This is a genomic window from Butyrivibrio sp. ob235, assembly GCF_900109475.1.
Classification (GTDB): Bacteria; Bacillota; Clostridia; order Lachnospirales; family Lachnospiraceae; genus Butyrivibrio.
Map to the genome: position 1 here is coordinate 1 of NZ_FOBE01000028.1, position 57,671 is coordinate 57,671.

The window sequence follows — 57,671 nt, forward strand, 5'->3', positions numbered from 1 at the left end:
TTTTTTTTCTGCAATTACAGATTCCTCTATTGTAATAATCAGGCTATTCCCTGATGGATATGAAAATTCAGCCTTTCTTAGAAGCGTGTATTCAATGGGATCATAGTTTTTAAATTCCAGCAGAAGACTTTCCCAGTAAATATCAAGAAAGGTCTGCACAGTGTACTGGGAGGATAATAGGAATTTTTCATATATCTTTATCATCAGGTCTCTGTCTGGGAATAACTGCTGCTGTATTTCTTGCTCCACTTGATATATGACATTTTTCTCAATAGGAAGGCGGCTACTAATATATATCCTTATATAGTCCTGTCTACTTGTAGCGGAGACCTTTTCTACTGTCACATCTTCAAATATGAGTTTTGTGGAATCATCAAGCTTTAACGTAGGAAATACTTTAAAAAATGGTTTATTCATATCGCTACTTCCTTTTCTTTCGTGCATTTCCAAGCACTATCAGCATTGTATTTAGAAGCGATATGAAAAGGACCACTTTTGAGATAATAAGTATCTCCTTTATATGGTCTTCCGAGCCATCTTCATTGACATCTTTAACTCTGCATCTTTCAACTACTTCATCTATATCAAGAGATTCTCCAGGCATTAACTCATGTACCATATCTGAGAACTTTTCGATATCCAGCTCTATTTCTTTTATATGTTTCCGCTTGCTTTTTTTATAATGTCTCATGTGTACCTCCAGGTAATGGAACATAATAAGGGACATTATGAGTATAAAAAATGAGGTGGACAGCTTTAGCCCACCTCAAAAACAAAATAATGGTTATCAATATTTTTCGGAATCTTCTGCCTGCTAGATGACATATCCTTTTTTCATGTAATCATATATAAGATTATTGCACATCCCAGCAGTAACAACCCGATTGATGATGTGATTACTCATCTTCCTTATAATCTATCTCCTCAACCGCACTCCCACAGGAAGGACAATTCTTTACATCACTTGAGCCAATAGTCCAGTACTCAAATATTTTCCCGCAATTATGACATTTATAAAAATAAGTTCCACAAGGTCCATACAATCCGTAAGAGACATTTCGATATGGCTTAAATGCACCTTCACCACGCTTTGTTCCACAATACTTACAATACTTATCCTCCGGATCCAGCACAGAATGGCAATTACCGCATCGGTTCTCATAATCTGTAGTAGAAATGAGTCCATCATCTTTCAGATCATATTCAATAATTTTAATAATCCCCTTAAGACTCCTTACAACTGCATCAATACTCTCATATCTAAATTCGTTATAAAAAGCGGTGTCCTTCTTAAGCGAATAATATGGAATATATGGTTCCAACTGACAAACCAGATGGTGAAGTATTTTATCATCTTTATCACAAAAGAACGCAAAAACTACTTGCTTTTCAGAATTATTAAGAGCCATTACATCATCAGCATCAAACTTATCTCTTTCAAACAGTATGACTTGTCTCTCTCCTAACTCTTGCGCTCTATCATAAATCTCCTTTTTATTCACAATCAGATAGTATTCTTTTTCAGTAATTGGTAAAGATAACTGCATATTACCACCTTCCCTTGTTGATGAGTTCACCACTCATTAGCAGCTAAACTCTTCACTACAGCACATGCATAAAAATGCTGGTTCTTTTGTTTGATCATTAAGCAATCCTGTATGACTTGCAGCGCTAATTTTCACAGGATCCTTTTCTTTCGATGCCACGATAAACTGACTTTCATCCTCATTCCCATAATCAATCGCAGCAATCATTGATGAGCCGCAATGAGGGCACTTCACTCCGGGATAGGCATGAATATCCGTGCCGCTTGTTTTTAATATTTCTCTTACGAGGTTAAGCATATCTGCCTCAGCCTCAGTCTTTGGTACAATATCATCTTTGATTCTTAGTTCTGTTTTAATGCCTGCATTATCAATAGCCTTTGCCACTTCTTTATCACCGTTATTGTAATTGTCTCCCACTTCCTTTCGGCTATTTAAGATACTTATTACCTGATCTTCTGTAAGGAACTTTGGTCTGTCTTTTGTATCATATGGGGCAACAGAGCCAAAATAACTAAAGAATAAATCCGTGCGGCGTTCTTCCATTGTCGTGGATTTATCTTGAGGCTCCCCGCATTTAGGGCAATACTTCATATCTTCCCTGCCAAACTCATACTCTATCCAGATATTTCCACACTTTTTGCATTTTTTCTTTATTTTGATTGGAGCCCCATATAGCACTTCCGTGCTGTTGGTATATGGAAGAAACGCTCCTTCTCCACGCTTTGTTCCACAGTATTTACAATATTTCTCTCCGGTTCTAAGCTGTTTATGACAATTACCACACTTGTTCTCATAATCATCTGTCGGAATATATCCCTCGCTTTCTAAATACCTTTCCATATGTTCCACAGTCATAAAGTATTTATCAGCAAGTACGTTTAAGGTAAGAAATCTGTCCTCGTCTTCAATTTCATCTACAAAACTAATGGTTCTTCTTTTTATTTTTAAATCATGAAATTTCTTATACCATCCTTCAAGTCTGCTATCTACAGACATTTCATCCGAATAAAAAACACAAACAAGAAACTTTCCTGATTCTTCTATTGCTTTTATGTCGTCATCATCAAGATCAGACTTATCCGGATATATTACCGCGTCATATCCAAGTTCCAGAGCCTTTTCATAAAGCTCTGCCCTGTTTACCATCAAAATATAATCCTTATCCGTTTTGGGTATCTGTATAGTCATTCCGCTCTATCTCCTATCATATTTGAAACACAATACAGCGGTTCATTTGTATCATAATCCCAGGTATGTGCAGAATCTCCCATACAAACATCTTTATGTGGGCAATCCTTACAAACAGCACTTTCAGCAGTACGATCACTTCTGAATCTCTCGAATCTATTCTCCCATACAGCACAGAAACTGTCCTTATATGCATTTCCCTGCACAAGATCCGGTCTTCTTTCAATATCAAGACACGCAACAATGTCGCCATTAGCTCGGATGCTCGCTATTTTTGTACCGGCTCCACACTGAAAGTAGTAGTCGCGAAGCTCATTTTCATACTCATATGTGACAAAATGTGAACAACCATATGTAACATCCATATCATTGTCAGGATCAAAGCGTTTTTTACGGATAAAATCATATAGTTCTCTGAGCTGTTCTCCATCAAGGAGTAAATCTTCATGCTCTTTTGCCCTGCCTATAGGATTCATATTTACAACACGCCAAGAATAAAAGTCCTCTGCTTTAACAAAGTTATAAATATCCTCTAACTGGTCAAAATTGTTTTTATGAATAACAGTAAGTGCTTGCGGCTCTATTCCCACTCGCTTCAGCGCCTTTACTCCCTGCATTGCTTTCCTGAATGCACCGGGGTTCCGCCTAAAAGCATCATGTGCTACTTCTAAGCCATCAATACTAATCGCCACAGTATCCAGCCCAGCTTTTTTAAGATTCTCAGCCATTTCTTCATCAATCAGTGTTCCATTTGTGGTTATCCCTACCGGGAATCCTAAATCATGAGATGCTGCGATAACCTTAATAAAATCCGGATGAAGCATCGGTTCTCCGCCGGTAACGCATATCATAATTTGCTTTGGATCATACCGCTCGGATACTTCCTTCAAAGTCCTACTAATCACTTCAAAATCAATGTATGTCACATTTGTATTTAAGCAACTGCTTCCACAATGCATACAGTTCAGATTACATCTGTCCGTCAGCTCAAAAAACAAAAAGGTGAGCTTCGGATTCTTCCATAACTGCCTCTGATAGGCTGCTAAAGCTTGCATGTTCTTTTCTTTGATTGGATGGTACATTTTTACCCTGCCTTCTTATTTAATCCTTTGTTTTCCCCCATGTCTTAGTGCTTCTCGCGTCAGTATAGCCATTTCTTAGCATAAACGGCTTTATTCTATAAAATGGATCATCCCATTTATCCAGAACACATGGCGGATATACAATTGTTTTATCATTGTCCATAATTTCTCTGATTTCAGAATACAGAAGCTTCTCTATCTCTCTCCATCTGCTGATAATTGAGTCATAATCTTCCTTGCTTCTAAACATTGACAGATCTCTTGGAGTACTCTCGCTATAAAAGCGCTCATTGTAAGCTATCTGATAAAGCCTTGCTAATAGCTTCTCATCTTTATTGTTCTCATAAAAACCGATTAATTCATCAAACAACTCTTTCAGATATACTTCCTTCTGATCACCGCATACCCATTCAGAAGAGCTTGGCATAGAAATTAGCTCCATATCTCCCATCTTTTTACCAATAACCACGACACGATCATCATCACAAACTCCAAACGCCATGTAGGAATCAGGGTACTCATATATCGATATAAGCGGCCACAGTTCTGATCCATGTTTAATTATTTCATATGCATCAAACAGAGAAACCAAAGTGTTCTTCCTCCATTATCTTTGTTAAATCCGCCGTTTTGCAGCTCTCGTATTTTATGCCTATAGTCTACAAAACCCAATGGACATAATTTGTCCATTGGGTTATATCTCATAATTAAAACATTCCAAATTCTTCGCTAATTTTTGTGATAGGTGATTTGCCGCATTCCGGACAATACTTACTGTTATCACCACCTAATGTATTAACTGTCCATTTATTGCCACAAGCCTTACATTTGTACTTTACTGTTACAGGTGGTCCATATACACATGTAATCTCATTATCAAAGGGATCAAATTTGCCCTCTCCTCGTTTGGTTCCACAGTAAGGGCAAAATTTATCTTTTTCTCCTAATGGTTTATGACAATTACCACAATAACAATCATCTTCCTGGAATCTATCGCTCATATTCATCCTCCAAGGTTCTGATAACTTTAATCAACGTCACTTTTTATTTGTATCCTCCACAAACCTAAGAACAGTCATCACATCACTAATATTATTTGGCTCCTGATAAACATATACATAAACGAGAATAGCATTATCTACCTCTTGAAATATGAATTCAACCTGATATTTTTCACCAAGTGCCTGTTTATATGTATCCCTGTAATACTTATAGCTTGCGCCATAATAAGTAGTTATAGTTTTCAATGGAAACTCTTTTAATGTATCCTTACCTAGAATGTCCTTTATTATAGCTTTTTCTATCAGATCGTTTTCTTTTTGATCGTTGATATCAACCATTTTCGTCTTGTCAAAGTAGCAAATAAAAAGGCTTTCCGCTTTTGCCCTTTTCTTCCCTATCTTATTAAGAGTGTATTGATATCCGGGCATATTACCCAATTTTTCACTTTCAATATCATGCTCGATTGCCTTCCATCCAGACGGAATGAAAAAAATAAAGCCACTTTCAGCAAACGTTCTTTTGACAAGGGATGTTTTGTTTACTACCGTTCCATCTAGCAAAATATATGTATCATCTGCATAAGATGTATTAGGGCTACTCATAACATTATCTATGTTCATGCTTAGACTATATTTGACAAGTCCCACATTCAGTTTCCCAAAAAGGCTTATCTGATCACCTTCTTTAAAGTTTTCTAATGCAGCTTTATCAGTCGTTTTACACGTAATAACTCTTTTTGTTTGCTTGTCTATCCCTAAAGAGAGTTCTTTATTATTTTTTTTCTTAGAAATTATGGTTCCACTAATCAGATAAGGATTTTCATTATATTTTACCTTCGCATTTTTAGGATCAGATTCAAACGCATTAATAACGACATCAGCAGAAGTACATTGATATAAAACGTTTTTTTCTGTATCCAATATTACATCTGGTTTTGCAAACCATGCTCCACATAGCATAATATTCATTAGGATCAACATGGTACATACTGCTATTGTCCCAACTCTTTTTCGTAAGTGGTTAATCTGCATCATATTTAAACCCCATTTCAGAACTCAATCCTAATAGTATTTCATCAGCTTCGCGATATACATGAGCTTCTGCATAATCGTCTATTAAGCGAACTTTTTCACTACCGGTGTAAAGCTGTTTTATTTTTTTTGATAACTCATCCGTAGAAATGGCAACATCCTCCCCATGAACAAATATTTCTCTGTCCCGGATTCTTACCTTTATAGTTTCTATTTCCTTTTTACCATTACCTGCGGGCTCTACTGAATTAACCTGCTTCGATTCGCTACTTTTTTCTGTTGAACTATCAGATGATTTTTCTTTTTGGGTATCTTTTTCTTTTGTTTTTCCTGTCTCCTCCACTCCTAAAACGGAAATTTCTATTGCCTTATCAAGATTAATTAATGTATCTGTCGTTAGTTCTACCGACTTTTTTCCAAATCCGCACATGAGAGAAGCACATAACAACAAAAAGATAGCCATCCCTATCCGTTTTTTATTCGCCTGTTTCATATTCAAATCCCTTCTCGCTCAGAATTCTCATAACCTCATGAAACGTGTGAGCTGAGGCATAACCGTCAATGACATATATAGTATTTCCCTCGGGAAGCCTATTTACTTCTGTTTCAAATTCTTCTACATCACAAACGTATTCATCTTTAAATAATATGTCCGTTCCCTTTACTATTACATACTGAGTGTATACTACACCATCATCGGAGACATAATTCCCAGATGGATCAAATCCTTCAGCCAATTCTCCATTAATTGGATCTGTATCTTCACTTTCTAATTCTGTTGAAAATAAAATGCCAAATCCCCTTTCACCATATCTCAAATAGACACCTGAGAAAAACAATATGCAGCCTACTAAGAATAAAATCCCGGTTTGAATCCAATAGCCTTTCCTAGCTTTCTGTAATAATGCAAAAGTTCTAGGTGCTGTATAATGCGCATAATCATCCTTCCGTTTAATAACTATCTGATAGTTCTTATATAAAGGCTCAAATAAGTACATCAGACACATAAAAACGGATACCAATATCATAATTGCGCCAATTATCATCATAAATATAGGTATCATAATTATCCCTTTATTTTTCTCTTATATTGGGGTACTCACTACTTAACTGAGTAAAGATTTCCTTTATTGCTTTTTCATCCCTGTAAAGAATATCTTCATCATCTTCATTAAACGACAAAACAACTACTCTCTCAGGATTTTCAGCAACATAAGTACTAAGATATTTGTTTAGTTCATCATACCCATCTGAAACACGCAGTCCCTTTAATTGCGGTATTTCTGGTATTTCAGACTGTTTGTCTGAATTCAAGATGGTAATATGTCTAGTGACCAAGTCCTCATCATATTGTGCATTCACAGTGATATATGAAATATAATCCGATACCGAACCTAGTGATTCTATTTGATCACTATAGAGTTTTTTCAATTCGTTAAAATCATTTTCTTGTTGCTGAATGCTTTCTTCCTTAGCTGCATACGTGTTCTTTGTTTCTTGGAGCTGACACATAACAACCAGCAGTATAATGAAAACAACATCCAGCAATGAAGTTAAATCTATTAATATGTTAGATTTGTTCCTACGTCTCTTCATATCTTAATCCCTCAAAAATTAGTTATTCAGATATATTTCCCAGCATTACTGCGTTATTAACCTTCTTATCATAATCTTCGAGGATAATTTCTGTTTCATTTATTGTTCTTGAAGGACCAACAGCATCTACAAACTTCAAAATAATGGCAAAAATCAGTCCATAAAAAGTTGATCCCAATGCCAAATGTAATGAAGAGAATATTGTGCTAAGGTCCTCCGTATTAAGCTGCATGATGAGTCCAGCAACAGTTCCAAGAATTCCAAAAAGCGGGAATAACGGAATCAATTGTGAAAAAGCCTCATGCCATGAGCATGTTTTGTTAAAAGCTGTTTCCAGTTCCCTTATAGAATCTGGAGTGACTTTTTCACTATCTGCCTGATCTTCCACTTCATGAGTGTTCTTGTTCAGCATACTTTTTGTATTTTTCCAATTCATAATGGATTTTATTTGATTGTAGTGCCCTAGAATAGCAATATAATTACCCACAAGTAAAACAATCAGTAACACACCACAGATTAGAATTATGGCATTCATTTTGCCCGCCAAGAAACTGTAAATAGAACTCATTTGGACCCCCTTATGAATAAATATGATTAATATACATTATACATCATGCTTGTCGATATAACGCTAAAATTTACTTAAAATATCATCGCATAATGTTTAACATAGAGCCAGGACGTTTTATTACCCTGGCTCCGTAATAGTATCATTCTATCTCCGCTAATTTCTTATATATTCTTGTTGTTACTTCCATATAATATGCATAATCCGCAGGTGACATATTGCTAGTGTTGAGATTTGATATCTTGGTAGCAAAATCGGTGTATTTCTGCATTATTTCCGTATAATCTCCAAGCATACTTGCAACATCAGTAGAATTTGACTTGTATTTCTTCATAAATTCTATGTACTCATCCATGAATTCCTCATAACTATCAAGAAGGTCTTTTAAGTCTACGCTTACTCCTTCTGCACTTGATGATACAGATTTATTTACCTTTGCAGTATTAAGCATCCTGTCATATCTGGCCATGGCTTTATCTGCATAGCTTGAAGCTGTTACTATTGTCACCGCGACAAATTTCTTGCTATATGAGTTATATGTAGCTACATATTTCATATGTGCGTTTATTCCTTCATATGTACCCTCATATGCTTTTGACCAGCATTTCAAACTATCGATATTCATATCATCTGTACTTACTTCTTTAGGTGAAGTAAGAATAGCATCAGCATTAGATTTGATTGCCTCATAAATCTTGGCTTCTAAGTCCTTATCCGCAATATCAAATCCTTCAGGTATGTCTAGATCCGTACTCTCAAACAGCATATATGATCTGCCACCTTTTGTTTTATAGGACTGTCCTCCACTCGCATTTGAATCTGCAAACTCATATGCTTCAGACATAGGAAACACAATCCCGCCTATCTCTATATCAGTTGTTTTCTCCTTTCCGATATCTTTAGGAAAATCTTCATTCATCTCATGATAAATGTATGCTCCTGCACTTATTACTAATAACAGAAAGATTATCAATATAATCTTCCATACCTTTTTCTTCTTTTTGGGCTTTTTCACAGTATTATTTTCTGTATAATTGATGGGCTTTTGTGTACGCTCTTCAGTTGAGACGGCTTTGCCGCAATTAGTACAGAATTTTTCGCCTTCCTTTAATTCAGAACCACAATTAGAACAAAATGCCATATCACACCTCCTCATTCTCATGCTTGATTTCGGTAATAATCTGCCTTATTCTCCTCTCAGATAGTCCCATTGCCCTTGACAGCTCAGCAGGTTTCTGATCATTCATATTTTCCTTTATGAATTCTTTTGTGTATTCCTTGGAATATAGTCTCTGGGGAAAGGTAACATTTAGACCCGAAAATCTCTTCCAGATTTTTACTGTTGCAGCATCCCCTAGAAGTTCTGCCAATTCCTTATAAATGCCACCATATAGGTCTGGATTGCTATTCACGCCTTCTATCACCTCCTCATTCAATTGTAATTTTTCCGATTTGAAAATATCCTTTGTATTTTTCCTTGTATTTTTCATGTGAAATTTGCACTGTATATTTCCTCTTTTATTTGCAGTGCATTCCTCCTTTCACTACAAGGTGTGTAATTTTTGCGGATTTAATTTTTAGGTGATAAATGTCGTAAATGCAGATGTCATAAGACTATTCAGTGTTTATGCGACAATATTTGAGACGCTTTTGAAGTCAAAAAAAGACACCATAGCACATTGCTACGATGTCTTATCAATCACAAATATAGCCATTCTTTTGAAGATATCAGAATAATCTATCAATCGTCATCCCAATTATCGCTATCATAGTCATCATCATCCCAATCATCATCTTCTTCATCCTCTGTTTCTATTTCTCCAAAAACAGTACCAGTAATACGACCTCTGACAAATCCCAAAACATCTCCCATTATGTCCCCGCGAACTTCTCCATCAATGTCACCTAAAACATCGCCCTCGATATTACCAACAAGTAATCCATTAATATCACCAAGGACATCTCCGGAAATATTCCCATACATTTTGCCATTTAAATCGCCAAGTAAATCACCATCTATATCTCCATGTAGTTCTGCGTTAATGTCTCCTGTAACGTCTCCATCAATATCAGAATAAACATTATAATCAATATCACCATCCCAACTTCCATCAATAGACGACTTTTTTTGCTGAGTTGCTGGCATACCATTTACCACAACGGAACTGACATGATACCCCTCTAGCCGGTCGTTTAGCTTGTCATATAACTGACTGGCTAACTCTTTTGATTCCTGAGGACTTTTTCTAGCCGTATTTATATCATTAGTGTAACTATTATCAGCATTACTTGTGCGAGGCGCACTTTGTTCAATTATATTTCTCTTTACCTCAAGGGATGCCAATCGTGATAGTATATATTTAATTTTGCTCAAATTACTTATAAACAGCGTTGACACATCTTGAAAATCATTGCCCAACTTAACATAAATATCTAATGCCTCAGCTTGAGCTCTGGAAATCAGATCAGAATCATTATTTGCATTTGCATGTGGAGCATATTGATTAAGATATATATTATCAGCCATAGTGTATGGATCATATGATGCAAACTTATAAAAATTACCCAATACGGATAATTCATTTTTTATAAAATCGAAATCTGTTTCATCGATTAACCTTTTTATCCAGATAATTCTCATTTCACATCCAGGCATATATTTCTCTTTTATATTTTGAAAATGCATTAAGCGATTTTCTATAAGAGCTATATACTCGCATACACGCTGAATTTCTTCACCATCGAGCATGGGTTCAACTGCAATTTCAAGTCTACCTTCATATACTTCAAATACCCTATCAAGAGTAGTATCGTAGAAGTCTCGAATATACTTATATAAGTCTGGAATTTTAATATTCTGATCTACCATGACTATATTCTCCAAAAATCATACTTTTGTGGCAGTTATACGTAATATATCTTCGAAGTTTTCTGACCCATACGCACCAATTTTCAGATATTCACCATTACTAATCTTTATATAACATTTATCTCTAAACTCAATTCTTCCACCACTAAAGCCACTGTTGAGGTCATCACTGACCTTACACCACAATTCATGCGTCTTATACTTAGAATTTGTGTTCCAATCTACAACAATAGCATGTTCACCTGGCTCTAAATCTACTCCACACCTATATATACCAATCCCTAATTCAACCATATGCCCGGAATCATTTTTTACTGAGTGATCAAAATTGTCTTTCATTAGCTCAACGACATATCCAAACATCTGACACCAAGCACTAATACTCCAATTAGCATTTTCTCTAGTCACGCCATAGTGATTAATCATCCTATCAGCATAGACTTGCGCCGTTTCTTGCTTATTTGCCGCTTTATATATTTGAGGCAAAAAACCTTCGACATAAGCAAATATGAGCAGATTAAGATGGAGCTTATCATCCTTTAAGTTTTGAGCCAAATACTCCCTTAGCTTAGCTCTATCAGAAACATATTTAGCGCCTCTTTTTAGCATCATAACAATGTTAGAATCAAAAGCATTTTGGCTTTTCTCATCATCTTTTGTATTGCCTTTATTGGCTGTATCAGTAATAGATGTATGAACATTTGAATCTGAATCAGGCACTGTAACCTTTTGAATAGTAGTAGGTTCTTTAGACGGAGTGCTTTCTTTTATAGTTTTAGCTGCCATATTGAGATTTCTATCATATCTAATAGAATCCACAAGATTATTTTCAGCCATAGCGTTTAAGCATTCTTTCAATAACTCCGGAATGCTATTTAAATAATCAAAATACTGGTCCGCATCTAAGGAAGACTCTGTCGCCATTTTTTGAAAAACATCTACACTTTCAGAAAATGCATCTCCCATATGTTCTCCCGGATCAGAATACCCGTTTTTCTTGGAATACTTTTCCTCTAAAATCTGATCGGCCTTATCTTCTATACAGTAATTAACTAATTCATATATAAATCCGCCATCTGAAGATGCATCTATTAACCATTCCAGATCTATCTCACTTAATCCATTTTGAAGATCTTCAAAAATAAATCTACTATCATCAGTAGCAAGCGCAATCCGCTTATCCAAAGATTCATAAAACGCAAGCAGTTCCTGAAGATCTGTCTTTAGTATGTTAAGCTCTTCCGGTTCCATAGTTATTGGCATAGCAAGCATCTTTAAATCTGCTTCACCATAAAACATTTCACTCAATACATGTTTCACATGCTTTTTAAACTTGTTCCGTTCCAAGTCAAGATAGAAAGCCAATGAATCTTCGCTATACTTATGTCTATAATTATTTCTCATCCCTATCTCCCTTGCTATTCCTCATAGCAGATAGAATTTAGCCATTATTTTGTTCTCTTCTTCCAAAGTTTTAAGCTCACATTCTCTGTAAGATTAAGAAAACTCCTGCTTACAATATCTTCATCATCTTCGGCAGTCTGCATATACCTCGCAAATCCATGTATAAAATCGAAACCTTTCCTGAGATTATTGTCCACCGCCGCCATACTGCTCGTCATCATATTTGATTCAGCAATTGCATCAGATAAAAGAACTATGGTTTTGGCTTTTCCTCTTGTGAGTGATACATTAAATCGATTTCTGCTAAATATAAATTCACTCTCATTAGCTATTTTTTCGGGTTCTGAAACCCCATAGCTGACTATTACTGTAGACCTTTCCTTACCTTGAAGCTTATCTACAGTTCCAATATATATTTCATTTCCATTTTGACCAAGAACACCCGCGATACTTGACCTCAATCTATTTATGTGCTCATGATGCGGAGAAATAATACCACAGGCACCATCTAGAAGCCTACCGTTCTGACCAATACACTCTCTCCAGAAATTTCCTTCTTTACTTGCTAAAAGCCCTGAATCAATATTAACAACATAATTCCATAATTCAGAAATGATCATGGTTACTATTTTTATTTCTACTATTGTTTGTTCACGCGATTTTCCGAATAATTCGCAGAAAACCAATGGATAATCCGGGTCAAGTATCTCGCTAATCAGTTCATTTTTTATTGGTTTAAGCAATTTTATAGTCTGTGTAGCAATTTTTTTATCAAAAGCCTTGTAACTATCTCCATAAATTGCTTTGGCTGGATACCTGCATAATGCTGCATTCATTCTAAAATTATCTGAAAGCCTTACGATATCCGGATGACCTATTCCAAGTCCCGTTATAAACATGTGGAAGACCGAACCATAAATATATTTTTGCCCTTCTGTCTCTTTATACTTCCCATTAATAATAGGCGGGAGCTGATCATCATCTCCAACAAGCAGATATCGCGTATTCTTATCACTACACTCCAGAGTAAGAAAAGCATCCATTGCTCTTATTTGCGAAGCCTCATCCATGACAACAATGTCAAAAATCTGTAAATTGCCGCTTTCCGGTTCATGAAATTCTTTATATGCTGACCAACATGTCATTCCAATTATTTGAATCCCTGAAGAACGCATTGTTGCAGCAACTGTTCTTGGCTTTAGTAGTCTAACAGATGTTCCTTCAAATAAAAGCTCATCATCATATTTATCAGCCTTATAAACGTTGATCCCACAAGTATTTCCTTTGGATAACATTCTGGCTGTTTTTATCAGAACATTATCTATTGCAGAATGTGACATGGCTGTTACCATGATCTTCATGTCTTTGCCCTTAACCATTTTGTAGTAGCTTGCAATGGTAATAATTGCACGTGAAATAAAATCTGTTTTACCAGAAGCTGGAGGTCCTACAAGAACAGTCAGTTTCCGTTCAAGCAAATGAATGAATGCTTCCTTTTGTGAATCACTGAAAGCATTTCTATCCGGAGACCAGTATTGGCTACAGATTTGTTCTGTACGCGAATCAAATATCACATCACTTTTTCCAGTAATGCTTTTGGGATCAAGTAATTCAGGCCGTTCTATAAGTTTAGAAATACCTTGCCCGGTTTTGGGGCTGTTTATATCAGTATATACTTCGAATAAAAGGTATTTGCCGCCTTTCCTTGGTATAAATCCAGACTTTTTTCTCGGAATAAAATTTACAATAGCTGTTTTTCCGTCATCGACAAATGTATACTCTTGTGCAGGATAAAAAACCGTTTCTGTATCTTTAACCTTATACTGTGCTGAGGATCTTATCTTAATATTTCCTGTATAAGCAGCATCTTTTAATACCATTATTTGTGTGCGATTTTCAGGATTATCTTCACACAGCCAGGCAGTAAACCATTTTTTACCTATATAACTATCATGGTTGAGAATCTTATATATACTTTCGCTACCGCTGTACTCTAGCCATAAAATATGCCCATTGTCTATAGCATTTTGTATTCCAGCTACTCGGATTGATCTTATCGCATTATATTCAAGTAATTGTTCATATCTGTTTTCAAAATCAAGACGTGCTATCTCCACATTTTTTGACTGCTTGGGTTTTTGCAATTGATATGAAGCTGGCCATGAACTTAGTTTAATGCCTTTTTCATTATCACCCTGAATTGCAGATATTATTCTGGATTCTACAAACAATCTCCTCCTTAAGTGTTGTGCAATGCTGCTTATTCTCTGCTTTTTCCTTTCTTTATCGCGTTCTTTCCATGCCCTAATTATTGGTGTACCATCTAAAACATTTGAGAACATCCCAATATAATCACTTTTGTCATCATCAAAATTAAAATCCGGAGAAAAAATAGATGCCGTACTTTTTAAGTTATATTCCACACATTTCGAAAGAACATACAACTTTGATATTTCTGATGAAATCACCGTAACAGGGTTTTCTATAAACTCCTCAGGCCCAAAGTTTGCATCTGTTACAAGCCGTTTCCCTTGAATCCAAGAGAGAACAGACATCACTTTCTCTATGAGAACACTTTCTTTTTCCGGATCTAGTGTTTCAAGCATATAATAGAGGCTTGTCTCGATGTTACTCTTTTCATATCCGTCCATGACAAAACACTGCATCTTTCTTCTGTCTTTTTCCGGATAATCACTTATTCGTTCTAATAGACCATAAACTCTCTCAACAAATAATCTATCTATTCTATTAAATTCATCCTCTGTTTCAGAATGAGCAACTACAGAATCGTAGTAAGTTCCCTTACCAGGTTTATTCTCTTTACCTTCATAAATCTGAACATATCCGTTACTACTAAGTCCTTGATTCCATATATCTATTCCTTTGCCAGGAATTAAGAGCCAAGCATAAGCATATATCCTGCCTGACAAAGCATCTTGCTGCGCTGTTAATAGAAATATAAAATTCTGACTTATAGGAAATGAAATAGATGAGGATGCTTTGGGAAACCTTACATTGTTTTCATCATAATAATTCAGTAATCCTTCCTCATATGCATATAGATTATTCTTTACATTATTCCAATAATAGCAATTATCTGTAAGAATATGTGGCTTACTTAACAATGCTGTTCGTATGCTCTCTAATGAATCATCTTCTATTTCTTTGTCTATAATAAGTTCATCCAGTCTTTGCTGAGCACCTACGGATATATATGGCATCATTCTTACGCTGCAATTTTCAGCGCAAAACATTCTACACATCCCGAAACTATCGCAATGTTCACATTTTGCAGAAACACAATACTTTAAACTTTTATGGAGTTGTATCCCATTTGTGCTCTGAATAATTGAATTACACAAATTAACGAGTTTCTCTGAAAAAAATTTGTTTAACTCCTCGTTTGTATCGCGCAAATCAAAAAGGTTTTCTATACAGTTATCTGTTATTTTTTCCCTATTCCAGACAATTCCTTCTTCTTCATTTACATAACAATTGGTTATATTTTCATCCTCAAGAAGATATTTTAGAGATTTAACATACAAGGCTATTTGGATCTGTGCACCAACACGTAGTACACTTGCATTTTTAGCATCAATCACTGTAAGGCAATACTTCCCTTTTATTGGAGAATATTCGGCTTTGAGAAAATCCGGATACATCCTACTGCTTAGGGAAACATTATCTCCACAATCACCAATCATTGTATGATAATAATCTTTAAATGAGGCTGTATTCTGTATACATGCCTGATATATATATATTGGTTTATCAGTGGTTTTCAGATTTTTTAAAGTTTCCACTATCCTTTTGGGATTCTGCTCTTTTCTGTTGGTTCTTTTATCCTTTAATCTTTGAACTTCACATGATGGATTATCCTTTAATCTCTGATAAAGAATCTTCTCCCATTCAATACCTGCTAGCATGGCTGCATTTGCCTTGAATTCCTTGGGTTCATCCCACCCTAAGCGACTATATTCGCTCTTATCAACGGAATAATAGACAAGAAACCTATCGCATTGTGTTTCATAATATCTGCCAAGTTGTGATGGTTTTATTCTTAACAGCAGTTCCATGCAGATCTCCATTCATACCACTACATGACCAAATAATAAAAAATGCATGGGAATCATTCGAAGTCCCCATGCATTATCATTATATCACTATATTGACGATATATATCTGTTTTATAGTTTTTTTCGAATTATCATAATTCTCTTCTACATAACAAAATATATATGGTTGTCTTACATTAAAGTCCTTATTCATCTTCATCCCAATCGCCCATAGCCCATAGCCATGCCTCTTTATCCGCTCGATTTCTTTCCATCTCATCCTGCCTGCGGTAGAATTCCTTCTTTTCTGACCTGGACATATTCTTGGTCAGTTTTTCGATTTCTCTATCCGTCAATCTTACATCATGTTCGTCATCATTAGAAAATAATCCAAATAGTCCCATAGTAGACCTCCTTTTCAAATAACCTCGCCTACTAACAAATATTTAGTATGCATTTTGTTTTTCAAGTTCATTGAGCAGCTTCTGAGTTACATTTTCAATTATTATCGCTAAAACAAGTATTGATATAAGGAAAATACTGATTATCTTTAATCCTAGTTTATTTACTATAGCAAATATCTTTCCCTTATTCTCTTTTAGATACTTATAAGCTAATACGATAATTGTGATGATAAATATCAGAATACTTTCCATAGCACCACACCTCTCGTTTTGAACTTATCAATCTATATCTCCATAATATCCGGGCATAGTATATCCATCCTCTCCCTCAGGAAGACCTATTACATGGAGTTCATCCGCATCATATACCCAGCCTTTACCAGATCCTGAATATCCAGATGAATATGAGCTGTCTACATCACCATAGTATCCTGGTTTTGTATAACCATTAGACCCTTCTGGAAGTCCAATAACATGTAATTCGTCTGAAGAATAAACCCATCCTTTTCCATTTGTCTGTGATCCTGCAGTATTGTTTCCACCTTCAGATGCAATCACATTCTTGTCTGCTTCCCTTATTACCTCATTTGTAGTTCTATTGATAATTTCTCCATTATCCATTATGAAGAGAACATCTCCATTTTTAGCATATTCAATTCTTCCCTTGAAATCTGTGTAGCATCCATTTGCCTTAGATTCTTCATCAATGCAGAAGATTTTTTCGTAGTAGGCTTTGGGATCTCTTTTATACAATTCCCACAATGATTCTGCTTTTACCTTAATTGGTGCTATTGTCAAAACAGATGAAAGTGCTAACATAAGTGCTAATGTTCTTTTTATCATTTTGGCTCCTTTCTGCTCCATGGTTCTCTACTGAAGCTCATATGGAGTTGTTTGTTTCTATGTTTTTCTATGTTTTGATAATAACACCTTATGTGTGTCATAATCTGTACAGCAAATGCAAATATATGTTCGATTATGATTGGAGGAGGATATAACGTAGGCGTTATAAGACCTTTAATATTTTTGACATAGTCCCGAAGGCATGCCATCCATAAAAAACGATTTATAAGTCTCATGCTACCTGAAACTGGACTCGAACCAGTGCCCCTCTGCGTATGAAACAGACGCTCTAGCCATCTGAGCTATTCAGGTATAGCGGACATAGAGGGACTTGAACCCACAACCCTCCGGTTAACAGCCGGATGCTCTGCCGATTGAGCTATATGTCCGAAGCTACGGTAGCAGGACTCGAACCTGCAACGCCCTGAGTCAGAGTCAGGTGCTCTACCAATTGAGCTATACCGCATCAGTGCCGCCTGTGAGGTTTGAACTCACGACCTTCGGTTTAAGAAACCGCTGCTCTTCCAACTGAGCTAAGACGGCAAGTGTTGCCTATGGGGCTTGAACCCATGACCTACGGTTTAAAAGACCGTTGCTCTTCCAACTGAGCTAAGACAACATGGTGGACTCGGACGGTATCGAACCGCCTCTCGGGGATTTTCAGTCCCCTGCTCTACCATTTGAGCTCCAAGTCCTTATAGAGACGTAAGTGAGATTCGAACTCACGATCACGGAGTTGCAGTCCGTTGCCTTTCCAGCTTGGCTACTACGTCTTAGCTACGGTACTTGGAATCGAACCAAGATTACTGGAACCAAAATCCTGTGGGCTACCATTACCCCATACCGCATGGTGCAGTCTCACTCGACGGCTATTATGTCATCGATAGAAACCTCAAGATAAACAGAAAGCGCTACTATTCTGTCAATGCTCGGAAGCACTTCACCTCTGATATATCTGTATACAAGGGATGTACTAGTTCCCAGGTATTCTGAAACCTCTGTTACTGTATGACCACTTTCCCTTATCAGATCTCTGATGTGTATTCCTGTTCCTTCAATATCAATTACCGGATAATCCATTTTCCTAATCTCCTTCGAAAAAAAGCATTAAAAAACCACCTAACTCATGCAAGCTAAGTGGTACTGAGATATCTCTGTATTTTCAATGCTCCGGACTATCCATCATTGGGCATATCCTGGACCACTTTCCACCAACTTGCAATTTGCATAACTAACAAAGCACTTCTGATTTTTGCAGAACTGCATGAACTGTTTGTTATCAAATTGCTTATTGATAGTTACGTAGTACATTCTTAATTAAACCTCTTAACTTTCTGCAGCTTGTTGCTGCCCTCTTGTTTTGTTCTGATCATATTATCGTCGTAGCGGATCAGTTTGTACAGTGTCATTGTATGACACTATAGTGGGCAGGGTGAGACTCGAACTCACGCTGTTTCTGATGTCAGGGTTTTACAGACCCCTGCCTTCGCCACTAGGCTACCTACCCGGAGCGTTTGCGGAAGGGTGCTACTCGTCCGGGGGACGAGTGCTTAGCACCGACCGAAGTGGAACGTAGAACGAACCTTCGGCACGATAATCCGTGCTCTGCCTTAGCAGGTCGCATGGCATCCGGGGGATGCCAGTCCTGCGACGACCGGAGCGGAGCGTAGAAAGCACCATAATCCATCTCGGTCACGCAAACACAAGTGGGTGGAGCAGGAATTGCACCTGCGGTGTTTCAAATGTGGGAGTTTTACAGACTCTTGCCCTCGCTTCTAGGCATACCCACCCATAGTGATCCCCACCGGACTTGAACCGAGTATCCCAGCCTTGAAAGGGCTGTGTCCTAACCTTTAGACCAGAGGACCATGTGCGGAACTGCTTTACCCTCAGCCCCGCAATTTATTTTGCTTTCAAGCGCTTATCTGCGCCTTCATGCCAGTATCTACCACGATAATGTCATCTATAGGAACTCCAAATACCGCAGATAAGACGACCAAATTATCAACTGTTGGCAAAGCTAATCCTCTCTGCCATTTGTATACAGCATTAGGAGTTCCGAATCCGAATACATCCTGTAAATCCTTTACGGACATCCCCGCTGCTGTTCTTAAATCTGAAATTCTCTGCCCTGTTGCGACCATGTTGATCGCAGGAATATTTGTAAACATCGTTTTTCTCCTTTTTCCTGTTATCAGCGGTACTTCATGAGCATAAAAAATACCGCTTACCCTGTCCTTCACAAGATAAGCGGCATATATGTCTGGTATTATTCCAAAACGGTTATATCTCCATACAGCTCATTCGCTTTAAGTTATCTTGATGTGGACGCATACTATTAAAGCCCTGCTCATTTTTCTGCAGTGCATAGAGTCGTTCACTATAATAACTTCTGAATGTTGCTGTAAACATCGCTTAATCCTTTCCGGGCTTTGCCCTATTTCTTTCCTTTGTTGTACCCATAATAACATGGTTGAAAATGAAATGCATCATACTGCTAGTATAAAAATACTTTACAAACAATGCTCCCTAACCACTATTGTCCCTATGACATTACTTCATTTTCTCCAAATACTTTGCAGGCACTGCCTTGGTGAGCCATACTCCATTCTCAGACAAGAAGAATTCTATCCCATCCTTATCCATTACTCCGCTCTTCACCTTATAGATTACAGGCTTACCATGTCTTTTCCCGACATTTACCGCAGTTTCATAGTCTTTAGACAAATGAACATAAAGCCTAGACTTAGGAATCAGTCCTTGTTCGTCAATCGATTTTTCATATTTCTCAGCACTTCCATGATAAAGGGTATCCGGAGGAGTGACCTTTTTCAGCTCCACATCTACATGTATGGAGTGCCCCTGATTCGCTCTGATAAGAGTATGGTCTTCATTAAAAGAATATCTCTGCTTATTATCAGTAGCTATTATCTCTTCCAGTATTTCCATATTTATCGGCGAAGTCTTTGAAATGCCTGCAATCAGTTCATCAACGTTTGCCCATCCATGTTCATCCAAAGATATGCCTATGGTTTCAGGTTTATGCCTCAGTATGAGACTGATAAACTTGCTAACTTCTGTATTTTTCATTCTAAATCTTCACTTCTTTCTCTTATCATCCAGAAAAAATCCTGCAAGCAGTATTACCGGTACAGCCAGCACAGACAATAGTGCCATTGCTCCATACTCAATACCGGACTTGTTGCTATTTTCGTTTTCATTTCTTTTATCCTTATTATCCATGCTGCCTCCTTTCAAATACAATACTGTATTTTCACTATAACCGAATCGCTAGCATCTGCAAGTCTTCCAGCCTTAATAATCCATCAGAACACATTTACATTCCTTGCATATATATCCGACATTCCGAGGTTTCATCCATCCATTTCCTAAATTTATCTGCACTCCACCCTCTGCAGAAGCCTTTTTAGCAGTCAAGAGCTGTGGAAACACGCGATTAAATACATCCGATGTTGCCCAGAAGAGTACCGGCCATCCCCTGGATGTATTCGCACTAACGCTAATCTCTCCTTTTGTCATCTCATTTCCGCATTTAGGACATTTCATAGCTGGTCTCCTCCAAACCATTATTATCTGTTGTTATGATAATTATACAAAAACCGGAAAACACAATGCATATCCGCTATGGTAAAAACTGAGTATCTATTCTTCTAATAGTGCAAAAAAGAACGGCAACCTTTTTATGTAATCCTTAAGGTAAATTTAAGGTGAGCATTATATATTATATCCATCGAGAGGCGAAAGCCTTTTGGAAAATCTTTTATAGAATACTTTTTTCATAACATAATACTGCCGGATAGTTAACGTCCGGCAGAACCCCTCCAAAAATAAAATCGCCAGGGTCTTCTGCTTTGATTACTAATCACAGAGGATTCTGGCGTTCCCTATTTTTTACTCTGACATATCAATATGCTATCCCTTCAGCATCAAGCCTCAATCTGTAAAACTCCTGCAACCATTCAGGCTGCTCCTGCACTGTCTTAGAAATATCCCTCAGAGTCCTTTTTCCCACTCTTCTGTCAAAAATCGCCAGCATCCTTATAATTGGATCTTCGTCGGCAAGGCTATCCTTTATATCCTGATTAAGATACTTTTTTATGGAATAGGGAACTAAACAGGAATCAACGATACCATCTTCTGCTGCCCTGATCCTACCCTCTTCTTCTGCAGCAAGATTTACCTCCTGATTGATTATTTCCCCATCATCAGTCCACTCTCGTCCGGGAATATTCTGCTCCCTTTTAACTTCAGCTCCATACCTGAATATTGCCATTTCATTATATGGATTTGCCTGAAAAACTTCCTTCCCATCTATCCTTACAGCAAATCTTCCGTAATCATCCGGTGCTCCATGGTAATTTGTCCTGAAATACTGAACTCTGTTTTTTAGGCTCTCGCAAATGAGATCCTGCTCAAGTTTCTTTCTTATACTGCTCCACGACTGCGGCATCACTCATCTCCTTCTTCTCTGTCAAATATATAGTCCTTCTCATTCAGCTCATCTTCCGTTCCGAAGATCGTGAGCTGTTTTGCGTTCTTAGTCATTTCATCGTAGGCCTCTCGCTCAGCCTCTGTTAATTCTCTTATTTGCAACAATAACCCCTACCTTTTTTGATAATACACGTAATATCCCTTCAAACAACTGCCGATATCTATACTGTCACAATCAATCTTCGGAGGGATATCTGATATGAAAAGAGATAAAATCGCATGCTCCTGCAAAAACGTTAATTATGGCAAAATACTCGATGCCGTCAAAAATGGTGCTGATACATATGAAAAAGTCCAGGAAGCAACCGGATGTGGTACCGGCTGCGGAAAATGCCGTGACTTCATCACTACAATGATCCGCGATATCATTATGTTTCCTGAAGATTACGCTTGATCATATCCCAGATACCTCATCACTGTTTCAAGGCCTTCCATCGGAACACAAAACGTTCCGTCCCTATGTTTGCATCCTTCAAGTACATCATCTATGGTGAACCATTTTACTTCTTCAACTTCCTCTGTCTGAAGGACGAGATTCGTCTCAACCACTGGCTTTTCATAGACATATACGAAAGCTACCTCATTATCCCTGAACATCTTGCCATGGAATTCCATCTCGTATTTAATGTGGAACTTACCTGCGAAGGTAAAGTCTCCCTCATGAGCTTTTATCCCCAGCTCCTCGAACAATTCTCTCTGAGCTGATTCGAGCGGATCATCACCTGCCTGGATGTGCCCAGCTGAAGAAGTGTCATACATTGAAGGAAACGATTCCTTATTGGCACTTCTCTTCTGCAACAGCACCTCGTATGAATCACCAGCCTTACGGACTATCCATGTATGAGCAGTTCTATGTGAAATCCCTTTATCATGTGCTTCTGATCTTGTGACTGTCCTGCCCACAGGAAAGCCATTATCATCTGTTACATCAAAAATCTCTTCCAAGAAAATATCCCCCTCGCTTCATAATGTATCAATATTATAACGTAAAAATCCCCAGAGCATTGACCAAAATCGATCTACTACTCCAGGGATTATTTCCTTTTATACATTTATTAATTTTGAAGAATCACAGTGTGAAAGTAGCTCCGAATGCAACTGTCATTTTCTCTTTATTGTAGAATGCTGAAAGCTTCTCAAGGCAATCATCATACATTTTGCGGAATGCTTCGTTTCTCTGCTCTCTCTTAACTTCTGCTTTTCTTGTATCCTGAACATCGTTAAATCTCATAGTATTTTACCCCTTTCTTGGTTGTGGTATATGTTAGCCGTTTGGCTGTTGCTTTTCTCTTTCTGAGCATATAATATTATTTCCCAGGTTTTAAAAACACAACATTCATTGTTTTTATTATCTATTCGTTGTCTGACCTCTCTGTAATTATGTAATTATGTTATACATCACCTAGAAATATCCCAATATCGTTTTCATTGGATTTATATAATTATTATCATGTGATTTTTTTGATTGGTTTAGTTTTAGTTTTTAGAACATAACAAAGCGCCAGTAATCTTCAATTTCTGAAAATTATTGGCGCCTACTATTTTAGAAAGGAGTACAGCCCGGCTGATCTCACAAAATCCCCTACCAGACTAAATGCCATGTGGCTACATATCCTACTACCCAGAGGATGGATCATTTCATTCGGATATGCTTTATGTCAAACAAAACAACTATTTGTAAATAGCTTAAAAAGCAAAATCATCGAAATCGTCTGCATCAAATCCGGCATCTTCAAGTGCCTCGCGTCTCTCATCCGGATCCATCATCTCCAGAACATCCCTGGAAAGGCCAGCCATTTCAAGCTCGTCCTCGAGTTCATCTTCCTCCTCATCAAAATCGGATGAATCATCATCCTCTTTGAAAACTGTATCATTTATAAAAGCCCATTCACCAGCATCTATATGCCCGTCATTATTCAGATCAAATGGAGTATTTCCAAACATATCATCAAAAGGTCCCTTCATAGCCAGCTCCTTTCTGATCAGTGATGATCATTCCAATAATCTTCTGCTGCATCATAAGCTTCGTCTTCATCATCGTAGTCATCTTCATAGTCGTAGAATTCTTCATATTTATCATCAGCAAAATCCTGCGCGGATTTATAATCATAAACATCATAAGAATCATATTTCTTCTTGGAACTTGAATATGACTTCTTTGAAGTGCTCTTCTTGCTGCTGTATGAAGAGCTGTTGCTTGATGTTGTTGCAGACTTATGCTCGTAGCAGTATATACTTCCTGTACTTCTCTTCCTGGTGCATCCGGACTTAGCGCAATGCCCTACGGAAGTACTTGTATATGACTTGGTACTGCTAGAATATGAGCTACTTGAAGAACTCGTTGATGACTTATGAACATAACAATATATGCTTCCGGTACTTCTTTTCCTGGTGCATCCAGATTTAGCACACTGGCTGTTATATGCACCTACACTCATCGGTATACTTGCAAATATGGTAATCGCTACAGCGAATGCTGTCACAAGAGTAATTATAGTCTTCTTCATGATCCCGCCCTCCATAACTTCTCTGAAAACGGTGTAGTATCTCTATATACAAGATAAACCTCTACCCACAGTAAATATATATCCTTTTTTGAAAAATACAAGCCTATAAATCGTCCTGGATATAGGGAATCTGCGGATTATCCCTTCGTAGTTCTATTCTAAACATGACCGTATGCAACAACACGGATAAAGACATGACAAATGCTATGTATCCTGATATAAAACCACCAATATCACCACCTATACAATAGGAAAAGTATCGCAAATAGCTTCTCCAAAACAGTCCCATTTCAATATATCCCCCTTCTCACCTTACGCTGCCTGCTTCTCCCTGAGACTCCTTATTATCGCCTCAAGGACTCTCTTATAGGATTCCTTTGTAACCTTCAGTTCTCCGGAAAAAGTCCTGGCATCAAACGCATCCGGAAGGTTCTCATCGTTTTTACACTTTTCAATAAAGCTGCTGTAATCACCTAGAAGATCCACCTTATGTGGACATGCGCCTAGTATTATAGCGCTGTACCTTCCGCCATATGAAAGTCTGCCGGCAAAGTTCATAACCTTGTCGTAATCCGTCTCATAGTCAAAATCCTTCCTTTCAAAGCCATAGGTCTTAGCTATACCGTTAAGAGTCTTCTCATCCAGAGAGCAATCGCCGAGTACTAATATTTTCCCTCTATGTCCAAGAAGAGCATGTCCACTCATGTTATCACTATTCTGTTTTTTCTCATCCACATAGTTCTCCGCTACATGGGATCTGATTTCTACCAATGCTCTCTTATATTCAGCATTCTCCGCTTCGAGTTCCTTCATTCTGACCCTATCCACAGAATTGAACTCATCAATGATTCCAAGAAGCTTTTCCTGGTACTTTTCCATCGCCTCTATCTTTTCAAGAAGCAGCTCCACAGTGATTTTCTTCTCAAAATCACTCATCTGAGGTGCTTGAAGCTCATCTACTGATGTCTCTGTAATATCAGGTATCACCTCGTCCTCATTCACAGACTCATCAAATGAAATATCAAGATTCTTGATTATATCCGCCATGATACTGCCGCCACTCTCTACATTACTGGATTTGATTAGATATTCCTGCTCATCATATATATGTGAATGCTCTCTGTCAGATATCTTCTTGTCATACTTGCCCTTTAACATCCCGAGATTTTTACTTATGTTTCTTCTGTTCTTAGGAAAGAAACTTATAACATTATCAGCAAGTACCCTCATAGTTCCATAATAATGCCCTGAATATCCTCCACACTTATCATTTAGCAGTGAAATCATAATTGGATCTCCACGGAAATCTGTAAAACCGCTATCAAGCCACAGATATACCGTCCCTCGGTCCGGCTGCATTTTGCATGAGCATTTATCATCAATATAAAATTTGGTCGATTTTTCTTTAGTGATAAATCTTTTTATAGTATGCGGATCTGGCATGCTTTTTCCACTAAGTTTTGCTATTCCTTCAACTACATCCTCGATATCATCGATTACAATTCCATTATCAATAATAAACTCTGTCATGCTTTTTTCCTCCATATTCATATAATCTTTATGTAGCCAGTAATTATCTAACATTTGGCTTATGTTCCATTTTTATTCTACCCTTTTAACTGTACAATAAGCAGTACATCACTCTCGAAATTGTGTTCTATTTTCGCATACAATCAAGCCTTATTCTTTTGATACTTAAAACATTTCTTAGAAGTTACCTCATCCCATTTTTCACAGAGATGTGGATAAACTATATTTGAGACAAAATCTGTAACAACAGGAACCAAACATTCCATAATAACCCGTTCTCCTGCATCAAATGCAAGCTTTGCAACCTTTTTCTGTATACTGTATACTATATGGTATTCTCATAGCTATTCTCCTTTCTTCTACCTCTCAGGAAGTGTTGTTGCTTTATTTGATAATCTTATGATAACGTTTTGGGCATTATAATAGGTCGCACCGGATGCGACCTATCAGAAAAATTTGAAATTGTGTCTTGTTGCGTTCCAAACATGCATAATAACGGCATTTCCAACACTTATAGTAGAAGAATCTCATATAGTTCCTTCGTAATATACTCCTCCAAAAGCTGATCTACAGCGACATCTCCGAATCCACCATAGAATTCCTCCGCCACCCCACCAGCAATTGCTCCGAAAGTATCGCTGTCACATGGCAAACTGTAGATATTCCTGATGAATGATTCGTAGTCTGTGCTCTCATAAAAGCATCTCATGGCTGCAGGAACTGATCCTTGGCAGCTTTCATTCCATTTATATCTTGTTCGTATCTCATCCAAGGAATAGCCAATACTGTACTCATAATCTTTAGTCGGGTATTCCGCAAGGACATAATCGTAGATATCCTGCTTACTACTGCCATGCCTTGCCATCCAAATGCATGTGGAAGTAACAACAGCTCCTTTTATTCCTTCAGGATGATTATGCGAAACTGCAGCTACATCCGCAGCTTTCCTCTGCATCTCTTCATAAGTATCAAAGGCTTCTCCAATATATGATGTCCTCATCTGCTTTAACTTTAGCAATATCATTCCTGATAATATGAAATGGCATAACTCACCTCATCGAATATCCCCATATCTGCTCTCGAAGACATAACAAAAATTTCATTGCCCTAATCAGCTTAGAATCAACCATAATTTGCCTTAAAATATAAAATTCACGTCACGTCCAACATGCAAATAGCATCCAATGCATATGTCCCCACAAATTTTAGTTTTTCTTCGAGAATAGCAACTTTACTTTCAGCTTTCTGTTTTTCCCTGGCTATTGCCTTTCGAGTCTTTTCCTCTTCCTTTCCAGTGACAGTTAATAATTTATCCTCCAGTTCACGAATCCTAATATTTGAAAGACTCCTAACTGCCTGAATTCTAGAGCCAATCTTAACATCATTTTTTCCCATAGCCTCAGATGCAAACTCCTCTTTCCGATTCTCCGCAGCATCCTCAACCGCCATCCTCAATTCATCAAACCCATCATATGAAATATCTTGTGGCACTTTTCCCACAACCAATTCTTGGAACAGTTGCTTTTTCTGATCTTCATTTAAGCATATAATATTTGAAGCATCCTCCTTCACCAAAAAATATTCATATGAACTAGTCTCAAAAAAGCCTTTAAATTCCATATCATAGACAAAAATCCAATATCTTCCAGCATCAACATTGATTGCATTTTTGCTTTTGAGATTAGCGTAAAACACATTTTCAGGATACTCTACTTCAAGCGCTCTCATGTAATCAATAATAAAATGAATGAAGGCTCCAGCTGGTTTGAAAAAAACACGATCATCATTCTCATATGCCGAATTACCATCAAAATCTATTTCAAGATCCCCACCATTCTCTACAATACTCCGTATCTCCTCTCCAGCTTTTCCAAGATTCAACCGTTTGTTATAAGCTTTTAGCCTATCACATATATCTTTAGTCACATGGATAGAAGCTGCTGACGAAGAAATCACCTTACACCAACACCCATTTTCTTTTTTAAGAAAGCTATATACAAACAATAAAGATTCATGTGGAGATATCCTACTCTTCTTAATAGAATCTTCAAATTCTTCACGGAACCCCTTATCATTTACGAGCTCATATCGTGCCTCATCAAATTCTTCTCTAGTCTGCCTCGCTTTTTCTATGCGCTGCTCTATCTCTTTTTCCCTCTTTTCAAGTTCTGCTTCTGTAAATTCCTTAGAAATAATTAGTTCATTTATTTCAGCTATATCTTTGGAAATAATAGGTTCCAACTCTCCTACCAAATCCGATGCATCAGCTATTCTTGAAAGTAGAACACGATTAATTACAACATCAATCGTATTATCAATACAGAGATTACCAATTACTATCTTATCTGACTTTTGTCCCATTCTGTCTATGCGGCCTATTCTCTGTTCTATACGCATAGGGTTATATGGCAGATCATAATTGATTAGTGCTGAACAAAACTGGAAGTCCAAACCTTCACCACCGACTTCACTAACAAGAAGGATATCGTATTTCCCAGCCTCAAAGTCATGCATAATATCGTTTCTACCATATACCTTAAAGCCATCCTCATCTTTCTGGTTAGTCGGTGTTTCATCTGGAGTCTTTCCATACATAAGCGCAAGGCTATATCCGTCAGCAGACAATCTCCTTCGTAAATATTTAAGTGTTTCCGTATAAAAAGAGAAAACAATTATTCTTTTATTATCTCCGGATGCTTCCCGGACATTCTCTATTAGTTGCCTGAATGTATCATATTTGCTGTCATAATTATCTAGAGCCTTTATCTTTCCTAATAAATCTGAATAACTCTCTTGAAGGAGTTTTTTCATGGATCTTACTGATTTTATATCAATATCCCCTTCTTCGGACATAAGATCAGCAAAGACCTCATCCGGCATGTTTATAAATTTCTTAACATTTTTCTCTAATGCGATAATTGAACTGGCCGCTATTCTCTCTAAACCATTTAGAATTAAGCCGAACGCCCTTTCTGATACACCAAATAGTCTATATCTATGTAGGTTGGTCTCCAGGAAAGCGTCATATATTTCTCGTTCTTTCTGAGAATACTTAACATCAAGTGTCACTGTTTCTCTGGTAACCCTATGTTCAATAGCATCTCTCTTTAATGTCCTTGTAAATGAAGTTGCGATTGGATTGAGTAGCCCCATAATCCTTTCAAAATCAACTTTATCTTTTACTTCAAGTTTTTTATCTCCTACTATTTTCTCGTATAACCTTTCAAAATCGTCTCTGATGAAAGCGTTATTATCTGCCATTAATCGAATTTCATTAACATGACTCTTCAACTGCTCTCGAGATGTGACATCATCTTTCTTAATTAATGCAACAGCCTGATTAACCCTACGTATCTGCCTCAGAAGTTGATTAAAGATCTGCTGATCCGGAAATAGTGAAGGATTAAGGATGTGAAGCTGATTATACAAGTCGTCACTGCGTAAATTAAATGGTGTAGCGGAAAGCATAACAACTCGTTCACTACACAGACTAAGTGTTGCTCCAAATTTATGCGTATTAGTTCCAGGATTTCTATAATGATGACACTCGTCAACAATTAACAGTTTAAATATCGGTTCACCAGATTCTTCCACACATTTCTTTAGGAGCTGCTGATATTTCTCCCCACGAAATAGCTGCTCACTTACTATACTATGCGGATACTGTATTTTTCCTGTCTCAATAATCTCCTCAAGTGTATATTTTAATGACTTTCCATCATGTATATAGAAATCATCCATATAGAATTTTGACCGTAACTCTGCACGCCATTTGCCACATAGGATGCTGGGACAAACAATCATAATTGAATCATTATTCTTGAGCTCGCCTCTTGCAATAAGTTCATCAATAATTATTCCAGACTCGATTGTCTTTCCAACTCCGACCTCGTCTGCTATAAGAAGTCTTTCATCCGAATCAATGCTAAGAAACTTCATCAATGGCTTATATTGAAAAGGATTAAATATGATTTTATTACCTTGGTAGCTAAAAAGATTACCCTCTTGGCTTTCAGAAAAAAGTCTATAATATGCATATTTCAGAAAAGCCTCAGCATTTTCAAAACTGTGCTCTTTTAATTTACATAAAATACTCTCTTCTTTGTCAATATACGGAACTAGCTCAGATTCCTTATATCGATTCTTTTTCCCATTTTGAAAGACCAAGTAAAATGTCTGATTCATCCCAGGGCTTACTGCATTAATTGTGACTATCTCTCCAGTACTTTTTATCTGTGCCAATTCACCAGCTTTAAATTTCTCTTTCATATTGATTCCTTATGTTTGTTTATTAGCTTCGGAAAGAATATATGCCAATCTTATAAAATGCTCCCATGAAAATGCCATGCATCGATCTTTTCCATTAACTACAACTCTGCATACAATCGGTTTAACAAAGCCTTCTAGTTTTTCCTCTTCTTCCTCTGTCAAATCTTGTGTTTCTAGTAATTCCATAACTGCAGGATCAAAACTATCTTCCATTTGATTTGATTTTATATACATATTTAGACAATTTGCATACTGTTCTGCTTTAATTATGATTTCAGACAAATCTTTTCCCATGTAATCTCCACGTCCCATTTCTCCCCAACATGACGGACAAAGACAGAAAAGATTTGATGTCATATTTGCCAATTGATTTTCAGATTCTTTAACAACTCTAAATGTATAAAAATGAGCATATTGTTCACCTGTTACAGTTTTTCCGCCACATAGTTGACATCTACCTTTGTATTTTGCGGAAAGAAATTGTCTCCAAGAAGAAAAGTTTACAGGGCACCCTCCGGTCTCATGTTCTGTTATTTTCTTCTGCTGCATCTGCATAGTCTGCCAGATTTTCTTCTCTTCCCCAAAACTTCCAACATCATTCATCTGGGCTATATAGCCATATAAATCATCTATTGATTTCCTGTCAGTTTTGTGTGAAATAAAACTTTTAATCCCATGAATTAAATTGTCATATTCCTGTTTCCAATCGTACGATTTAACTAATTCATCTGACACATGAACCGAAAAATAATTACTTACATACTCAGCTAATGCCTTGACATAGAAATCAATATCATCTGATGGCCATAAAATCAAAACCTTTTCATAGTCTTCATCATAAATATATCCCCCTATATAATTTCCCGCATATAGATTTTCCTCTTCATTTGCTACATAGACATGATTCCAAATATCATCTTCTTGAATGTTTGCCTTCTCTTGATAAGAACAATCTGTTGCATTTAGTATTCTTTCAAGGTATTCTCCTACATCCATTTTTGTATAATCGCCATAAATAACTGAATAGATTTCTTCGAAAGATAGGAATATTTTATTTATAACAGCAGCATTATCAAAAGCTTCTTGACAATCCATATCGATATCAAAACCATAACCCTTATCAGTTACTTTTTCATCTTCTATAACTGAAAGCACAAATGAATTATAGTCTTTATCTACTGTCAGCCTATCATCTTCATCTGATAACGCATATAAAATATTTTCTGCAAGCTCCTCATGATGTGAATACTTCCAGACCCACCTATAAAACTCTATGTCATTATCATCTATTCCATATTCATCTGCGGTCTCAATTACATCTGCAAATTCATGAATTCCACCAAAGTCTTCAATAAATGAATTATCATATAATTCAGCATCAATATGAAGATATTCATATTTCGATTCATCTATGCTTTCATCCAGCTCATCTTCATCTGCATCATCTTCATACAACTCTGATTTAGAATAAAACAAATTCCACGAAAGCGGAACAAATGAACCCTGAGTATTTTTTACAACTATGCCACTATTAGCAGAACTATTAATAACATCTTCAAAAGCAGCTTGAGACTCCCCACCTATCCTTTCCATAAATAGTTCATGACAAAGGTTGCACTTCTCATAATCTCTATGTTCAGGGCCTACAGGAAACTCTACAGTATTAGAAATTTCCTTAGCGAATTTAATCAGACTTTCATTAATCTGATTCTTAGTCTTCTTGATATCTTGATCATTATAAATCACAAAAGAATGTGGAACACCCATATTCTTTAGAACCGTAATAGCTTTTTTACGTTCTCCTTTAGGAATCCTGTTCCAAAACAGCCTCTTTGCAGTTGGCGTCAAAACATCAGCAAAAATACCATGCTCTAGAAGTTTTTTCTTTAATGAATTGTCACAATAATCATCCAAAAAAAGAAAAGAGTTATTATTTATCCTAGCTGTAGCCTCTGACAACGCAGAATTAAACTTGTCCTGATTCCATAATCTAAAAACATCATACGCATATGTCCACCAAACATCTGTATAATCATCCTCATAACTCATTTTCTTTATAAGATCATCTATAACGACATTGTCAGAGAATTCTGATATATACTTATATTCACCGAATGTATTTCTTAACTTCTTTGCTTGATCTGGTTTTAGAATGTCTTCTGCTAAAATCCTATAACTACCCGAGCTAACGGTTTTCTTTTCTTTCTGTGAATCAAAATACCAGCTTATTCCAGGCTCATTCAAACATCCTAATTCTATTTCATTTTCCGTTTTATACGGAAAGATATACATTGAAGCAACTTCATCAACAATATCCTTCGGAGAATCGCTATTCTCAATACGATTGATAAAATACCCAAGAAGATGATCTGTAATGAACTTATCTTTTTTATTGCTTTTTCTATAAGTCTTATTCATCCTCTTCGCCTCCTTCAAGATATCCATATTCGTCCTTAAAGAACTCAACTGTCAGATCACAAGCCTCTTCTACTAATGGAAAGTATCCTTCTGGAGATCCGACTGCCTCTGCAAAAGCTTCAACTTTATCACATTCATCAGCAGTAGACAGCGAAAGAAGATTCCAGTCATCCGCCTTAGAGGAATGCTCGTGCGTCCAAGCACTGATTTCGATATCACATTCCTTGACGTCTTTTAAATACATGTAAACTATACGATCCACACTATATGACTCTTGAAGCGAAACCATTTCATTAGTATCATAAGACCTAAACAATCTGGCATTATCAAGCTCCTCCTTCACATCTCCTTCACTCGTATCAGCTAGCTTGCTTATTTCTTCAATGAGTAAGTCCGTATGAGGAGTAAGATAATTGAGCATGAACAACTCACGATTTTCTTTAGCAATCAGTTCCATCATTTTTACAAATATTGATGGTGCTCCTCCTTCTCCTATGAACAAAGCACCAAATATGGCTTTGTTATAATCGCTGCCTGCTATAATTCCATCTCTTCCGGTAGTCAATTCAATTGGTACATTTATAAACACACTAGAATTAATACAGCGCTCTGTTGGTAATGTACTATATAAACATCCTCGTCCTTGGTTCTTTTCTGTGATTTTCCGTGGAACACATACCTCAACACTTATGGAATCCACGTAATTTTCCTGTTCATCAGGTTGCATTAATTCACATTTCTTTCGTCCCTTTAATGCTCCCCTCAATTCTTCAATCCTTTCATCAACACCTGCTTCATCATTTTCCACTAAAATTTCTTTAAAAAACTTAACTAAATTAACACTCTTAAAGACAAACTCCTCTTCCATTTTTTCTCTAGAATAGTTTTGTTCCTCCCCTATAAGAGTTATAGAATCTATGTTTTTAAGAAATAATGGAGAAATATGATTTCCAACATAAGTCCCCTCTACTAAGTCTTTCCATTGTTCCCTTATGTTTTGAAGTCTTTTCCTATTAGCCCCTGTAGCGAAGAACAGCATAGTTGTTTTACCCTCTATCATGTACTTATCGCATTTTTCCTTATCAGAAATCCAAAATGGAATAGTCGGATCCTTTTCGCTATTCAAAGCAAAACAGAAGCCATTGCTAAATATTTCTACCTGTTCAAACAAAGTAAAGACTTTCTTAAAACCTAATCCCTTCTCACCTTCACTTTCATCATGTTTAGAAGATTGACCTATTGCAGTAATGCTATATACATTGGCATAATCAAAACCCGCCTCATCATACGCCAACAGCATTGTCCCACTCTCAACGTCAATATCCACTTCAAGATTACGTGTCTTTTGCCCATTCCCAAACTTACAATCATTAATATTCTGCAATAATTCTGGAATTACAAAATCAATCGAATTACCTGTAGCATTATTTAAGTGCTTATCATAATCCGGAACAAGAAGTTCTCTTTGTTTCCACGTATCTTTTCTAAACTTTGCAAGTTCCTCGATATATTCTTTTTTAGTTCTCTCCCATGGCCTCTTTAAGTTATTTTGTTCTGCAATTATACTTATTAAAGCGCTAAAGCTTGCATCTTTCCCTTTGTATCTTTGCTGAACAAATCTAAGCATGCTGTTTGCAGCATTCGCAGAATCGAGTATTACTTTTCTATCATCAAACAAAAAGCAAGATTTATCCTTACTAGAATTTCCAAACGCAGCGCTAAGGTCAGCTGTATAATACTCATATGAAGCACTAACTGCATTCTCATCATCAAGCCATTTTAATGCTTTATCTATCTCATCACTTGGATACTCGTCAAAAGGAACGTCCAGGAGTATATCCAATTTTAAGTCATCCTTGTTATCTAGTTTACATTTCCGAACACAATCTCCTAAACAGCGATTCAAAATGACAGATAAGTTTATGTTTATCTCCTTGGCTGATACCACTCTTCCAATTATACCTAATGCTCGTAAGTATGCCTCAGTATAATCTATAGTATCTGTTCCTTCATAGTATTCACAAAAATCCTCAGCCAGTCTTTCCCGCTCTTCTCCATGTCCCATCTCATATTCAAAAATATGAGAAAAAATTGTTGGGCTACAATTTTGAAGATCATAATATGACAACAATAAAGTGCCTCTACTATCTTTCCTTATCTTTCGAAAAGCTTTATCTATAATAGAAAGGACCTCACTTGCCACTTCATAAGTACGGCAATAATTCTCTAGCAATGCTATGGTGCTTGGATTCAGGGCATAAATATCCCTGCCAGAAGACATAAAGAAATCTTGTCCTTTCCTTACTCCCATACTCTGAATTAAGTCTGCTAACAATTTCAGGGATGCGTTTTTATATTTTCCCGATTCTTCACTTATTATGACTAAATCATCGTGATCAATAATATGTTCAATGATATTTTTATCAGCTGTAGCAAGATAACCATCCCTAAACACATTCTTGTCTTCATCATATTCATCTGATAACACACATTTATATAGATATGGTACGTACACATCAGATTTCACATCAAAATATAAAACAGTTTCTATAAACTCCTTAGCATCCTCCCAAGTAGCCAATTTATCAATACTAAGATTTTTCTTGGAAAAGGCGTTCTCATATTTAACTGTTGTATGAAGATTCTTCAACCACTTGAAATTCGCAAGGCCTTCGCCTAAAGATCCGCTATTAATACAACGAAATCTACCAAACGAATAGTATCCATCAGGAACCTCAGTAATCCAAGTGTTATTAGTATCTGCACACTCTATTTGAATGCTTCCATCTGCCATTGTAAAAGCAAAGATATTCATCTCCTTCAGCTCGTCATCCCGATCATCATCATGGTACTTTCGTCTTATACTCTCAAAATTTCTATTCAGGTAAGGATAGAGCCCATTTTTAAAAAATTCAAAATCCCCCTCGTCATCAACATCAAGCACTTCGATATAATCATTAAGACACTTTACAAAGTCGTTTCTTATCAGATTTATATTATTCTTGATCAACCTGAAGCCCACATACATTTGATCAACAAGAGTCTCTTTATCTGTTCCAAAACTCTCACATAGTGCTTGTGGCTCAGGCCACTTATAGCAATCTTTAGGAAGAATGCTTGCAGTCTGGCATGATATATACCCTTCTCCATCAAACCTTTTTAATACTGGTATTGTAGCAATAACCTTTTGAAGATTAATTAGCTCAATATTCTTATAATCTTCAAAAAGAACTTCGTCTACTGAAGGTATATACTTTTTGATATCCACATTAGGTATTATCTTTAGAACATCAAAAAATGCTGGAATCAATTCCTTTTCGATTGATTTCAGAATTTTTCCATTATTTTTCCCTGTATCAGCTAAAGAACTACGTCCACTGTCAGTATCAAATGGCGCATTAATTGAAATGGGTATTGATAAAATATGCTTGTTAAGCGGTAACGTCCTATATAATGCTCCTCGCACAAATTCAGCATTCATATCAACTCTTAATATCGGTGCACAAGCAGCACAAATCCTGGATTTCTTTGATATCATGAATGCTTTATAAAACCTTACAGCATCAAAAGAATCCTTTTTATTATCAGCAGTAATAGTCACATGAAGTTCATCTAACATATCATTTACCAACTGACCATTTCTTCTGATTCCGGCAACCAAATCTCCATCCATAACAAACTGCTCATCTGAATAGTGTCTGCTTGACACTTCAATCGCTATAGAAAAAGTTTCTTTTCCATTTGATGCCGATATTTTATTTAGCTTTCTCAAGTATAAAATTGGACATATAGCAAAAAAATCAGCTTTATTCTTTATGCCTAGCATTTTCTCTATGCCCGGCATCAATTGATTTGTATATCCCTCTTCAAATCCTTCTATGATTATACGTGTTCCAACCTTTGGGGCATCATCAATATCCTCCCAAATAGGAACAATCTGCCCCAAACGTTTCACAAACTTGAAAGAAAACTCATTGCTACATATATGAACAACAATTCCATCTCCAGGAAGCGCAAAAACTGATTTAAAACCTCGTCCCTTTCTTCCTGTTTTCTCCAAATCGAATGCACCATCCTCTTCAGATTCCTCATCTAGCGCATCAATTTTATTACTATCTCCAAATTTAGTGAGCGCTTTTACATCGTCCAGAGTAAAACCACTCTCATTGTACTCAAAAATCAACCGGTCACTTTCATTATCAAGTGAAACTGCCAGTTCTGGAATTCTTCCATTAAAGTTACAGTCATCTACATTTTGGATGAATTCATAGATAAATTTCCATGGATTATCTCTATAATCGTCCTCTATTTCTTTCTCATTATTGATATTTCCATTTCCTAAAGCATTAGCATATCCTTGGCTTCTAAAGTAAGAGAGTATACTAATAATCTGTTTGCTATTATATCTATTGAAATTTTTTTCTATCTCCTCATATGCTCTGCCCAAATTATGCCCGGTCTTATTAAGCATCGGAATGATTATTTGCTCTTTAACCTCTTGATACTGGTGTTCCATCTCATCAAAATATCTCAATGCCTCTGCGTCAAACCTTCTATCAACGCATTTTTCCAAAGCTTTGGAATAATCCCCATCTTCGTCACAATGAAGGAACACGTTACCGCCTTTAATATCTCTTATAAATAGCTTTTTACTGCCATACCCATGTAAATTCCCCTTATAATATGAGCTATGCCTCTTTCCTTCGTCATACTTCAAAAGGGCAAGCCTGGGTTTTATTTCTGCCTCTGAAATCAACTCAAATGAACCATCATTTGAAATATCAAGCCTACTAATAGCATTATCATGAGCCATGCCAATAATGCATCCTTCCAGCTTTCTACTCAGCACTTCACTAATACTTATGTTTAATATTCGCTTTGATTTTTCAGATAACTCTTCTTGTGCACCAGCACAAGCTCTGATCAATATTTCTGCAGCATCAACATCGTTTCGATTCCAGAACCGAGAATCTTTTTGGAACTGATCACATATATCAGAATATGACTCAACAGAAAACAAATTATTATTCTCATTTAAAAAGAATAAAATAACATTATCGCCGCACTCCTTTATGTCATCGAATGTAGCATTTATCCTCTTATCAGTTTTCCTTACCTGATTATATATTTCACTTAAGACTTCATTGGGACAATTATCATCGCAAAGCACCTTTTTTGTATCTTCATCAAATTCCAGATAATTTCCATCTCCAACTAACAAATCATTCCCTGTCCTTACTCCCATATGAATAAGATCAGCTGCAGTAGAAAAAACATCACCTCCAAAATACTGGGAAAGATAAGCAACGTCTTCATCACTTATTTCATCCAGTATTTTTGTGTCTCTGAAGGCATTATAATCCGGATCAAACTTTTCACTTAAGACATAGGCTTTAAGATGCTTGAATTTCAAGGTCTTCGTATAATAGCCGTAATAGCATAATGCCTCTATATAATCTTTTATTTGCTCCCATGTATCTAAATCACTAGCTTTTGCTGCTTGTTTTTTTACAGAAAAGCCACCGTCAAGCGCCTCATCTCCTAATACTTTTGATGTTATTTCCTTCAAAAGACTAATCTTTACCGGAGAAGACTCAAAAATCCTATATCTATTTATTGATAATGGCGCTTCATCATTCACAGAATGGAGCCATTTTATATCTGACGAACATGACTCCCTTATAACATATGTTTCTTTCCCTACTTTTATACGACTAAAATAAATCTGCATTTTATCAAATGCCGATTCATCTTTTTTTGCAATAAGTGATCTATTATCTTTTAGGAACGGATATAACTGGGTATTAACAAAAGAATACATAGCATCAGAATCAATACCATACTCTTTTTCAACAATGTCCAGGTATTCATTCATAGCGTCTGCAAAACCAACTTCAACTATCGGTTTTGCCCCAAACAATCCTCCTCCGACATAAATATCAGATACAATACGCTCTCTATAGTCCCCACCAATAGCTAAAGAGAAGAAATCATTAACAAGTGGCCATCTGAACAAATCCTTATTCACAATATAAGCATCATCAAAGCTCACATACCCTTCACCAGAAAAAAGTTTAAATATCGGATATTCGTGGCACAGTACACTAATATCAATCTTCGGAATAAATGTATTGCCATCCTTGTCGCGGTTATTATCATCACCAAACACCACCACTGAATCACGGAATATGTATCTATCAATCCTGATACTTTCTATGGATCTAATCCGATTAAAGAAGGACTCTAATATGCCCTCTTTTTCAAACAGTCTCTCCGTGACCTCAGTATTCCATATGCTAGCTGGAACATTCTGCCCTTCTTCATCTTTATATGAACTATACTGAACCCCACTACGATCAGGATTAAGTATAAACGGTGCATCTATAGCAAGCGGCATCCTTATAAAATGCATTGACATCGGAAATGTTCTAAATAAGGCACCGCCTTCCCACTCTATTGTATTCTCTTCAGTTATCACAGGTGAAATAATAGAATAGTTCCTATAACTTTCCTCATCCTCAACCATTCTTGTATATCTGACTAAAGGTATACTGAAGGATTCACCACTGCCTAAGATTGTGGTTATTTCTCCCTCCTGAAACTGCTCCCGATAGTAAATACCTTTTTTAGTTATTCCGGCTAATACAGCTTTGCTCTTATCCAAGGAAATAGGATTTATATATTCTGTCTTCCCTTTGTTCTCTCTGTATTCAGTAATAAATTGTTCCTCTCCTTTATTACTAATCTGAGAAACATGTACCATCCTAATTCTATGCATAAATAGAAATGGACTGTTTGCGAAAACGCCCTCAACATTATCAATACAGAATAAGCGCCTAAACTCTGGATATATGTCTCTAACGCTAAATTCCGGTTGATCAAGCTCAACAACCACATGGGTTTTCCCATCCATTCGAATTGGATCATTCTCCCAAACAGGCATAATACGTCCAATCTTCTTATCAAGCTTGAAAGAAAAGCCATTACTTCTAATATGTACAATGACATTTTGCGCATTCAAAGAAAAAACAGCCTTGAATCCTTTACCCTTTCTACCCGTCTTTTCTCTATAAAAAACGCCCTCTTCATCATGTATATTTACAACATCATTTATTTTGGTACTCTGAGAAAAGGCTGTAATAGCCCATATATCACTTCTTCCAAACCCTTTTTCATTGTAAGTAAACTCTATAAAGCAATGTTTTTCATCCCGTTCATCCACACTGATACTTATCTCCGGGATAGCATCATAATCACAGTCATCTGCATTCTGTAAAAACTCCTCAACAAATTTCCATGGATTCTTTGCATAGAGTCTATCTGTCTCATTTTCAGCAGCTTTGTTTGCGCCACCAATAGACCGGTTATAGTTAACCTGCCTGCACAACGCAATTATCTCTAAAAACTCTCTTTCAGATAAGGACTTATCTGCCATAACAGAATCTATGTATCTGTCATCCCTTATTAGCTTTGCATAGGCTTCTGCAACCTTGGGATTAGAATCTGCTACTCCATCAAGATATTCTTTATATTCTTCTAAAGTTGTAAATATTTTCTCTTTATCCATTTTGATTTCCTTCGAAAAGTCATTTTTATTATTTAAAAGGCATAGCAAAACTAAATAACCGTCGTGGCTTCATATGAATCTCTTCCATAACAATCTTCATTCTTGATTTTTATAGTTTCATATTTTCAAAAACTTATAGATATACAATTAATTAAACAAAACACCAAAACAGTCCTAGTGGCTGTTTTGATGTTTTGTATATTTCATACTATTTATCTTAAAAAAGCGAAAAGCCATTACTAATTACATACATCCCTTAAAAAAATATACTATATAGTATACACGACTTAATTATCAGCTTCAACGTGACAATTGCTGCATTTTGTGCCAGTTATTGTCATAAATCAATCACTCGCATATCAGTGGCTCAAAAGTGTACCTTTGATAATCATTCACTTTCTTTTTCATAGATTTTTTCAATATTCACTTCTTTATACGTGAACCAATTATCTGAATTTTCTAGATACTCGTCATGTATCACTCCAATAGCAACGTCATGATTTTTTAGTTCTTCTTCGGATAGCTTATTAAACTCTTCCTTTGCTACCTCATCAGCTTCTGCCAATGTATCAAAAACATCAATATCTTCACAAGAGTCAAGTTCTCCATCAATAACTGTTTCCACCATAACCACATACTTTGTCATAAATATCTCCTTCATAAACGCATTGTTTTATATATTATTTATGTAGCACTAATAGTAGCTGCTAATTCAAAGCACTACCATTTGTGTATCCGCGAAATAAACTATGCCAAATTGACCACTTCCTCCTGTAAGCAGTCAACTTTCTGAGCAATATCATGGTATACATGATTAACATTTCCTATATAATTGATATGCCGCTAAATAATATTATTTATACCCTAATTGCTTAGATAAATAACTATAATTAATCCAAAATGACTGCTTTGTCATAAACTGTCCATCAGGTAATTCATCTGCATTATGCCTTATATCTCCTTTGGTAAAACCATCCTTAAGTTTGTATGCAGCATATGTTGGAGCTGGCCTGCTATGAATTATCTTTGTCTGACCAAGTCCAGGTATATCGTTATATACTCTCCCACCTTTAACTGTGAATGTCACCCCCTTTTTTACTACTGATTGTATAGCTATCCACTCCTGTTTCACAGTGGAAATCAAATCCTCATATGGTACATGCCAAAACTGTGCTTTATCAAGATAGTAATCATCTCCATTATTTTTAAATGTAACCCATAAAAACTTATTCTCAAGTAAGTACTTAAATAATGTACTTTCTTCCCATGTTTCTTTTATAAGTTCTTTAAATTTATAATCCGGCAAAGGTGAACATTCCTCTATCCGATTTGTTTTCGATACCCTCGACACTTTCACGGTTATTCCAGCTTTAACAAATTCTTCAGCCAACGTCGATTTAATCCCTAATATTCTATAAACTATTGTAGTCCAAAGCGCATTATTGTTAGCCTTTTTATCATACTTAATTCCAAACTCATTGCACAATTCATATGTACTTTTGCCATAGAAATGCTTTAATTTACTTATTACAATATCCTCCAAAGAGTTAACTTCTAATTCTTCTTTATCTACAATAACTTCATATTTGCTATGTTTATGTAATATATATACATCCAAGATATATTGCATATATTGCCGCTTAAAACAGTATGCCCTAGTCTTTGTTCGAGCATAAGGAGGATAGAATTGTGCGACCGTTTTACTTGAGTCTATCCCCTTAGTACATGCTCCAAGATAATTTGTATATGACTCTGAGAGTTCTTCTGCTTTGCCTCTTTTAATAAAATCAACAATGATTGCATAGTCTCTCTCAAATACCAATTTATCTTTTTCAAGTGGTTTAAATAAATTTACATATTTTATCCTATTATCAAATCTAGCAATTTCATTATTTCTTATGTAATGAACTAATAGAATATTTCTACACTTATGCCATGCATCGCTTTCATAAAAGTCATCAACTATCGCCTTATTAAATGAAATCATTGTCAATACTAATCTCTCACCCGCTGACATGTCCCCATTTTTCAGTATGTCAATTGGCGTAACTTTCAATTCAACCCCAGCTTTTGGAAAATCCGGCTCTTGAATACTATTGGCTTGATAACCAAAAAACTTTTCTTCTAAAAGATTTCCGCATTTGCCTTTATTCTTCTTTGAAGAAAAATCCGTCTTATTAACAGCATAATCCCATTTTTTACTTTCCTCTAAAATCTCACTAAATGTTTTCCCTTCCAAATATTGGGAATACATATAAATACTATTTTCATCAGCATCATCATAAGGTATACCCATAATCATCACCTCCATCACCAATAAATAATATATCTAATATGATGATTGATTACAAACACACAAAAGGAAGTAAAGCGTATATAAAAACAGAAGCATAGGAACCAACATCATCCACATGCTTCTGCACTTATCAAATTCAGCACATTCCAAAAAACATCTTTACACCTTAGAAAGCCTTTTATAATACTCTAATAGTCTGATGTTTCTGGCATCTATCGAATTAAGCCAATCATTAATATTGCCTGAATTAATTGCGTTATTTCTAAGAATACTTGCAATATCAGTCGCGGTAACTATAAGAATTGGATGTCCATCTTCAACCACTTCCTTATAAGCATTTGAATCAACAAAGCTTGTGGTTATCATTATCCCAAACTGCCTATATCTTATTCTTGATATTAGCCTAGACATCTGCGGTACTCGCACACTTGTATCTTTAGAATAGCATTTTGCTTCTAAGGCACAGTCAATTTTTAATGGATAATTTGCTTTCCCTCCAGTTTTTATCGCATAATACCCAATAGCATCTCTTCCTCCATCTCTCCATGGTCTAGTTAATGAAAAATCCACAAAATTAGTATCCATCTTCGAAATGATATTAGTCGCGCAAGCCTCAAAACCTTGCTCAAAATCTCTATAATGATTTCGAATAGCTTCTAAGCACCTTTCCCCTTCAACATCACTTTGTAACTGTTCATACCTTGAAGGGACCTTGAAAATCTTTGGTGCTTTCAATGCCACAATTCCAGACCTTCCCTCTCTCAAAAACTTCTTCCATACCTCTGGAGCATATTGCAGGTTATTCTCATGATCATATATAAGCGATTCAATCCACTGTCGACTAATAGGTGTTTTTCCTGTATTCAAAACAGTAAAATATGCTTCATAGTTCTGAAATCTCTTTTCTTTTACTGTTCTCCAAAAAGCAACCAAATCTTTATCCGGAGATATTTGAGGATTTCCTGGTGCAGCTAACCCCAAGAACTGAGCATCCCTGCCCTCTCCCGCCTTTTTAAAAATAAAAAAGGGTGGCATGTCATCTAGATGACATCCCTCATTGAGCAACGCAAACACCATTTCCAATACTGCATTTCCTTTTTTCTTTGTGTCAGTCAGTTCTTTACCCGGATGCCTATTATCGCCATAGTACCTGAAAACTCCTGTTTCCTCATCTAAATAATCAGGCCATTCTAACTCGCTCATAGTCGTATACAGAACAACATAAGCATACTTGCCGGAATCATCTTCTCTAAGTTTTTTTCTGAATCCTCCGGATGCCTCACATCTGGGAATCAACCTAGGTAATGGTTCGTCTCCCGCATTACCACTATTGCCTCCTCTATAAATGCAGTCTACTATTAAATCACTTGTTTCAAGGTCATTGAATGCTACTTCCATTCATACCTCCATCTTTTTCAGAATCCACATGCATAGATGCAACGACAAAAACTATATACCTCATTATATCCTAAATATTTTTTTTCGTATAATAATACAGAGCCATAGCAATGGCTCTGTATATGTGAATATTATGTGGTTATCGTTACATTTTCATTACTGAATCAAGACTCCATATCTCTTCAGAAAGCCTATACAGCATTTCTTGGCGTTCTATTATAGCCTTGTAATCCCATTTATCCCATTTCTGAAGCTCTTTGTTAAGTTCGTCTGCAGATGTATTCTTTCCCACTTTTCCAATATTAACTATCGATTCCGTAAGATAAAAGCATGATTGAGCATATACTTTTGCCTTCTCTTCAAATGAACCAGCTTGAATTGATGCATTAAAAGATTTCTCAAGCAAAGTAAGGTTTCCTAACAGGTTATCCACATATTCAAAATCCTCTGTAGTGACCTCATAAAGAGAAGGATCCATGCATTTCTGTGGCATTATATGTTCAATCTGGTACTTCTTGTCATAGTAGCTAGATACATCAGCATAATTCTTGCCACCGCTTCTCCTATCATCCACATACTTGGATATTCTTGATAAAATGAATCGAATCCGATAAACCTGTATTGTCTTAAGGTTAAGTGACATAAAATTACGATGATGATCACGTTCCGTTTTCCACTTATCGATAATGGGCTTCAAACTACCGTCCACAAACGCTTCAAGATTTTCTATAGTCACTATTTTCCTGATTTCTGGGCACCATCCAGCAAATAGTTTTTCAGTCTCATTGCCTTTCACTTTATTTACAGTTGCATAATAGATAAGCGATTCAAGGACTTGCTTATATTTTGCCAAAGCTGTATCATCCATGTTTACCGCAGCGAGAAGCATAACAAGATATGATCTATATGAAGTACCAGCTATATTTTTTACATTTATTATATGATTATTCCCTTTCACAGCCTGGCTAGGATTCCAATAATTTATATATCTATCAACACCATTAGCTAAGTGGTCCACAAAATCAACTGGATTATTCTTATAATCACATTGCTTATCATTACTAGTTAACCACTTATATATTTGGTCTTCAGGCAAAATACCCTTTATATTTCCTGTTTCATCTGAAATATCATATGTTGATGTAATGTAATACCTCAAAAAGCGCAACGGTTTTTCATCAATAGAAGATATTCTATCCATTATCTTTTTCCACTTAGTATTAAGTTCAGAAAACTGGTTCCTATCGACTTGCATAAAAATCATATTTTTTAACAAGTCCATAGAATTGAGACCTACCCCACGCTGATTAATAGTCTCAAATATCTTCAATGCCTCGGATATATCTTTTGCTTCAATCTGGACAAATTGTACGTTATTAAAAAAATAACCTCCAAATTTCATCAACTCATTGATATCTGTATAGCTCTCCTCAAGATCTTTAAGGATATCAAGGTACGCTTCATATAGTCTTCTATCAGAATCAGAAATAGCATCCTGTTCTAAATCTCCAGGTATCTCCCCATAAAAAATATTTTTTAAACACTCACTTGATTTAGCATATTGTAATTCAAGAACAAAAGCATCTCTTTCCTCAAAAGTCTTCGGATCTTGAATAGGGCTGTATACTCTACCTTTATATAAATTTGTGCTCTTTTTATTATCATCTAATATCTTTATAAGCGCACATAAAAAAATAAAAAAGGTTGTTATTCTCTGCTGTCCATCAATAAGTTCAAGAGCTCCATTTCCTCGATAAACAACAATCATCCCCATGAAATATGGTTTTTCTGGTGCGTTACCATAAGCATCCTGAATATCAGCAAGTAGCTGCTGAACTTGTTCGTGTTCCCATACGTATTCTCTTTGGTAATCAGGAACTGAATAATGGTTTTTAAAGCAATCATCGATATTTAACTTCTTATAGTCAATATCCAAACTGATTCCCTGCATGTATTATTCCTCCCTAGTCACGATATCACTTAATGTTCCTTCCATCTGCTTTATCAAATCAACTACCAATGCATTTCCCATCATGAATCTCCGTTTATTAACTGGCATCTCTACTTTTTCTCCATCAACAAGGCATTCCTTAGTCCAATCTGTTGGAAATCCTTGAATTCTCTCCATCTCTGTCGGAGTAAGCAGCCTAATCTTTCCCGTCATTTTATCTCTTACTATATGTGTAGTTCTACTAAATGAACCTTCACTAGTAAGCATCGTTCTTGCAGGCTTGTCATACTCATCAACCAAAGCAATGGGGCCTTCCGAAAAAATGTATTCATGCCCATTGGCCGCTGTTCTACTAATCTTTTTGGCGCCTTTTAAGTATTGCCAAGTTTGTCTTTCTTCTTTGCTTAGTTTACCTTTTGTTTCATCACTGTGATTGACATCTGGACTTGTATAGAAAAGTCGTTTTTCAGGAATAAAAAACTGTTCGCTAACATACCCATCATCCATCACATCCCCTAATGTTATCTGCCTTCCATTGTATTCAGGCATTGTCTTCAAAGTATAGAAAACACCATCTAGCATAATTCCTGTATTTTCAAAAGTATAACTAAAAAAAGTTGATAATTCGCCTATTCCATCAGGAAGCTTTGAAATTCTAACCTTTTTCGCATCTACAGGCGCCACCGGAAAGCATGAAGCAAAAAAGCCTGACCCTAGTAACACCTTGGCCATGCTATGTCTGTGGAGTTCATCTCCATGCTGTGCAACATATTTTGCATCATTTAGTACTCTCTTTGCGTACTTAGTATCATTCTTATATGCAAAAATAAATGTTCTTCTTCTACGCTGCTGATATCCATACTCAGCAGCATTAATAACTCTCCATTCAACAATGTATCCAAGATCTCTAAAACAAGCCAAAATTATACCAAAGTCTCTTCCTCTCTGACTAGCAGGACTTTTTATAAGCCTATCTACATTCTCAAGTAAAACAAATGGAGGATTTTTTGCCTCAAGAATATCTCTTATATCCCACCAAAGAACACCTTTTTTCCCTTCAAGGCCTTTTGAAGTAGCAAGTGTTGATGCAACAGAATAATCCTGGCATGGAAAGCCTCCAACCAACAACGTATGATTTGGCAATTTAGTCTTATCTACCGCATTAATATCTTCATTAGTTGTATCATTACCATCGAGATCCAAGCATGTACCAAATCTATTTACATAACAGTCATGCGCCCACTGTATCTTTCTATCAGCTGGTTCCCACTGACTAAACCATACTGTATTCCACGCTTCCGGCTTGTTTGTATCTTCAACAGAACTTATGTTGTTAAGTCCACATCTGAATCCACCAACTCCTGCAAACAGTTCACATACTGTCTTTTCCATCAATAATTCTCCCATTCCAAATAATATAATTGGATCTTATCATAAATATTATAAAGGATCAACTGCATTTGATCAATCTATTTCTTTCCCTTTTTATATTTTTTGACAAGATCTGAATCAAGCTGTTCTTCTATATAAGAACGATTTAACCAATATGCCTGCTTGGTCATTCTTTCACCACTTGGCAATAAATCAGAATCAGAAATGCTTCCAGCACCATATTTCTCCCCACCTTTTAACTCATAATAAGATTTCGATGCATGCGGTCTTATATGGAAGATTCCATTATCACTAATTCCCGGAAGATTATTCTCAACAATAACCTTTCCGTTTTTCTGTATTACCTTAGTCAGTTCTACTCCATATTTAAGTATTCGCTTTGTCCTGTTCCATGCATCACGGACAACTTCCATATCAGAATCTGACATTCCCCATACTTGACATCCCTTAAAAACTGTACCATCTTCATTTTCCCAGAATATCAGAAAGAAATATTTTCTATCTTTGAGTAACCCAAATAGAGTAGAAGATTCCCATCCGATAGGCTCGCCAGTCTCTTCGTCGATAATATCCTCATCAAATGCCTCAGTCATAAGATCTGCAAATTTAAAATCCTCTAGTCTAAATTCCTGGTTCTTGCTTTTCTCTTTCCTGAAGCGGATTATTTTTGTGATAATTCCTGCCTTAACAAATTCTTCTACTCTGTTGGATTTAACGCCCAGCATCCTACATGCAAGTATCGCCTCATATGATTTATTATCTCTATTTATCTCTAATCCGAGTTTCTTTTCTATCTCTTCCTCATATAATCCAACAAACTGCTGGAGCTTATCCTTCAGGCCATCTTCAAAACTTCTCCCTATAAGCTCATCAACCTCAAATACAGCTTCATAAGTATCCTTACCCGGTATAATGAAATTATTAAGTACATATGTCATGTAGGATGTTTTGAAGGAAAAAGCTCTTGGTTTTGCAGGCACATCACTATAAGGCTGTTTTGTCCTGTCAGTAGATTTAGCTCCCTTGGTACATGCTGCAAGATACATCGTATCACTCTCTGATAATTCATGCGCAAGACCAGCCCTTATCTTTTCAACTATAATGTCATAGTCTTTATGGATAATCACTAAATCTTCTGATGGCGGAGTAAACAAATGAGCATATTTTATCTCATAGTCAAATCGCTTAAGAGCTTCTTTCTTATAAAGGTAGTAGATAAGCAGTATGAGCCTTGATTTACTCCAAAAATGGCCTGTTTCAAAAGTTTCATTCACGATATCAATGTAGTTTATCTTAGTAAGCACAAGCCTTTCTTTTGCCGAATAGCTACCATCCTTGTTTTCTTTAAATGGAGTAACTTTTAATTCAACACCTGCATCTGGAAAATCTGCTCTTGAGTCACTATTGCATTCGTAATGAAAGTGATGTCTCTCTATTAGCTGTCCCAAGTCTCCTTTATTGCTAAAGTCTTCAGCATCATCAGACTTATCTTCTTCAAGCACTTGCGAAAAAGTCTTTCCGATAAGGAGCTTTGCATACGCTTCTATCGACGACGGCTGTCTTTCATCATATTCAATCGTTACCTTCATAATCGTCCTCAGTTTTAATATCTATAATTGCTTCTTCAATTACTCTGATGCAGCTATCCGTATCTTTTAATATATCTTTTCCCCAAAAGTGGATCACTGTCCAGCCGTAATATAAAAGCTGAGCATCTTTTTCTGCATCACGTTCACGATTACGTTCTATCTTCTTAATCCAGTAATCAGAATTATTTCCTTTCTCAAGCCTAGGTCTTAAGACATCCCACTCTTTTCCATGGAAGAATTCTCCATCGCAAAAGATAGCAATTTTATATTTTGTTATTGCTATATCTGGACTGCCAGGAATACTTTTAAAATTTTTCCTATATCTATAACCTTTTTTCCATAACGCCTTCCTCAGGACAGTTTCTATTTTGGTATCCTTACCCTTTATACGTTGCATGTTCTTGCTACATTTTTCTGTAGTTGTCCCATGAAATCGAGGCTCTTTTTTATCTCCCATGGCATATATCCTCTTCTAAAATCATCAATAAGATTATACCATGTCAATACACCTATAATCAGAGTTCATACATCTCATTTTTCGTATCGATATTTACACTATCAACCTCCTCAACCTCCTCACCATTAATGACACATAACCAGTCCAATAAAAATGCCAGCATTATCTTCCGAAAGGACATAAGAGCGTCACTAAAGCAACGGAATGTTGTCGTCATCAAATTTCACGCTTGTCATTATCATGAATTAAAGATATTTTTGTCAATTTCCAATAGGGATTTGGCTATCACTTTGAGAAAATAAAAATTCGATTCGGAGCAGAATTTGTATTATTGTTTCTTTTTTATGAAAAGCTTATTTTGCAAGAGGTGGCTACAAATGTTTTTCTATATAATGCGCTACTGTTTTTTGAGGACGATGATGATTATTGGAATGATGTAGATGATGATGAATACTAATATTTAGACAAGATATCATGAAGACATAACTTATGGTCTTGCCTATATAAAAGGCAAATTCACAAACCTTTCACACACTGCCCTCATATTTTTAGTTTGGATTAAGTATTATCTTCTATAGTAAGTACATCAAGAGGAACACACCTCTTGAGACCCCCTCATAAGAACACTTTTCTTCAAACAAAAACTGCCAGGTGCATAACAACCTGGCAGTAACCCTCGAAAATTCAGCCGCAGCAATGCGGCTTTTATATATTTCCATTATTTCTTTTTATTCTTTCGCTCCCTTATATGCGCTATATCCTCTTCCGACATATGCATCGCCATCCTCTGCAGATCCATATATGCTTCAACAACTCTTGGACCATGGGCTTCGATATATGCAATCTCCTTCTCAGTGAGTTTCAGCTTCTTGAAGGCATCAGACTCCCTGTCCACTTTCTTTTCCTTGCACATCATCATCAGTTCCTGGAAGCAGCCTGACTCCATACCCTTTTTCAAAATGCTTTTATTCTCATGACCGCTTTTCCTTCTGGCATAACTAAGAATCCAAATAATCACAAAAAGTGTACCCGCTATAACCAGCACTGAAATCAAAAGTGGTTTAACCATCCCGAACCTTACTGCAATAAGAATCGCACCTGTGAGTGCAATCCCGGATGCAATAACCCAGATTGCAAATATGATTCCATAATATTGTATCTTCCTATACATTGGCATGTTCAAGCGCACACCTGTAAGTGTGAACACTGGCAGGATGATTATCCCCGCCACAAGAAACAGCAGCCAGTTATCCATAACAAAAGTAACCATAGGCATATTCCTTCTAAAAGTTTTTATTCATCATAACACAAACCCTTTTTACAATGTTCTTCTTTCCCCCATCCCCCTTCGGGGAGTTCATTAGTTCGCAAGCAATGCCTCAGTATATACCGAGGCGGCTTGTTGGGGAGTTCCCCAATCCCCCTTTGACAGATTTTCAATCTGGCTACGCACCCTTCGGGCGCTTAATGAAATGTTGCCAAGAATATGGCATAGATTTTTTTCCAAGAAATAATAAAGAAGGGGCACCACTATTTGATAATGGCACCCCATTTGGACAAAAACATTTATCGTGTTTTTTCTTTATTATGATCCTTCTTATTTTCTTCTCCGATACCCAGGATCTTATCGATATCGTATTTTGCTATCTGGTACTTCGTCATGCTGTCCTTTGCTTCATTGTATTCTTTATAGGCTGCTTTCTTTTTTGTAAGAAGTTCCTGGAATTCTGTGTTCAGCTCCTGCACTGTCGGAAGTTTCTTTGAGCCAAGTTTTTCAAATGCTTCCTTTGCCTCCTTATGCTTCATGATATCTTCCCTGTGCTCTGAAAAGTATTTTTTGCTGTAGCCGCTCTTCCGATAGTTCACATAAGTCTCTTTTGTCTTGGAATAGTTGAATATATAGTTCCTTAAATCCGTGATCTCCTGCATCCTTTTCTCTGCACCTTTGATCTCCGAATTTATATCATCAAATCTTTTTGCAGTGCTCTCTGCCTTTTTCGCAAGCTCTTCATAAGACCTGACTCCATTTTCCTGCAAAAACAGAATCGCCTTCATGACATTTTTTACATTGAACTTCTTGGCCCACATCTCATAACCGGGACCTTTACCTTTTGCAACTACGTCCTGAAGATTCAGAAGAAGGTCAAAATCCTCATCCTTATATGAAGGAGCTTTTCCTTTTTCAATACCGCCAAGTTTTTCCCTTATGGATTTTTCTGTGTAACCATCTCCAAGTGACCTAAGCCTTATGAATCTCTTCTGATTTTTTCCTCTGACTGCAGTGTGCTTACCGCGTTTAATTTCATATCCCTGTTTCTGTAATCTCAACAGGAATTCGTCAAAATCTTTTGGTCTCTTTGAGAGAGCTACATCTATTGCCATGCGGATGTCATCCCTGAAGGATTCTCTTTTAGGATAAACTGTGCGCTTCTCCCTCTCGTTGTATGGTCTTGGTTTTATTACGGATAACCCGTGCTCCAGGCATACCAGGTCACTCACCCTTTGAAGAGCAAATGATGAGAAGAAGAAATTTTTGAACTTCCTTGTATTTGAGATATCCGATGCGCAGAACACAACATGGTTATGGATATGAGCTCTGTCAGTATGAGTTGCAACAATAAAAGCATGTTTGCCTTTTGTAAATCTCATGGCAGTCTCATATCCAACCCTGTTTGCTTCTTCCGGAGTTATCTCACCAGGTTTAAAGGACTGTCTTATCTGATAAGCGATTACCTCATGGTCATATTTTCTACGGGCATGCTTTTCATATTCCGTATAGGCCAAAAGAAATTCCTCGGCTGCCGCCTGAGGAGAACACGCATAAGACGAAACATATTCTTTGTCATTTGTTTTTTCAGGATTCTCTGCATAATCAGTCTTAGCCTTTATACTGTCCTTTAGTGACCAGCCCTTACTGATATGCATTGGAATAAGTCTTGTCGCTGCCATAGATACCTCAATAAATATTTGATAATCTCACAAGGATTGCCTTCACCGCTTCCCAGATTTCATCCTGCTGTCTCTGAAGTTCCTTTATGTTCTCAAGATATATGTTCCCGGTCTGGTTTGCTTTCTTCGCATACTGGTTGAGGTTATTGCTGTTGATCTTAAGGAGACGGACCACTTCCTTCACATCCGTGAGGTCGAGATTGATGATGTATCCATCGATTGCCATCTTCCTCATGAATGCGCTGAGATTCCTTACTCCTATGGATTCCATCCGTTCCCTGATCTTTTCCTTATCGCTTTTTGATATCTTTATCAGGATCTGCGTGTCAGTTTTCTTCATATCACAGCATCAGCTCCGGAGCGATGAACCTGCGGACTCTTTCCTCTTCTCCCGGTTTGCATTCATGGAGCTTTTCCAATAGAGATTTCTTCTCCTCTTCATCTGGTATTCCATTACCGTTATCATCACGAATCCTCTCAGGATGATTCTCCTCAGGTTTTACATTATTGATGATGCCATCGAGATTGTTATCATTCTGCTCTATCTGATCCTCCAGACCTCTTCTGACATTCCCGACTGTATTGGGATCAAGTTCCTGTGGAAATCTTTCATGCGTACCGGTGACATCATTCCATTTCTCAATAGGTGTTCCTGTTACTTTTTCCATAGCATCATCACTCCCCTCCGCGCTTCCTTTCGGGAAATCGGATCACATACTGTGCCCTGCCTTCCTCATCTGCCGTAATATCCACATAGCAGTTAAAAGAGTTACCTGTCTTTCTGGACTTACAATGATCAAGCTTCACTGTTCCGCAGGTGAGAAGCTCCTCAGCAATGTCCTTTGTCATTTCTTTTCCGATTGACTGGAAAAACTTGTTGTCCTTCCATAATGCAAAGCGGCAGTCATAATTGCTGCAGGAGTATGCTTTCTCTCTGTCAACAATATGGCTGCCACATACAGGACAATCACCTATTACATCTGCTGTCTTTGGAACTTCGATCGGTTCTCCGTTATCTTCAAAATCGCAGGGGAACGGGAGCTCATCGTTATAAGCTGATTCCTTTGCTTTTTCAGCTCTCTTTCTTGCGTTCTCTGCATTTTCCTCATCACTTAAAAATGGAATATCGCCATCATAATCTTCGGAGTTAATCCATCCATCGTCATCTGCTATTCCCATTTAGATCCTTACCCCCTTTTCATTAACTGCATTATTTCCAAAACTGCTTTTGCTAAGTCTGTCTCTTTCAATCCGGAGCTTATCCAAAAGTGATGGTCTGCTTCCGCCTTCACCATCCGGAAGTATCCTCACAGTCCCAAGTATTCTTCTGCCGACGTTGGCATATCCCTGTGAGTCATCAGCAACAATATCCTCAGCGTTCTGCTCCTGTATTTTTTCCACGGACTGTTCCTTTTCCATGGACTGTTCATGTTCCTTAAGCCTTTCTTCAACAGCTCTTATGATTTTCGCTGAAGTTTTCCTGATTGTTCCGAGGGATTCCTTGAACTCTTTTAATGTGTCATCAGTAGTATATGAAGCCAGATACGGATGGCTGTAATCACTCGTATCATAGTTAAAGAAGCTCAGAACTACTGCAGCTGTTCCTTCAGCTTCAAGCTCCTTACGGTTTCTACTGATATCACTTTCTGCATCTGCATGGAGCATTGCATGAGTAACTTCATGCAGGCAGGTCTTAAGAGTCTGAAGTTCACTCATTCCTCCCTGGATGGCAATCCTTTTATCCTCCACATGGTAATATCCCTTAGCACCGCTCTGGATGTTTTCAAATCCTATTGGCACAGGACTTATCTCCTTAAGCACTCCCATCAGCATTTCATACTTATCGACTTCACCAACAAGCTCATCAACTCCGAGCCTCGGAAGGTCTTTACCTTCAGTCTGCGAGATATCAAAAGTGCTCTCTGCCTTGAAGCTCATAAGGTTCAGTTCCTTCTTTTCCTTAACAGGTTCGCCGTCCTTATCAAGGATCACCTTTCCGTTTGCATCGAGCTTATCCACTTCCTTCTCAATGGTATATGGTGCAGGTGCTATGACACGGATTCCCTTTTCACCCTTACGGACATAACGCCCCATCTTCTTCCAGGCTCCATAGCTCTGACATAAAGTTGCATCCGGTCTCTGCATAGCTATGAGCATGCAGTTGTTCAGTGAGTAGTGTGGAAACTTCGCCATGGTTGTAATAAGGCTTTTGAATTCATCACTGTTCCTGACTGCCTTGACACCATCTTCAAGCTTGTCTGTCAGCTCCTTTAGTTTCTCTTCAGCAATATTTCGCTGATCTTCCCTGCTGGAATTATTATTTTCATTCATCAGTTTTCCTCGCCCTTACGGAATCCAGGAGCCTTTGCAGGCTCCTTTCTCTTTATTTCCTTTGCCTTTTTCACATAAGCAATATATCTGGATTTACGTGCCATCACTCGTTCTCCTCCATTACAGTTCCTTCGCCTATAGCTTCCAGATTCTCAAATAAGCTGACCTCATCAAAATAGAAGTCTTCTCTGTTTTTCAGAGTCGCCCTCTCATTTCTGTAGACCAGCTCGAAGTTACCGATCTCGATTTTTATGCTCTGCACAAGTACAACATCCCCGTCAGCCAGGAGATATACTTCGTTTATATCCCAGAGTTCCATGCCACTATCGTAGTAATAAGCCTCGACATCGTCATACACTTTTATGGCAGGGCAATAGAAAAGCTCTGTTCCGGAAAGCTCCATGTCTGCAATGTGTCCCTCCATATCCGGAATATATTCCTCACAGCATTTGTTGATTTTGGGATACATGGCATCCACATATCTGTCGGAAAGTGCATTGATGATCACATCATCATCTTCCTCAAGATATTTGTCATACTCCTCATCACTAAATCCGTTCATCCACTGGTCATATTCAATGAGGCCGAACAGGTCTTTTAAGATCTTCTTCAAAGATTCCTTAGAAAAAGCTTCTTTTCTTACCATCACACTTCCTCCTTATCTTCCTTATCTGTCACTGGCAGCTCCTCACGGATGCCCTCGTCTTCATCATCGAGACTTACCACATCGTCGTCATCAAAGCTGCTCAGATAATCCTCATCCTCGTAATCCTCATCAGGGTCAGGCAATGTGCTTTTCTTCTTTGAATTCTTTGTTGATGTGTAATACATGAATCCTGCAGCACCTCCGAGTGCAACGATCAGTATAAGTGCCATGATCCCATTTACATTTACAGGCTTCTTTTCCTCTACTTCAGGCTCCGGTTCAGGTTCCTCTACAGGTTCCGGCTCAGGAGTCACAACCGGTGCAGGCTCCTCTACCTTCTCTTCCTTTGCTCCAATCCCTGTTACTTTGATATACTCGCTGACCTGATCCTCATCCATGAGAGATAACAGATCTGACTCATCAACCATATTCAGGAAATGGACCTTTTCGTTGCCATCATCATCACGGTCGATGATGATATAAAAATAGTTGCCGTTCTTTGTCATGACTGTGATGAACTGCTTGCCACCAGCTTCGATGCTGCCGTAGTCATCAACGAGTTCCATGTTGCCATCAGGTGTGAGCGGTCCCCACTTTTCCTCTACCTCAGGATCTTTGCCCTGACAGTTTCGATAATCCGCCTGGCAGATAGGGCAGTCAGGATCAATATGATCCTCCGTGCACTTTGTCTCACATGAACAGTCAGGACCTCCTGCAAATGCTGTCACAGGACTGCAACAAAAAAGTGACCCGCAGAGAGCCACCGAAATTCCAAGAGCCTTTACCCTTGTACCTATTGAATTAAAAAATCTCATTTAACACATCCTCCGTATATTTGTTTTCTTTTTCTGCTGATAAGCTCTCCGTAGTATCATCCTTTGATCTGTCGCCAGCTTCCTTTTCAGCTTTAGTATCCTTTGATGCTTCCGCCTTCTTACTCTTTGGCACAGGCTTCTTATCGTCATCCTTAACGCCAAGGAATTCTGCAAGCTGTTCAGGTGTCATCTCAACCCTGTTTACTATTCCAAGGATCTCAGTCACTTCCTCTTCATGGATCCTGGCATCAACATCCTCAAGCTTCCTTTTGTACTCCTCATATTTGGGCAGTATCCTCTCACGCTCTGCCCTGAAACGGTTCAATCTCTCAAACATATAATCCTCCTGATAATCTTCATTACCTGATCCTTCCAAACGAATCAAAATGCGCCTGCCAGTATGGTGTGTTGATGGATGAATACTTAACAGGATTACCCGCATGGATCATCATCCCATTCCCCACATAGATTCCCACATGACTGCAGCCCGCAGTATCATAGGTCCCATGGAAAAAGATAAGGTCTCCCGGTTTTGCATCCGCCGGAGAAACATAATCTGTTATGGCACGAAGTCCGTTTGCAGTCTGTCTTCCGACATTCCAGCCGTTCCCACAATGATTGATTACCCAGCTCACAAATCCTGAACAGTCAAATCCAGAAGGACTGTAACCTCCCCAGACATAAGGAGTTCCAAGATGACTCTCCGCTTCATGGAGCATCCTTGCAAACTGTTCATCAGTAAGGTATTCACCGGGGACATGATAATTATCATCATCACCGGGATGATCGTCCGGTGTGTTGTAATAATCATCCTCACCGAAGAGATACTTCTTGTTGCCAAAGGTCTCAAGTAGGACCTTGTACCTGATCATCTCATCCTCGGTAAAACCAAGCTCCTCAACAACTTCATCGAGGGTATGATTGATCAGATACACATTCAGGATGTAATACTGATAGTCCTCAGTTACGGTATAGCTGTATGGCTGCCAGTAGCCTCCATCTTCGTGAGATGAATCCTCGACCCATGTAACTCCAGAATACTCGACTTCATGCTGCCTGGTTTCTTCTACTTCTTCCGTGTAAAATTCATACTGAAGATTGAAGATGGTCTGCAGCATGCCCTGGACTTCTGCCCTGGTATAGTTTTCAAACATAACAGTGAGTATCGCTGCCAGCTGGTATGGATTATGGCCGACTTCATCGACATAGTAATTGACCTCGTCATAACCGGAAGTGTCCAGGTTATTCAGATCGTCCTGAAGATCCGCTTCCAGTTCTTTGTAGTCGTCTTCCACAGCAAGGATTTCCTCATCCTCTGCCGTGTATGTTGTGATGACAGCTATATCTCCGTTGTTTCCACCTATCATTCCAAAGGTTCCTGCAAGCACTGCAAACATGAGCACCACTATAAGAAGAAGCAGGATGATTATAGCTATGATGGGATGTTCTTCAGCC

At 37.2% G+C, this 57,671-nt stretch carries 54 protein-coding genes and 11 tRNA genes (1 of these 65 running past the window's edge); 1 reads left to right on the top strand and 64 read right to left on the bottom strand.

Annotated features, from left to right (window positions below; genetic code table 11):
- From BMW61_RS16470 to BMW61_RS22100, 38 genes are all read right to left on the bottom strand, one after another.
- Positions 1-417: PolC-type DNA polymerase III N-terminal domain-containing protein (locus tag BMW61_RS16470; RefSeq protein WP_175475262.1), on the bottom strand; the 417-nt coding region annotated here is incomplete at its 3' end.
- A gap of 4 nt (positions 418-421) precedes the next feature.
- A complete protein-coding gene (locus BMW61_RS16475) occupies positions 422-691 on the bottom strand; it encodes a hypothetical protein (protein ID WP_091824110.1) in 270 nt (89 codons plus the stop codon).
- Positions 692-896: 205 nt separating this feature from the next.
- Positions 897-1,547, bottom strand: coding sequence for a zinc ribbon domain-containing protein (locus BMW61_RS16480; RefSeq protein WP_091824113.1), 651 nt, complete (start codon positions 1,545-1,547; stop codon positions 897-899).
- A gap of 36 nt (positions 1,548-1,583) precedes the next feature.
- Positions 1,584-2,735: a zinc ribbon domain-containing protein gene (locus BMW61_RS16485; RefSeq protein ID WP_091824116.1), complete on the bottom strand. Its 1,152-nt coding sequence runs from the start codon at positions 2,733-2,735 to the stop codon at positions 1,584-1,586.
- The gene (locus BMW61_RS16490; RefSeq protein WP_091824118.1) at positions 2,732-3,817 is read right to left on the bottom strand and encodes a radical SAM/SPASM domain-containing protein; all 1,086 of its coding nucleotides are present in this window, start codon (positions 3,815-3,817) and stop codon (positions 2,732-2,734) included. Before BMW61_RS16490 ends, BMW61_RS16485 begins: the two co-directional genes overlap by 4 nt.
- 19 nt (positions 3,818-3,836) lie before the next feature.
- Positions 3,837-4,409 (bottom strand): hypothetical protein, encoded by a 573-nt coding sequence (locus BMW61_RS16495; protein ID WP_091824121.1) that lies wholly within the window; start codon positions 4,407-4,409, stop codon positions 3,837-3,839.
- 115 nt (positions 4,410-4,524) lie between these two features.
- Positions 4,525-4,818 carry a zinc-ribbon domain-containing protein gene (locus BMW61_RS16500; protein ID WP_175475264.1) on the bottom strand — a complete coding sequence of 98 codons (294 nt, stop codon included), beginning with the start codon at positions 4,816-4,818 and terminating at the stop codon, positions 4,525-4,527.
- A gap of 36 nt (positions 4,819-4,854) precedes the next feature.
- Complete coding sequence (locus tag BMW61_RS16505; protein WP_091824126.1) at positions 4,855-5,853, bottom strand: hypothetical protein; 999 nt, start codon at positions 5,851-5,853, stop codon at positions 4,855-4,857.
- Positions 5,840-6,343, bottom strand: coding sequence for a hypothetical protein (locus tag BMW61_RS16510; protein WP_091824129.1), 504 nt, complete (start codon positions 6,341-6,343; stop codon positions 5,840-5,842). The genes BMW61_RS16505 and BMW61_RS16510 overlap by 14 nt, the downstream gene beginning before the upstream one ends.
- On the bottom strand, positions 6,327-6,914 hold the full coding sequence (locus BMW61_RS16515; protein WP_091824132.1) for a hypothetical protein: 588 nt from the start codon (positions 6,912-6,914) through the stop codon (positions 6,327-6,329). Before BMW61_RS16515 ends, BMW61_RS16510 begins: the two co-directional genes overlap by 17 nt.
- Positions 6,915-6,924: 10 nt before the next feature.
- Complete coding sequence (locus BMW61_RS16520) at positions 6,925-7,446, bottom strand: hypothetical protein (RefSeq protein WP_091824135.1); 522 nt, start codon at positions 7,444-7,446, stop codon at positions 6,925-6,927.
- A 22-nt stretch (positions 7,447-7,468) separates the two neighbouring features.
- Positions 7,469-8,014, bottom strand: a complete 546-nt coding sequence (locus BMW61_RS16525) for a MotA/TolQ/ExbB proton channel family protein (RefSeq protein WP_091824139.1) — start codon at positions 8,012-8,014, stop codon at positions 7,469-7,471.
- A gap of 142 nt (positions 8,015-8,156) precedes the next feature.
- Positions 8,157-9,155 (bottom strand): zinc ribbon domain-containing protein, encoded by a 999-nt coding sequence (locus BMW61_RS16530; RefSeq protein ID WP_175475265.1) that lies wholly within the window; start codon positions 9,153-9,155, stop codon positions 8,157-8,159.
- Position 9,156: 1 nt separating this feature from the next.
- Positions 9,157-9,504, bottom strand: a complete 348-nt coding sequence (locus BMW61_RS16535; RefSeq protein ID WP_091824144.1) for a Mor transcription activator family protein — start codon at positions 9,502-9,504, stop codon at positions 9,157-9,159.
- Positions 9,505-9,755: 251 nt separating this feature from the next.
- Entirely contained in the window at positions 9,756-10,883 is a 1,128-nt protein-coding gene (locus BMW61_RS16540) for a hypothetical protein (protein WP_091824147.1), read from the bottom strand.
- Positions 10,884-10,901: 18 nt separating this feature from the next.
- Positions 10,902-12,287, bottom strand: a complete 1,386-nt coding sequence (locus BMW61_RS16545; protein WP_091824150.1) for a hypothetical protein — start codon at positions 12,285-12,287, stop codon at positions 10,902-10,904.
- A gap of 44 nt (positions 12,288-12,331) precedes the next feature.
- Positions 12,332-16,363, bottom strand: a complete 4,032-nt coding sequence (locus BMW61_RS16550) for a DEAD/DEAH box helicase (protein ID WP_175475266.1) — start codon at positions 16,361-16,363, stop codon at positions 12,332-12,334.
- Between the two features lie 185 nt (positions 16,364-16,548).
- Positions 16,549-16,746: a hypothetical protein gene (locus BMW61_RS16555; RefSeq protein ID WP_091824155.1), complete on the bottom strand. Its 198-nt coding sequence runs from the start codon at positions 16,744-16,746 to the stop codon at positions 16,549-16,551.
- Positions 16,747-16,788: 42 nt separating this feature from the next.
- Positions 16,789-16,998: a hypothetical protein gene (locus BMW61_RS16560; RefSeq protein WP_091824158.1), complete on the bottom strand. Its 210-nt coding sequence runs from the start codon at positions 16,996-16,998 to the stop codon at positions 16,789-16,791.
- Between the two features lie 27 nt (positions 16,999-17,025).
- Positions 17,026-17,589: a hypothetical protein gene (locus tag BMW61_RS16565; RefSeq protein ID WP_155829903.1), complete on the bottom strand. Its 564-nt coding sequence runs from the start codon at positions 17,587-17,589 to the stop codon at positions 17,026-17,028.
- A gap of 238 nt (positions 17,590-17,827) precedes the next feature.
- Positions 17,828-17,901, bottom strand: a tRNA-Met gene (locus BMW61_RS16570).
- Between the two features lie 4 nt (positions 17,902-17,905).
- Positions 17,906-17,978, bottom strand: a tRNA-Asn gene (locus tag BMW61_RS16575).
- Positions 17,979-17,982: 4 nt separating this feature from the next.
- Positions 17,983-18,055: transfer RNA gene (locus tag BMW61_RS16580), tRNA-Gln, on the bottom strand.
- Between the two features lie 4 nt (positions 18,056-18,059).
- Positions 18,060-18,132 (bottom strand) — tRNA-Lys (locus BMW61_RS16585).
- A 3-nt stretch (positions 18,133-18,135) separates the two neighbouring features.
- Positions 18,136-18,208, bottom strand: a tRNA-Lys gene (locus BMW61_RS16590).
- A gap of 1 nt (position 18,209) precedes the next feature.
- Positions 18,210-18,284: transfer RNA gene (locus BMW61_RS16595), tRNA-Phe, on the bottom strand.
- Positions 18,285-18,290: 6 nt separating this feature from the next.
- Positions 18,291-18,362: transfer RNA gene (locus BMW61_RS16600), tRNA-Cys, on the bottom strand.
- Positions 18,363-18,366: 4 nt separating this feature from the next.
- Positions 18,367-18,437: transfer RNA gene (locus BMW61_RS16605), tRNA-Gln, on the bottom strand.
- A 10-nt stretch (positions 18,438-18,447) separates the two neighbouring features.
- Positions 18,448-18,669 carry a helix-turn-helix domain-containing protein gene (locus BMW61_RS16610; protein ID WP_022761973.1) on the bottom strand — a complete coding sequence of 74 codons (222 nt, stop codon included), beginning with the start codon at positions 18,667-18,669 and terminating at the stop codon, positions 18,448-18,450.
- A 344-nt stretch (positions 18,670-19,013) separates the two neighbouring features.
- Positions 19,014-19,096, bottom strand: a tRNA-Tyr gene (locus BMW61_RS16615).
- Positions 19,097-19,296: 200 nt separating this feature from the next.
- Positions 19,297-19,380, bottom strand: a tRNA-Tyr gene (locus BMW61_RS22090).
- Positions 19,381-19,384: 4 nt separating this feature from the next.
- A tRNA-Glu gene (locus tag BMW61_RS16620) sits at positions 19,385-19,457 on the bottom strand.
- 45 nt (positions 19,458-19,502) lie between these two features.
- Entirely contained in the window at positions 19,503-19,760 is a 258-nt protein-coding gene (locus tag BMW61_RS16625; protein WP_242876781.1) for a helix-turn-helix domain-containing protein, read from the bottom strand.
- 382 nt (positions 19,761-20,142) lie between these two features.
- A complete protein-coding gene (locus BMW61_RS16630) occupies positions 20,143-20,679 on the bottom strand; it encodes an RNA 2'-phosphotransferase (protein ID WP_091824161.1) in 537 nt (178 codons plus the stop codon).
- Between the two features lie 9 nt (positions 20,680-20,688).
- Positions 20,689-20,832: a hypothetical protein gene (locus BMW61_RS22095; RefSeq protein WP_175475267.1), complete on the bottom strand. Its 144-nt coding sequence runs from the start codon at positions 20,830-20,832 to the stop codon at positions 20,689-20,691.
- A 72-nt stretch (positions 20,833-20,904) separates the two neighbouring features.
- Positions 20,905-21,156, bottom strand: a complete 252-nt coding sequence (locus BMW61_RS16635; protein WP_091824164.1) for a PF20097 family protein — start codon at positions 21,154-21,156, stop codon at positions 20,905-20,907.
- A 358-nt stretch (positions 21,157-21,514) separates the two neighbouring features.
- Positions 21,515-22,060: an SF0329 family protein gene (locus tag BMW61_RS16640; RefSeq protein WP_091824167.1), complete on the bottom strand. Its 546-nt coding sequence runs from the start codon at positions 22,058-22,060 to the stop codon at positions 21,515-21,517.
- Positions 22,060-22,203: a hypothetical protein gene (locus tag BMW61_RS22100; RefSeq protein ID WP_175475268.1), complete on the bottom strand. Its 144-nt coding sequence runs from the start codon at positions 22,201-22,203 to the stop codon at positions 22,060-22,062. The genes BMW61_RS16640 and BMW61_RS22100 overlap by 1 nt, the downstream gene beginning before the upstream one ends.
- A gap of 97 nt (positions 22,204-22,300) precedes the next feature.
- Between BMW61_RS22100 and BMW61_RS16645 the strand changes: the two genes are divergently transcribed.
- Entirely contained in the window at positions 22,301-22,495 is a 195-nt protein-coding gene (locus BMW61_RS16645; RefSeq protein WP_044932260.1) for a (2Fe-2S)-binding protein, read from the top strand.
- Here the strand turns inward: BMW61_RS16645 and BMW61_RS16650 are convergent.
- From BMW61_RS16650 to BMW61_RS16770, 26 genes are all read right to left on the bottom strand, one after another.
- Positions 22,486-23,046: an NUDIX hydrolase gene (locus tag BMW61_RS16650; protein WP_091824171.1), complete on the bottom strand. Its 561-nt coding sequence runs from the start codon at positions 23,044-23,046 to the stop codon at positions 22,486-22,488. The two genes, BMW61_RS16645 and BMW61_RS16650, sit on opposite strands and share 10 nt — an antisense overlap.
- Positions 23,047-23,170: 124 nt before the next feature.
- Positions 23,171-23,332 (bottom strand): hypothetical protein, encoded by a 162-nt coding sequence (locus BMW61_RS22105; RefSeq protein ID WP_155829783.1) that lies wholly within the window; start codon positions 23,330-23,332, stop codon positions 23,171-23,173.
- A 455-nt stretch (positions 23,333-23,787) separates the two neighbouring features.
- Positions 23,788-24,066, bottom strand: a complete 279-nt coding sequence (locus BMW61_RS16655) for a hypothetical protein (protein WP_242876782.1) — start codon at positions 24,064-24,066, stop codon at positions 23,788-23,790.
- A gap of 17 nt (positions 24,067-24,083) precedes the next feature.
- Complete coding sequence (locus tag BMW61_RS16660; protein ID WP_091824174.1) at positions 24,084-24,608, bottom strand: hypothetical protein; 525 nt, start codon at positions 24,606-24,608, stop codon at positions 24,084-24,086.
- Positions 24,609-24,920: 312 nt separating this feature from the next.
- Positions 24,921-26,138, bottom strand: coding sequence for a hypothetical protein (locus tag BMW61_RS16665; RefSeq protein WP_091824176.1), 1,218 nt, complete (start codon positions 26,136-26,138; stop codon positions 24,921-24,923).
- A gap of 511 nt (positions 26,139-26,649) precedes the next feature.
- Positions 26,650-27,138, bottom strand: a complete 489-nt coding sequence (locus BMW61_RS16670; protein ID WP_175475269.1) for an ADP-ribosylglycohydrolase family protein — start codon at positions 27,136-27,138, stop codon at positions 26,650-26,652.
- A gap of 152 nt (positions 27,139-27,290) precedes the next feature.
- Positions 27,291-30,407: an SNF2-related protein gene (locus tag BMW61_RS16675; protein ID WP_091824181.1), complete on the bottom strand. Its 3,117-nt coding sequence runs from the start codon at positions 30,405-30,407 to the stop codon at positions 27,291-27,293.
- Positions 30,408-30,416: 9 nt separating this feature from the next.
- Positions 30,417-32,825, bottom strand: coding sequence for a hypothetical protein (locus BMW61_RS16680; protein ID WP_091824184.1), 2,409 nt, complete (start codon positions 32,823-32,825; stop codon positions 30,417-30,419).
- Positions 32,818-40,392 (bottom strand): hypothetical protein, encoded by a 7,575-nt coding sequence (locus BMW61_RS16685; RefSeq protein ID WP_091824187.1) that lies wholly within the window; start codon positions 40,390-40,392, stop codon positions 32,818-32,820. Before BMW61_RS16685 ends, BMW61_RS16680 begins: the two co-directional genes overlap by 8 nt.
- Before the next feature lie 388 nt (positions 40,393-40,780).
- On the bottom strand, positions 40,781-41,038 hold the full coding sequence (locus tag BMW61_RS16690) for a hypothetical protein (protein WP_091824189.1): 258 nt from the start codon (positions 41,036-41,038) through the stop codon (positions 40,781-40,783).
- Positions 41,039-41,245: 207 nt separating this feature from the next.
- The gene (locus BMW61_RS16695; protein ID WP_175475270.1) at positions 41,246-42,688 is read right to left on the bottom strand and encodes a Sau3AI family type II restriction endonuclease; all 1,443 of its coding nucleotides are present in this window, start codon (positions 42,686-42,688) and stop codon (positions 41,246-41,248) included.
- Positions 42,689-42,847: 159 nt separating this feature from the next.
- Positions 42,848-44,086, bottom strand: a complete 1,239-nt coding sequence (locus BMW61_RS16700; RefSeq protein ID WP_091824195.1) for a restriction endonuclease — start codon at positions 44,084-44,086, stop codon at positions 42,848-42,850.
- Positions 44,087-44,231: 145 nt separating this feature from the next.
- The gene (locus BMW61_RS16705; RefSeq protein ID WP_091824198.1) at positions 44,232-46,037 is read right to left on the bottom strand and encodes a DUF262 domain-containing protein; all 1,806 of its coding nucleotides are present in this window, start codon (positions 46,035-46,037) and stop codon (positions 44,232-44,234) included.
- Between the two features lie 3 nt (positions 46,038-46,040).
- Positions 46,041-47,429: a DNA (cytosine-5-)-methyltransferase gene (gene dcm, locus BMW61_RS16710; protein ID WP_091824201.1), complete on the bottom strand. Its 1,389-nt coding sequence runs from the start codon at positions 47,427-47,429 to the stop codon at positions 46,041-46,043.
- A gap of 77 nt (positions 47,430-47,506) precedes the next feature.
- A complete protein-coding gene (locus BMW61_RS16715; RefSeq protein WP_091824204.1) occupies positions 47,507-49,018 on the bottom strand; it encodes a Sau3AI family type II restriction endonuclease in 1,512 nt (503 codons plus the stop codon).
- Entirely contained in the window at positions 49,002-49,475 is a 474-nt protein-coding gene (locus BMW61_RS16720; protein ID WP_091824206.1) for a very short patch repair endonuclease, read from the bottom strand. The genes BMW61_RS16715 and BMW61_RS16720 overlap by 17 nt, the downstream gene beginning before the upstream one ends.
- 718 nt (positions 49,476-50,193) lie before the next feature.
- Positions 50,194-50,745 (bottom strand): hypothetical protein, encoded by a 552-nt coding sequence (locus BMW61_RS16725; RefSeq protein WP_091824210.1) that lies wholly within the window; start codon positions 50,743-50,745, stop codon positions 50,194-50,196.
- A 296-nt stretch (positions 50,746-51,041) separates the two neighbouring features.
- A complete protein-coding gene (locus tag BMW61_RS16730) occupies positions 51,042-52,424 on the bottom strand; it encodes a relaxase/mobilization nuclease domain-containing protein (protein ID WP_091824212.1) in 1,383 nt (460 codons plus the stop codon).
- A 7-nt stretch (positions 52,425-52,431) separates the two neighbouring features.
- Positions 52,432-52,764, bottom strand: a complete 333-nt coding sequence (locus BMW61_RS16735) for a plasmid mobilization protein (RefSeq protein ID WP_091824215.1) — start codon at positions 52,762-52,764, stop codon at positions 52,432-52,434.
- 1 nt (position 52,765) lies between these two features.
- Complete coding sequence (locus BMW61_RS16740) at positions 52,766-53,092, bottom strand: hypothetical protein (protein ID WP_091824218.1); 327 nt, start codon at positions 53,090-53,092, stop codon at positions 52,766-52,768.
- A 7-nt stretch (positions 53,093-53,099) separates the two neighbouring features.
- On the bottom strand, positions 53,100-53,603 hold the full coding sequence (locus tag BMW61_RS16745) for a topoisomerase DNA-binding C4 zinc finger domain-containing protein (RefSeq protein ID WP_091824221.1): 504 nt from the start codon (positions 53,601-53,603) through the stop codon (positions 53,100-53,102).
- Positions 53,604-54,755, bottom strand: a complete 1,152-nt coding sequence (locus tag BMW61_RS16750; RefSeq protein WP_091824224.1) for an ArdC-like ssDNA-binding domain-containing protein — start codon at positions 54,753-54,755, stop codon at positions 53,604-53,606. It lies immediately after the preceding gene.
- Positions 54,756-54,858: 103 nt separating this feature from the next.
- Complete coding sequence (locus BMW61_RS16755) at positions 54,859-55,401, bottom strand: hypothetical protein (protein ID WP_026527762.1); 543 nt, start codon at positions 55,399-55,401, stop codon at positions 54,859-54,861.
- A complete protein-coding gene (locus tag BMW61_RS16760) occupies positions 55,401-56,216 on the bottom strand; it encodes a DUF4366 domain-containing protein (protein WP_091824227.1) in 816 nt (271 codons plus the stop codon). The genes BMW61_RS16755 and BMW61_RS16760 overlap by 1 nt, the downstream gene beginning before the upstream one ends.
- The gene (locus BMW61_RS16765; protein WP_175475271.1) at positions 56,203-56,553 is read right to left on the bottom strand and encodes a DUF4315 family protein; all 351 of its coding nucleotides are present in this window, start codon (positions 56,551-56,553) and stop codon (positions 56,203-56,205) included. The genes BMW61_RS16760 and BMW61_RS16765 overlap by 14 nt, the downstream gene beginning before the upstream one ends.
- Positions 56,554-56,575: 22 nt before the next feature.
- Positions 56,576-57,671, bottom strand: the 3' portion of a protein-coding gene (locus BMW61_RS16770) for a C40 family peptidase (RefSeq protein ID WP_091824232.1). Its footprint extends 779 nt past the window's final position; only the last 1,096 of its 1,875 coding nucleotides appear in the window; its start codon lies beyond the right edge, outside the window; it ends in the stop codon at positions 56,576-56,578.

Bases quoted from the DNA above. Each gene is read 5' to 3' on its own strand.
- BMW61_RS16690 (WP_091824189.1), bottom strand. From the start codon at position 41,038: ATGACAAAGTATGTGGTTATGGTGGAAACAGTTATTGATGGAGAACTT.
- BMW61_RS16625 (WP_242876781.1), bottom strand. From the start codon at position 19,760: ATGTTTACAAATATTCCTGCGATCAACATGGTCGCAACAGGGCAGAGA.
- BMW61_RS16515 (WP_091824132.1), bottom strand. From the start codon at position 6,914: ATGATACCTATATTTATGATGATAATTGGCGCAATTATGATATTGGTA.
- BMW61_RS16550 (WP_175475266.1), bottom strand. From the start codon at position 16,363: ATGGAACTGCTGTTAAGAATAAAACCATCACAACTTGGCAGATATTAT.
- BMW61_RS16665 (WP_091824176.1), bottom strand. From the start codon at position 26,138: ATGACAGAGTTTATTATTGATAATGGAATTGTAATCGATGATATCGAG.
- BMW61_RS16660 (WP_091824174.1), bottom strand. From the start codon at position 24,608: ATGAAGAAGACTATAATTACTCTTGTGACAGCATTCGCTGTAGCGATT.
- BMW61_RS16480 (WP_091824113.1), bottom strand. From the start codon at position 1,547: ATGCAGTTATCTTTACCAATTACTGAAAAAGAATACTATCTGATTGTG.
- BMW61_RS16760 (WP_091824227.1), bottom strand. From the start codon at position 56,216: ATGAGATTTTTTAATTCAATAGGTACAAGGGTAAAGGCTCTTGGAATT.
- BMW61_RS16485 (WP_091824116.1), bottom strand. From the start codon at position 2,735: ATGACTATACAGATACCCAAAACGGATAAGGATTATATTTTGATGGTA.
- BMW61_RS16510 (WP_091824129.1), bottom strand. From the start codon at position 6,343: ATGAAACAGGCGAATAAAAAACGGATAGGGATGGCTATCTTTTTGTTG.
- BMW61_RS16530 (WP_175475265.1), bottom strand. From the start codon at position 9,155: ATGGCATTTTGTTCTAATTGTGGTTCTGAATTAAAGGAAGGCGAAAAA.
- BMW61_RS16675 (WP_091824181.1), bottom strand. From the start codon at position 30,407: ATGAAAGAGAAATTTAAAGCTGGTGAATTGGCACAGATAAAAAGTACT.
- BMW61_RS16755 (WP_026527762.1), bottom strand. From the start codon at position 55,401: ATGGTAAGAAAAGAAGCTTTTTCTAAGGAATCTTTGAAGAAGATCTTA.
- BMW61_RS16565 (WP_155829903.1), bottom strand. From the start codon at position 17,589: ATGATAAAAAGAACATTAGCACTTATGTTAGCACTTTCATCTGTTTTG.
- BMW61_RS16610 (WP_022761973.1), bottom strand. From the start codon at position 18,669: ATGGATTATCCGGTAATTGATATTGAAGGAACAGGAATACACATCAGA.
- BMW61_RS16685 (WP_091824187.1), bottom strand. From the start codon at position 40,392: ATGGATAAAGAGAAAATATTTACAACTTTAGAAGAATATAAAGAATAT.
- BMW61_RS22095 (WP_175475267.1), bottom strand. From the start codon at position 20,832: ATGGATAATAAGGATAAAAGAAATGAAAACGAAAATAGCAACAAGTCC.
- dcm (WP_091824201.1), bottom strand. From the start codon at position 47,429: ATGGAAAAGACAGTATGTGAACTGTTTGCAGGAGTTGGTGGATTCAGA.
- BMW61_RS16535 (WP_091824144.1), bottom strand. From the start codon at position 9,504: ATGAAAAATACAAGGAAAAATACAAAGGATATTTTCAAATCGGAAAAA.
- BMW61_RS22105 (WP_155829783.1), bottom strand. From the start codon at position 23,332: ATGAGATTTAACGATGTTCAGGATACAAGAAAAGCAGAAGTTAAGAGA.
- BMW61_RS16645 (WP_044932260.1), top strand. From the start codon at position 22,301: ATGAAAAGAGATAAAATCGCATGCTCCTGCAAAAACGTTAATTATGGC.
- BMW61_RS16765 (WP_175475271.1), bottom strand. From the start codon at position 56,553: ATGTTTGAGAGATTGAACCGTTTCAGGGCAGAGCGTGAGAGGATACTG.
- BMW61_RS16640 (WP_091824167.1), bottom strand. From the start codon at position 22,060: ATGCCGCAGTCGTGGAGCAGTATAAGAAAGAAACTTGAGCAGGATCTC.
- BMW61_RS16750 (WP_091824224.1), bottom strand. From the start codon at position 54,755: ATGAATGAAAATAATAATTCCAGCAGGGAAGATCAGCGAAATATTGCT.
- BMW61_RS16670 (WP_175475269.1), bottom strand. From the start codon at position 27,138: ATGAGGACATCATATATTGGAGAAGCCTTTGATACTTATGAAGAGATG.
- BMW61_RS16500 (WP_175475264.1), bottom strand. From the start codon at position 4,818: ATGAGCGATAGATTCCAGGAAGATGATTGTTATTGTGGTAATTGTCAT.
- BMW61_RS16520 (WP_091824135.1), bottom strand. From the start codon at position 7,446: ATGAAGAGACGTAGGAACAAATCTAACATATTAATAGATTTAACTTCA.
- BMW61_RS16705 (WP_091824198.1), bottom strand. From the start codon at position 46,037: ATGCAGGGAATCAGTTTGGATATTGACTATAAGAAGTTAAATATCGAT.
- BMW61_RS16525 (WP_091824139.1), bottom strand. From the start codon at position 8,014: ATGAGTTCTATTTACAGTTTCTTGGCGGGCAAAATGAATGCCATAATT.
- BMW61_RS16635 (WP_091824164.1), bottom strand. From the start codon at position 21,156: ATGAAATGTCCTAAATGCGGAAATGAGATGACAAAAGGAGAGATTAGC.
- BMW61_RS16490 (WP_091824118.1), bottom strand. From the start codon at position 3,817: ATGTACCATCCAATCAAAGAAAAGAACATGCAAGCTTTAGCAGCCTAT.
- BMW61_RS16630 (WP_091824161.1), bottom strand. From the start codon at position 20,679: ATGAAAAATACAGAAGTTAGCAAGTTTATCAGTCTCATACTGAGGCAT.
- BMW61_RS16740 (WP_091824218.1), bottom strand. From the start codon at position 53,092: ATGGAAAAAGTAACAGGAACACCTATTGAGAAATGGAATGATGTCACC.
- BMW61_RS16720 (WP_091824206.1), bottom strand. From the start codon at position 49,475: ATGGGAGATAAAAAAGAGCCTCGATTTCATGGGACAACTACAGAAAAA.
- BMW61_RS16655 (WP_242876782.1), bottom strand. From the start codon at position 24,066: ATGAAGGGACCTTTTGATGATATGTTTGGAAATACTCCATTTGATCTG.
- BMW61_RS16730 (WP_091824212.1), bottom strand. From the start codon at position 52,424: ATGGCAGCGACAAGACTTATTCCAATGCATATCAGTAAGGGCTGGTCA.
- BMW61_RS16555 (WP_091824155.1), bottom strand. From the start codon at position 16,746: ATGGGACTATTTGGATTATTTTCTAATGATGACGAACATGATGTAAGA.
- BMW61_RS16700 (WP_091824195.1), bottom strand. From the start codon at position 44,086: ATGGAAGTAGCATTCAATGACCTTGAAACAAGTGATTTAATAGTAGAC.
- BMW61_RS16545 (WP_091824150.1), bottom strand. From the start codon at position 12,287: ATGAGAAATAATTATAGACATAAGTATAGCGAAGATTCATTGGCTTTC.
- BMW61_RS16505 (WP_091824126.1), bottom strand. From the start codon at position 5,853: ATGATGCAGATTAACCACTTACGAAAAAGAGTTGGGACAATAGCAGTA.
- BMW61_RS16745 (WP_091824221.1), bottom strand. From the start codon at position 53,603: ATGGGAATAGCAGATGACGATGGATGGATTAACTCCGAAGATTATGAT.
- BMW61_RS16560 (WP_091824158.1), bottom strand. From the start codon at position 16,998: ATGGAAAGTATTCTGATATTTATCATCACAATTATCGTATTAGCTTAT.
- BMW61_RS16695 (WP_175475270.1), bottom strand. From the start codon at position 42,688: ATGGGTATACCTTATGATGATGCTGATGAAAATAGTATTTATATGTAT.
- BMW61_RS16735 (WP_091824215.1), bottom strand. From the start codon at position 52,764: ATGAAGAAAACTGACACGCAGATCCTGATAAAGATATCAAAAAGCGAT.
- BMW61_RS16475 (WP_091824110.1), bottom strand. From the start codon at position 691: ATGAGACATTATAAAAAAAGCAAGCGGAAACATATAAAAGAAATAGAG.
- BMW61_RS16540 (WP_091824147.1), bottom strand. From the start codon at position 10,883: ATGGTAGATCAGAATATTAAAATTCCAGACTTATATAAGTATATTCGA.
- BMW61_RS16715 (WP_091824204.1), bottom strand. From the start codon at position 49,018: ATGAAGGTAACGATTGAATATGATGAAAGACAGCCGTCGTCGATAGAA.
- BMW61_RS16680 (WP_091824184.1), bottom strand. From the start codon at position 32,825: ATGAATAAGACTTATAGAAAAAGCAATAAAAAAGATAAGTTCATTACA.
- BMW61_RS16725 (WP_091824210.1), bottom strand. From the start codon at position 50,745: ATGGTTACTTTTGTTATGGATAACTGGCTGCTGTTTCTTGTGGCGGGG.